This window comes from Balneola vulgaris DSM 17893 (assembly GCF_000375465.1).
Taxonomy (GTDB): domain Bacteria; phylum Bacteroidota; class Rhodothermia; order Balneolales; family Balneolaceae; genus Balneola; species Balneola vulgaris.
This window is the reverse complement of the sequence record NZ_AQXH01000001.1, coordinates 692,058-749,728: the sequence shown is the minus strand read 5'-3', so window position 1 is coordinate 749,728 and position 57,671 is coordinate 692,058. Positions and strand designations below refer to the sequence as shown.

General features: G+C 39.5%; 45 protein-coding genes (2 of these 45 cut by a window edge). 23 read left to right on the top strand and 22 right to left on the bottom strand.

Translation table 11 applies throughout. The features are described 5' to 3' along the window. On the top strand, positions 1-10 hold the 3' portion of the coding sequence (locus B155_RS0103275) for a hypothetical protein (RefSeq protein WP_026167169.1). Its footprint begins 1,526 nt before the window's first position; the window shows 10 of its 1,536 coding nt (coding positions 1,527-1,536); its start codon lies off the left edge, out of view; its stop codon occupies positions 8-10. A 75-nt stretch (positions 11-85) separates the two neighbouring features. Here the strand turns inward: B155_RS0103275 and corA are convergent, their stop codons facing one another. From corA to B155_RS0103255, 4 genes are all read right to left on the bottom strand, one after another. Continuing rightward, positions 86-1,171 (bottom strand): magnesium/cobalt transporter CorA, encoded by a 1,086-nt coding sequence (gene corA / locus B155_RS0103270; protein ID WP_018126817.1) that lies wholly within the window; start codon positions 1,169-1,171, stop codon positions 86-88. An 81-nt stretch (positions 1,172-1,252) separates the two neighbouring features. Next, positions 1,253-1,924 (bottom strand): YiaD family glycine zipper/OmpA-like lipoprotein, encoded by a 672-nt coding sequence (locus tag B155_RS0103265; protein WP_018126816.1) that lies wholly within the window; start codon positions 1,922-1,924, stop codon positions 1,253-1,255. A gap of 89 nt (positions 1,925-2,013) precedes the next feature. Next, positions 2,014-4,476, bottom strand: coding sequence for an ABC transporter permease (locus B155_RS0103260; protein ID WP_018126815.1), 2,463 nt, complete (start codon positions 4,474-4,476; stop codon positions 2,014-2,016). Between the two features lie 71 nt (positions 4,477-4,547). Then, positions 4,548-5,258 carry an ABC transporter ATP-binding protein gene (locus tag B155_RS0103255; RefSeq protein ID WP_018126814.1) on the bottom strand — a complete coding sequence of 237 codons (711 nt, stop codon included), beginning with the start codon at positions 5,256-5,258 and terminating at the stop codon, positions 4,548-4,550. A gap of 148 nt (positions 5,259-5,406) precedes the next feature. Between B155_RS0103255 and B155_RS0103250 the strand changes: the two genes are divergently transcribed. Further along, the gene (locus B155_RS0103250; RefSeq protein ID WP_018126813.1) at positions 5,407-6,024 is read left to right on the top strand and encodes an arylesterase; all 618 of its coding nucleotides are present in this window, start codon (positions 5,407-5,409) and stop codon (positions 6,022-6,024) included. 74 nt (positions 6,025-6,098) lie between these two features. Here B155_RS0103250 and B155_RS0103245 read toward each other — a convergent pair whose 3' ends face one another. Both B155_RS0103245 and B155_RS0103240 read right to left on the bottom strand, forming a co-directional pair. Next, positions 6,099-6,785 (bottom strand): SIMPL domain-containing protein, encoded by a 687-nt coding sequence (locus B155_RS0103245; RefSeq protein ID WP_040368036.1) that lies wholly within the window; start codon positions 6,783-6,785, stop codon positions 6,099-6,101. A gap of 52 nt (positions 6,786-6,837) precedes the next feature. After that, positions 6,838-7,518 carry an SGNH/GDSL hydrolase family protein gene (locus tag B155_RS0103240; RefSeq protein ID WP_018126811.1) on the bottom strand — a complete coding sequence of 227 codons (681 nt, stop codon included), beginning with the start codon at positions 7,516-7,518 and terminating at the stop codon, positions 6,838-6,840. 240 nt (positions 7,519-7,758) lie between these two features. Here B155_RS0103240 and B155_RS0103235 point away from each other — a divergent pair, with 240 nt between their 5' ends. The 4 genes from B155_RS0103235 (at position 7,759) to dnaJ (ending at position 14,087) form a co-directional block, all read left to right on the top strand. Then, positions 7,759-10,650, top strand: a complete 2,892-nt coding sequence (locus B155_RS0103235) for a TonB-dependent receptor (RefSeq protein ID WP_240386238.1) — start codon at positions 7,759-7,761, stop codon at positions 10,648-10,650. Positions 10,651-10,664: 14 nt separating this feature from the next. Then, complete coding sequence (locus B155_RS12865; RefSeq protein WP_018126809.1) at positions 10,665-12,182, top strand: SGNH/GDSL hydrolase family protein; 1,518 nt, start codon at positions 10,665-10,667, stop codon at positions 12,180-12,182. A gap of 156 nt (positions 12,183-12,338) precedes the next feature. Next, on the top strand, positions 12,339-12,908 hold the full coding sequence (locus B155_RS0103225; protein WP_018126808.1) for a nucleotide exchange factor GrpE: 570 nt from the start codon (positions 12,339-12,341) through the stop codon (positions 12,906-12,908). A gap of 3 nt (positions 12,909-12,911) precedes the next feature. Then, positions 12,912-14,087, top strand: coding sequence for a molecular chaperone DnaJ (dnaJ, locus tag B155_RS0103220; protein ID WP_018126807.1), 1,176 nt, complete (start codon positions 12,912-12,914; stop codon positions 14,085-14,087). A gap of 73 nt (positions 14,088-14,160) precedes the next feature. Here dnaJ and B155_RS0103215 read toward each other — a convergent pair whose 3' ends face one another. From B155_RS0103215 to B155_RS0103200, 4 genes are all read right to left on the bottom strand, one after another. Beyond that, the gene (locus B155_RS0103215) at positions 14,161-14,481 is read right to left on the bottom strand and encodes a heavy metal-binding domain-containing protein (protein ID WP_026167165.1); all 321 of its coding nucleotides are present in this window, start codon (positions 14,479-14,481) and stop codon (positions 14,161-14,163) included. Positions 14,482-14,663: 182 nt separating this feature from the next. Then, positions 14,664-14,924: an RNA recognition motif domain-containing protein gene (locus B155_RS0103210; protein ID WP_018126805.1), complete on the bottom strand. Its 261-nt coding sequence runs from the start codon at positions 14,922-14,924 to the stop codon at positions 14,664-14,666. Between the two features lie 199 nt (positions 14,925-15,123). Further along, a complete protein-coding gene (purE, locus tag B155_RS0103205) occupies positions 15,124-15,609 on the bottom strand; it encodes a 5-(carboxyamino)imidazole ribonucleotide mutase (protein WP_018126804.1) in 486 nt (161 codons plus the stop codon). A gap of 49 nt (positions 15,610-15,658) precedes the next feature. After that, a complete protein-coding gene (locus tag B155_RS0103200; RefSeq protein WP_018126803.1) occupies positions 15,659-16,819 on the bottom strand; it encodes a 5-(carboxyamino)imidazole ribonucleotide synthase in 1,161 nt (386 codons plus the stop codon). 160 nt (positions 16,820-16,979) lie between these two features. Between B155_RS0103200 and prfA the strand changes: the two genes are divergently transcribed. Beyond that, positions 16,980-18,059 (top strand): peptide chain release factor 1, encoded by a 1,080-nt coding sequence (gene prfA, locus B155_RS0103190; RefSeq protein WP_018126801.1) that lies wholly within the window; start codon positions 16,980-16,982, stop codon positions 18,057-18,059. A gap of 3 nt (positions 18,060-18,062) precedes the next feature. Here the strand turns inward: prfA and B155_RS12860 are convergent, their stop codons facing one another. From B155_RS12860 to pckA, 3 genes are all read right to left on the bottom strand, one after another. Beyond that, positions 18,063-19,142, bottom strand: coding sequence for a family 10 glycosylhydrolase (locus B155_RS12860; protein ID WP_018126800.1), 1,080 nt, complete (start codon positions 19,140-19,142; stop codon positions 18,063-18,065). Next, positions 19,135-20,127 (bottom strand): carbohydrate-binding family 9-like protein, encoded by a 993-nt coding sequence (locus tag B155_RS12855; protein WP_051069958.1) that lies wholly within the window; start codon positions 20,125-20,127, stop codon positions 19,135-19,137. Before B155_RS12855 ends, B155_RS12860 begins: the two co-directional genes overlap by 8 nt. Positions 20,128-20,276: 149 nt before the next feature. After that, positions 20,277-21,884: a phosphoenolpyruvate carboxykinase (ATP) gene (gene pckA / locus B155_RS0103175; protein ID WP_018126798.1), complete on the bottom strand. Its 1,608-nt coding sequence runs from the start codon at positions 21,882-21,884 to the stop codon at positions 20,277-20,279. A 227-nt stretch (positions 21,885-22,111) separates the two neighbouring features. On the opposite strand from pckA, the gene B155_RS0103170 reads away from it, so the two are divergent. The 9 genes from B155_RS0103170 to B155_RS0103130 all read left to right on the top strand — a co-directional run bounded on the left by B155_RS0103170 (position 22,112) and on the right by B155_RS0103130 (position 31,873). After that, positions 22,112-22,990, top strand: coding sequence for a carbon-nitrogen hydrolase (locus tag B155_RS0103170; RefSeq protein WP_018126797.1), 879 nt, complete (start codon positions 22,112-22,114; stop codon positions 22,988-22,990). Between the two features lie 23 nt (positions 22,991-23,013). After that, positions 23,014-24,036, top strand: coding sequence for an agmatine deiminase family protein (locus tag B155_RS0103165; protein ID WP_018126796.1), 1,023 nt, complete (start codon positions 23,014-23,016; stop codon positions 24,034-24,036). A gap of 75 nt (positions 24,037-24,111) precedes the next feature. Next, positions 24,112-25,560, top strand: coding sequence for an Asp-tRNA(Asn)/Glu-tRNA(Gln) amidotransferase subunit GatB (gatB, locus tag B155_RS0103160; protein ID WP_018126795.1), 1,449 nt, complete (start codon positions 24,112-24,114; stop codon positions 25,558-25,560). Between the two features lie 24 nt (positions 25,561-25,584). Then, entirely contained in the window at positions 25,585-26,949 is a 1,365-nt protein-coding gene (locus B155_RS0103155) for a TlpA family protein disulfide reductase (protein WP_157464713.1), read from the top strand. Further along, positions 26,950-27,723, top strand: coding sequence for a triose-phosphate isomerase (tpiA, locus tag B155_RS0103150; protein WP_018126793.1), 774 nt, complete (start codon positions 26,950-26,952; stop codon positions 27,721-27,723). It abuts the gene before it with no gap. 3 nt (positions 27,724-27,726) lie between these two features. Beyond that, a complete protein-coding gene (purD, locus tag B155_RS0103145) occupies positions 27,727-29,007 on the top strand; it encodes a phosphoribosylamine--glycine ligase (RefSeq protein ID WP_018126792.1) in 1,281 nt (426 codons plus the stop codon). After that, positions 29,004-29,834 carry an NHL repeat-containing protein gene (locus B155_RS0103140; protein WP_018126791.1) on the top strand — a complete coding sequence of 277 codons (831 nt, stop codon included), beginning with the start codon at positions 29,004-29,006 and terminating at the stop codon, positions 29,832-29,834. The genes purD and B155_RS0103140 overlap by 4 nt, the downstream gene beginning before the upstream one ends. After that, the gene (locus tag B155_RS0103135; RefSeq protein WP_018126790.1) at positions 29,818-30,804 is read left to right on the top strand and encodes a LuxE/PaaK family acyltransferase; all 987 of its coding nucleotides are present in this window, start codon (positions 29,818-29,820) and stop codon (positions 30,802-30,804) included. The genes B155_RS0103140 and B155_RS0103135 overlap by 17 nt, the downstream gene beginning before the upstream one ends. A 10-nt stretch (positions 30,805-30,814) precedes the next feature. Further along, positions 30,815-31,873 (top strand): acyl-CoA reductase, encoded by a 1,059-nt coding sequence (locus B155_RS0103130; protein WP_018126789.1) that lies wholly within the window; start codon positions 30,815-30,817, stop codon positions 31,871-31,873. A 9-nt stretch (positions 31,874-31,882) separates the two neighbouring features. Here the strand turns inward: B155_RS0103130 and B155_RS0103125 are convergent, their stop codons facing one another. Next, positions 31,883-33,604 carry a DUF885 family protein gene (locus tag B155_RS0103125; protein WP_018126788.1) on the bottom strand — a complete coding sequence of 574 codons (1,722 nt, stop codon included), beginning with the start codon at positions 33,602-33,604 and terminating at the stop codon, positions 31,883-31,885. Between the two features lie 171 nt (positions 33,605-33,775). Here B155_RS0103125 and leuS point away from each other — a divergent pair, with 171 nt between their 5' ends. Then, positions 33,776-36,361, top strand: coding sequence for a leucine--tRNA ligase (gene leuS / locus B155_RS0103120; protein ID WP_018126787.1), 2,586 nt, complete (start codon positions 33,776-33,778; stop codon positions 36,359-36,361). A gap of 95 nt (positions 36,362-36,456) precedes the next feature. Then, a complete protein-coding gene (locus B155_RS0103115) occupies positions 36,457-39,348 on the top strand; it encodes a PAS domain S-box protein (protein ID WP_018126786.1) in 2,892 nt (963 codons plus the stop codon). A 75-nt stretch (positions 39,349-39,423) separates the two neighbouring features. Here B155_RS0103115 and B155_RS0103110 read toward each other — a convergent pair whose 3' ends face one another. From B155_RS0103110 to B155_RS0103090, 5 genes are all read right to left on the bottom strand, one after another. After that, the gene (locus B155_RS0103110) at positions 39,424-40,593 is read right to left on the bottom strand and encodes a citrate/2-methylcitrate synthase (protein WP_018126785.1); all 1,170 of its coding nucleotides are present in this window, start codon (positions 40,591-40,593) and stop codon (positions 39,424-39,426) included. Between the two features lie 265 nt (positions 40,594-40,858). Continuing rightward, positions 40,859-41,623: a nucleoside triphosphate pyrophosphohydrolase gene (gene mazG / locus B155_RS0103105; protein ID WP_018126784.1), complete on the bottom strand. Its 765-nt coding sequence runs from the start codon at positions 41,621-41,623 to the stop codon at positions 40,859-40,861. A 61-nt stretch (positions 41,624-41,684) separates the two neighbouring features. Next, positions 41,685-42,953 (bottom strand): hypothetical protein, encoded by a 1,269-nt coding sequence (locus B155_RS0103100; RefSeq protein ID WP_018126783.1) that lies wholly within the window; start codon positions 42,951-42,953, stop codon positions 41,685-41,687. Beyond that, positions 42,953-44,806: a tetratricopeptide repeat protein gene (locus B155_RS0103095; RefSeq protein WP_018126782.1), complete on the bottom strand. Its 1,854-nt coding sequence runs from the start codon at positions 44,804-44,806 to the stop codon at positions 42,953-42,955. The genes B155_RS0103100 and B155_RS0103095 overlap by 1 nt, the downstream gene beginning before the upstream one ends. After that, positions 44,807-45,415, bottom strand: a complete 609-nt coding sequence (locus B155_RS0103090; RefSeq protein ID WP_018126781.1) for a nucleoside triphosphate pyrophosphatase — start codon at positions 45,413-45,415, stop codon at positions 44,807-44,809. Between the two features lie 89 nt (positions 45,416-45,504). Between B155_RS0103090 and B155_RS0103085 the strand changes: the two genes are divergently transcribed. The 5 genes from B155_RS0103085 (at position 45,505) to B155_RS0103065 (ending at position 51,596) form a co-directional block, all read left to right on the top strand. Continuing rightward, positions 45,505-45,756 carry a hypothetical protein gene (locus tag B155_RS0103085; RefSeq protein WP_018126780.1) on the top strand — a complete coding sequence of 84 codons (252 nt, stop codon included), beginning with the start codon at positions 45,505-45,507 and terminating at the stop codon, positions 45,754-45,756. Between the two features lie 68 nt (positions 45,757-45,824). After that, complete coding sequence (locus B155_RS0103080; RefSeq protein ID WP_018126779.1) at positions 45,825-46,580, top strand: DUF92 domain-containing protein; 756 nt, start codon at positions 45,825-45,827, stop codon at positions 46,578-46,580. Then, complete coding sequence (locus tag B155_RS0103075) at positions 46,577-47,878, top strand: dicarboxylate/amino acid:cation symporter (protein WP_018126778.1); 1,302 nt, start codon at positions 46,577-46,579, stop codon at positions 47,876-47,878. The genes B155_RS0103080 and B155_RS0103075 overlap by 4 nt, the downstream gene beginning before the upstream one ends. Before the next feature lie 87 nt (positions 47,879-47,965). Continuing rightward, the gene (locus B155_RS13525) at positions 47,966-50,701 is read left to right on the top strand and encodes a T9SS type A sorting domain-containing protein (protein WP_018126777.1); all 2,736 of its coding nucleotides are present in this window, start codon (positions 47,966-47,968) and stop codon (positions 50,699-50,701) included. A gap of 70 nt (positions 50,702-50,771) precedes the next feature. Then, positions 50,772-51,596: an aldo/keto reductase gene (locus B155_RS0103065; RefSeq protein WP_018126776.1), complete on the top strand. Its 825-nt coding sequence runs from the start codon at positions 50,772-50,774 to the stop codon at positions 51,594-51,596. A 26-nt stretch (positions 51,597-51,622) separates the two neighbouring features. Here the strand turns inward: B155_RS0103065 and B155_RS0103060 are convergent, their stop codons facing one another. The 3 genes in view from B155_RS0103060 to B155_RS0103050 are tightly spaced (at most 36 nt apart) and all read right to left on the bottom strand, a layout consistent with a single transcriptional unit that may run on beyond the window. Further along, positions 51,623-52,348, bottom strand: coding sequence for an acyl-[acyl-carrier-protein] thioesterase (locus tag B155_RS0103060; protein ID WP_018126775.1), 726 nt, complete (start codon positions 52,346-52,348; stop codon positions 51,623-51,625). Between the two features lie 36 nt (positions 52,349-52,384). Then, complete coding sequence (locus B155_RS0103055) at positions 52,385-55,420, bottom strand: efflux RND transporter permease subunit (protein ID WP_018126774.1); 3,036 nt, start codon at positions 55,418-55,420, stop codon at positions 52,385-52,387. A gap of 4 nt (positions 55,421-55,424) precedes the next feature. Further along, positions 55,425-57,671 carry the 3' portion of an efflux RND transporter permease subunit gene (locus B155_RS0103050; protein ID WP_026167159.1) on the bottom strand. The gene runs 1,032 nt beyond the window's last position, so the window shows 2,247 of its 3,279 coding nt (coding positions 1,033-3,279); its start codon lies off the right edge, out of view — the gene reads right to left on this strand; the stop codon is at positions 55,425-55,427.

Genomic DNA, 57,671 nt, shown 5'->3' with positions numbered 1-57,671 from the left:
CCACTTTTAAGGATTAGTAGTTTACCCAAATAATACCTCCGTAGTTAGTTAGAGTCTTAGCATTGAAAAAGCTAGGACTCTTTTTTTATATCCACTTTTTCTTTCGGAAGTAAAAAACCATACCGATAGTCGCTACTATCATAATTCCCCAAATGGTTGGATAACTGTATTCCCAAGCTAATTCCGGCATATGCTCGAAATTCATACCATAGATGCCAGCAATAAAAGTAAGTGGGATGAAAATGGTAGCAATGATAGTTAGAACCTTCATCACCTCATTCATTTTGTTACTCAAGTTTGTTTGATACATATCGTGCAAACTAGAGATCATCTCCCGATTGTTATCTAAGGTATCTACAATCTGACTAGTGTGATCTGAAGTATCTCTTAAAAACAGCTTTGTTTCTTCTCCAAGAAGAGGGGATTCGTCTCTATAAAAAGAATTGATATTATCCCGAAGTGGCCACACACTTTTGCGGAAGGTGATAAGCTGACGGCGAAGGGTATGGATATCGGTTAATGAGATATCATCTGTGCCTTCCCAAAGCATATCTTCAATGGCTTCAATCTGAGAGTTTAATTCGCCCAAAGCTTCAAAATAATAATCAATGATTACATCCATAAGCGCATAGGCCATATAATCACAGCCATTCTTCCGCATGCGAGTGTTTTCAACCTTTAAGCGCTCTTTTATAGGGGCAAAAATAGGCTTATCTGATTCTTGAAAAGAGAACACAAATTTGTCGGATAAAACTATACTCACCTGCTCTTGCTCAAGTACGCCATCTTCGAGGTAGAGCATTTTTAAAACGATGAAGATTTGATTGGTGTAGTCTTCAATCTTAGGGCGTTGAGTAGTATTTAATATATCCTCTTGAATGAGCGGGTGGAAGTCAAATTCGTCCCATAGCTCTTTCAGTTTGGGAATGTCGTGCAATCCCTTTACTTGAACCCATGTGGGGTTAGAGGTGGCAACATAGGGTCTACAATTAGCAACCGAGTCTACACTAGCTGTTGTTAGATGGTCTAGGCCATAATCATGAATATCGATGGTTACCGTATCAATTTTTTGTGCACCAATATGGGTAAGAGTACCAGGCGCACTACCAACTTCTTTCTTTAAAAAAGAAGAGCGGATTTTCTTAGGGATCAACCGTTTCTTTAAATTCATGAGATATAGACCAAGATTAAAGCTTCGAATATAGACAAAAAAAAAGCCCCTATGCAGGGGCTTTGAAATGCGGTGCTTTAATTATTCAATTTCACCTTTTTCGGCAGCTTCTTTAAGCTCTTCATTGGCCCAAATACCAACTTCAACACGTCTATTTTGAGCTCTACCTTCAACGGTACTGTTACTTGCAATAGGATCGCTTTCACCGTAACCAATAATAGTCATACGTTCAGCGTCTACGCCTACAAATGCAGCATATTCCGCTACAGCTTTAGCTCTTTTTTCAGAAAGTTCTTGGTTATAAGCTTCACTACCAGTGTTATCCGTATATCCTGAAAACATGATATTGGTGTCTTCATATTTTTTCAAAATTTCAGCTAGTTCAGCAATATTCTGCTTAGATACTTCTTTTAATTGATAAGAATCTACAGCGAATAAAATTCCAGAGTCGAAAGTAATCTTGATACCTTCACCAACTCGTTCAACGCGTGCACCTTCTAGATCTTCCTCTAACTCTCTTGATTGACGATCCATATAATTACCAATAGCCGCACCCGATGCGCCACCTACCGCAGCACCTACAATAGCACCCGTAGTTGAATTACCAGCTGCTTTACCAATAATTGCACCAGCTAAGGCACCGGCTGAAGCACCAATGGCTGTACCTTTTGCAGTTTTACTGATATTCTCACATGCCGTAAATGGCAATACTAGTAGTAGTGTGAATATTCCTAATTTCGATAGTGTCTTCATGGTCTTAATTTAATTTGATGTTTATCGTATTTAAGAAAGACCCTATGCCATTTGTTCCATTAATTAACAATGCCAGGCATAGTGAAGAATTATCCGCCTTCTGCTCGAAGTACTTCAAGTGGTGGTTTTTTATGAATACCTCGAGTATTCAGTAAACCAATAAGTAGCACTAGTAGAATTAGTATAACGACTTCTAAACCTAGGATGGCAAAATTTGGCACGAATTCTATATCAAAGAAGAAGTAGCCTAACAGCGCACTTGCACCCACAGATAAACTAAGTCCTGTAAGGGAGGCCATGATACCCAATAAGGTGTATTCAATAATCTGTATTTGGACCACTTGCTTCTGTTTCGCTCCCAAAGTTCGGAGTAGCACAGCTTCTCGAATTCGTTGAAATCGACTTGTGGCGGCTGATCCAGCTAATACGATTAAACCCGTGATGATGCTAAATAGCCCAATGAATTGTATCACGAAGGTAATCTTATCAATAAAGGCACGAATGGTATCTATCACTTGGCCAACATCAATGGCTGAGACATTCGGGTACGCTAATACGATTTCCCTTTGAATAGCGAGCGATGCTTCACGATTTGGTGTATTTACCGTGGTGGCAAAGAATTGAGGTGCTTGTTCCAAAACTCCAACGGGGAATACCACAAAGAAATTAGGCTGCGGAGTGTCCCATGTAACGGTTCTAGTACTGGATATATAACTTTGAATAGGAATTCCTTGAACATCCCATGTAATGGTATCACCCACAGAAGCGGCTAAGTCTTCCATAAGGTCAGATGAAACTGAAATAGGTACAAGGTCTTCGAATCCATTGTGGGTTCCTACAAAAGTACCAGAATCAATTTTTTCAGTTGAAACGAGTTCATCTCTATAGGTGGAACGATATTCTCTATTTAAAGCCCAACGACGTGCAGTGCGATTGGTATCGGCTAAGATTGAATCCACAGGATTCCCATTTATACTGCCTACACGCATTGTTACAATAGGTACATTTTGAAGTACTTCAAGTCCATTGCTTGTAATGATGTCATTTACTCCATCATTTTGATCGTATTGAATATCGTATAAAGCTAAGTTCGGGAGCGCTTCATCATCGCCAAAGTTGATGGTACCCAATAACATATCTTGGGTTAGATAGAGCGATGAAATCATGGTGACCCCTAAGCCAAAAGTAAGCAGCAGGGTCGAGGTCTGATTATTGGGACGATATAAATTAGCAAGCCCTTGGCGCCATTCATAGCTGAACCACTGCGTATTCATTTTGCGAGCTATTTTCATAATAAGTACTGCAAACCCAGCTAGTAATAACAGGCAAAAAAGGAGTCCAAGTGTAAACCAAATAGCTGCAATCCAGCCATCTAGCATGGAATTAGCATAGATGACAACGAATAGTATTACGATAGAGCTTAATATGATTTTAGTGCGTTTACGCAATAACGACATCAAGCTAACGTCCACCATACGGAGTGTAAAAAGAGGCGAGATTTTTCGCACGGCGAGCAAGGGAAATAGAGCAAATATAATGGCAATGCTCACTCCTGTAGTTATACCGATTAAAACCGAAGTCCATGAAATGGTTAATTCAATATCAACGGGTAAAAAATCTTGAACTAGAACCGGGAGGTAAAGCTGAATGGATGAGCCAATGAGCGCACCTATGGCGGAACCAATCAATCCCATAAATGCAGCTTGAATGAGATATATCCACAATGTTTGATTGGAGGATGCCCCAACACAACGAAGAACGGCCACTGTATTTACCTTTTGACGAACGTAAACAAAAATGGAGCTTGCCACACCAAGTCCACCCAATAAAAGTGCAATAAATCCGATTAGATTAAGAAAATTGGATAAGTATGTGATGGCTTCACCGACTTCTTCTTCACGTTCAGCTACATCATCATATCGGAAATCTAAAGAGTCGTTTAATACATCGAGCTCATCATCAACGATTACAGGATCAGTACCTTCAAGGTATTTTACGTAGGTCAGATATTCTAGCCTACTTCCTCGTTGAAGCAAGCCAGTTTCTTCAACATTCTGTTTGGGAATGAAAATTCGAGGTCCCAAAAATGATGCAGCGATTGGTTGACCAGGGATTTCGACTAGTGCCCCACCGATTTCGTAAGTCAGTAAACCAATTTTGACAGAATCGCCGGGTTCTAAGCCAAATTGAAGTAGAATGGGTTCATCCACCAGTGCCGTGTTATTTTTCTGGAAGTTGTAAGCGGCTTCAGTAGGGGAGGTTACCAATGTACCGTAATAAGGGAAATCACCCTCAAGAGCGGTTATTTGTGATAAACGAGTAGTTTGAGATTTCGGGAAATAAGCCATGGATGTGAAACCAACAGCCGTAGACTGCTCTTCACTTAGTGAATCGAGATAGCTTACAACTAGCTCATCAAGCGGTGCATTGCTACTTACCTCCAAATCAGCCCCAAGTAGCTCCTTAGATTGCTCGGAAATACTATCGGTTAGGTTTGCTCTGAATGAGCTAATGGCAACTTGAGCGGCAACACCAACAATGATTGCTGCCATGTATAAAAATAACTTTCGGCGATTAGAGCGTGAATCTCGCCACGCCATTTTGAAGATCCAACTCAGTTTATTCACGCTACATCCACCGTTTCTACTTCATTCATAAAGTCTGCTTCAATACAACCATTTTTGATTTTTATCACGCGGTCGCATTTTGCGGAAAGCTCCATATCGTGCGTAACTAGGATGAGTGTGGTTCCTTCTTGCTTGTTCAAATTGAAGATCAAATTTTCAATATGCTCCCCAGTTTCGGTATCTAAGTTACCAGTAGGTTCATCGGCAAAAAGAATTTTGGGCTTATTGATGAATGCACGAGCAACAGCTACACGTTGTTGTTCACCACCTGATAATTGATTGGGGTAATGGTGAACGCGATCACCTAAGCCAACCTCAGTGAGTAACTCAATGGCTCTTTCTCGTACTTGCTTGGTGGCTTCGCCTCTAAGTTCAAGAGGAACCATAACATTTTCTAAAGCAGTAAGGGTAGGCACTAGTTGGAAAGTCTGAAATACAAAACCTACGTGTTTATTTCTTACTTCGGCTCGCTCATCTTCGCTAAGTGGATTTAAATGAATTCCATTTAAGAATACATCTCCTGAAGTTGGACGATCAAGCCCCGCCGTTAATCCCAATAAAGTTGTTTTTCCACTACCAGAAGGGCCCACAATTGCGCAGGTGATACCTTCGGGGATATCAAAAGTTGAATCGTTAACTACGGTAAGTGTTTTTGAACCACTTTTAAACGTTCTGAATAGGTTTTTTACTTGAAGTATATGAGACACAATGAAAGATCTTTATTTTAGTTGAAACCTGAACACTTTGATAGTGAACTTTAATTCCGGAATTAATAAAAAGGTTGCTACGTTAGCATTGCAATATTGTTCACAACAAATAGCATATTTTTACCAAACCCTATTATCGATAAAGAGAATGAAATTATTTGTACTACTAATCTTCTCATTTTTTATTACCAACAATATCCATGCTCAAGATACTAAGACCATTTTATTTTTTGGAGATAGTATCACTGCTGGATATGGATTGGAGCAGTCGGAAGCTTTCCCAGCTCATATTCAATCTAAAATTGATGAACTCGGATTAGAGTATAAGGTGATTAACGGAGGGTTAAGTGGGGAGACTTCAGCGGGAGGTCTTCGAAGAATTAACTGGGTGCTGCAACGACCAATTGATGTAATGATTTTGGAGTTAGGCGGTAATGATGGGTTAAGGGGAATTGATTTGTCTGATACTCGTAAGAACCTTCAAGGCATCATTGATAAAGCCCAAGCTAAGTATCCATCAATTCAAATAATTATTGCAGGGATGCAGGTACCACCTAACTTGGGGATTGAATACACGAAGGATTTTTCGAACCTATATGTGGAATTGGCCCAGCAAAATGAGCTTCCTTTAATACCTTTTATTCTTGAACAGGTAGGGGGTAAAGAAGATTTAAATCTCCCTGATGGTATTCACCCAAATGCAGAAGGACATAAACTTGTTGCTGAAACAGTTTGGGAATATTTGTATCCGGTTTTAAAGAAATAAGACAGATGTACGCATAAAAAAAGCCTCGTAACAATAGAGCTACGAGGCTTTTTTTTATATGAACTAAAGTTCCGTTAATTAATAGAGTACACTATCGAGATATTCGCCGATACTGATACCATTTGTGAGAAGTCCATCATATCAGGGGCACCACTCATCATTTTAGTTTCCATATCTGCAAATCGAGGCGTACCAATTTGGTAGTCAGAGTAATTGATTTGTGTGATGGTACCCAGCTTAACACCAGAAGCATCTGCAATGGTTTGAGCCTTTTCTTTAGCGGCATCAATGGCTTTGGCCAATGCACGCTCTTTGCCTTCCTCTAGCATCGATGAGGTGAACTTACCATTAAAGGAATCGAATCCATTTTCGATTAGGGTCACTTGAATGGTTTCATAAATATCGAAATCCGAAAAAGTTACCGTTACCGACTGTGATGTTTGGGAAGTCTTATTTTTATCACGATACATTTTGTTAATTCGAATGGGCTGAAACTGAATTTCTTTTTCCTCGATATCGAATTTAGATAGTAATCCTGCTAGTACTTCTTCTCGTTGTTTATGAATGCGATAAGCTTCTTGAGGACTGTTTCCCTCAGCATTAATATTGATATTAAATACAATTAAATCGGCTTCCACTAACTCATTCGAGGTCATATTAATGGAAATAGTTTTGCCATTATTAGTGAGGTTTTGTGCATGAGACGCACATCCAAAAAGTGTAATTAAAAGGGTTAGTGAGACAAAAATTCGTGACAACATAACGTTTGTTTTTAAGGGTTTACTTTTTAACTCTAACTCAAGAATTATGTTTCTAGTATTCTGAAATCTTCGATTTTACAATCGGTAAAATTTCTTCAACCCATAATGTGTATTGCTTTTCAGATGGGTGTAATTCATCTGAGGCTATTAATGTGGAGTCGGTTTTGGCACCTTCACTAATGGGTGTGATGTTAATAAAAGGGATGTTGTACTCGAAGGCTATTTCAGCGGCCATTGCATCGTATGCAAGTAATTCCGTGCGAATTTGTTCTTCTCCTTTTTGCATCCCAAATGGAGTTACTCCATAATTAGGGATAGAGACCACGAATACCTTAGTAGCGTCTCCTCCAGCAAATTCTATGCTTTGTTCAATAAGCGCTCTAAACTCTTCTCTATAAATCTCTATATCATACCCTCTGTATTGATTATTCACTCCAATCAATAAAGACACTAAATCATAAGGAGGGGCTAATTCAACTTCATCAATGCCTTTTTGTAACTCATTGGTGGTCCATCCCGTTGTAGCTACGATGGTTGGTTTATTCATTTCAATATCATGAGATTGCAAGGAATCAACTAATTGTACAGGCCATCTTCCATTTTCAGGAACGGCTTCTCCTATTGTGTAGGAATCGCCCAAAGCTAGATATTTTAATGGTTGTTCTTGTGGCTTTGTACATGCTAAATTGTAAACAAGAACTATTAATAAAAGGACAAGTTTTTTTGATTTCATTGATCAGGTTGGATTATAGATTTGACACTAAACTAATCATATAATTTTTAAACGTTATTATCTAAGTACCAAAATCATATTTAGATCAATAATATTTTACCAATCCTTCTTGCATTATCGGTTAAACAGATGTTTCTTTGCTAGAACAACAAATTGAGATATACTGTTGTTTACGTGCTCTGGAAGGCGCAAATCAAGAGGTCAAAAAGACTATAACATAAATAAATCAGGATTAGAATTATGAGTAAATCGATACGATGTATACTTGCTTTAAGTATGACTCTATTATTTACATACGCCGCTCAGGCATATGCATCTATCCCATCTACAGAGGCGGTCACAGAAGTGTCTGGTCAAGTAACGGATGCTGAAGGTGAACCACTCGCAGGTGTGAATATTCGAGTAAAAAATAAATTAATAGGAACTGCAACCGATCCAGATGGCCGGTTTAGCTTAACTATTAAACAAGATCCACCACTTACCTTAGTATTTACAATAGTAGGGTTTCAGTCGCAGGAACTTGAAATAACAAATTCAAATACTACCGATATCATTGTTCGCTTAAACGAGCAAACGATTTTAGGAGAAGAGGTTGTAATTTCAGCTTCTCGTGTAGAACAAAGTATTTTAAAATCGCCCGTATCGATTGAAAAACTAGATATTCTTGAAATTCAAAACTCAGCATCTACCAACTTTTATGATGCTATCTCGAATTTAAAAGGGGTTGATTTCAGTACTCAGAGTTTAACTTTCAAGTCGATTAACACACGTGGTTTCGGTTCTAACGGTAACACACGTTTTGTTCAACTCATTGATGGTATTGACAACCAAGCTCCAGGTTTAAACTTCGCCGTTGGTAACATTGTAGGTATCTCAGAATTAGACCTTGAAGGAGCTGAATTAATTCCGGGTGCGGCTTCAGCACTATATGGACCAAACGCATTAAATGGTATTTTACTGATGAACAGTAAGAGTCCATTTGAATATGAAGGACTTTCATTCAACACCAAATTGGGTGTAAATCATGTAGATAGCCAAGTTGAAGACCCATCATTGTATCAATCATATGATTTAAGATATGCGAACGCAGTAAACAACAAGTTTGCATATAAATTCACTGCTTCCTATTTGAAAGCTCAAGATTTCGTGGCACAAGATTCTCGCGATCAAAGTTTTGTAGCAGGTGTTGTTGAACGTGGTGCTACCGAAAGAAATGGTGCTCGAGTTTACAATGGTGTAAACATTTACGGTGATGATGTATTCACGTTAGGCGGTATTGCAGATGGTGTTATTGCAGCTGGAAATGATCCAAATGCCACTCCAGAAGAGCAAGCTCAAGCTGCGCAAGTTTCTGCATTAAGAAGTCTAATACCAGATGGCCGTGATGGCGCTTTTTCGGCTCCTGGTTTTGCTGAGAGCTCTTTTGTAGATAACACTACAGAAAGTTTAAAGCTTGGAGCGGCATTGCATTACCGTATAAATGATAGTTATGAGATTCTAGCTCAATACAATACTGGATTCGGTAGTACAGTGTATACAGCCAACGACCGTTTTGTATTGGATGACTTCAATATTTGGACTGCTAAGTTGGAATTACGTAATCCGAATTTCTTCCTACGTGGTTATACCACTCAAGAAGATGCAGGAGATTCTTACGCAGCCAATACGGTAGCAACTCGTATTAACCAAGTAGCTTACCTAACTCCGTACTTCCAAACATTCTTAAATGCACGTTCACAAGGTGCTTCTGTTGAGCAAGCTCATGCATCGGCACAGCAATCGGCTACTGCAAACCAACAAGATTACTTGCCAGGTACACAGAATTTCAAAAATCTAGAGAAACAACTGCGCGCTACGTCGATCGCTGATGGTGGTGCTCGTTTCCTTGATAAATCGGACATGTACCACGTAGAAGGTCTTTACAACTTCTCAAATGTAATCGACCCACAGACTTTAGAGCTCATTGGTGGCGCTAACTACCGTCAATACGCATTGAACTCTGAAGCGACTCTATTCGCACTAAACAATTCAGGCGATGAGTATAAGATTAATGAGTGGGGCGCTTACTTACAGGGTTCTAAAAACCTTATGGATGATAAATTAAATTTATCAGCTTCTGTTCGTTATGATAAAAACGAATACTTCGATGGTCAGTTCTCTCCAAGAGTAGCAGCTATTTATACCGTTGGCGACCGTCATAACTTCCGTGTTTCTTATCAGAATGGATTTAGAATGCCAACTACTCAAGATCAGTTCATTCAACTTGATGTAGTAACTCGATTGCTAATTGGTAGTAACAAAGACTTAGTAGATCGTTATAGATTCGAAACTAATACTGTGTACCAAGCACAAAGTGTTGCGGCAGCTCGTCAAATCGCTAACAATGGCGGTACCGATGCTGAAGCCAGAGCAGTACTAGTACCTATTGAATTTGATGACTTCAAAACTGAGAAAATTAGTACTTATGAAGTGGGTTACAAAGCATTAGTAACGGATCGTCTATTTGTAGATGCTTACTATTACTACAGTGTGTATAAAGATTTCATCGCTGAGATTCAGTTCGTTCAAGGGGTACCAAATGGTTTAACCAATGATCCTGGTTCTTTTGATGCGGATAGTGACTCAGGTAAAGACCAGATCATTAACGGCGGTGTTCCAACTCAGGAATACGGATTCGATGTAAATGCCGATGGTAATGTTGAATCACAAGGATTTGGTGTAAGCCTAGAGTATTCACTAGATGGTGGATATAAAGTAGGTGGTAACGCTTCTTACAACGACTTAATCAGTGAAAAAGATTTGATTAAGCAAGGATTCAGAGCAAGTTATAACACTCCAAAATGGAGATATAACGTTCGCCTAGAAAACAGAAATGTGATCGAAAATGTTGGATTTAACATGGTATACAGATGGCAAGATGCTTACTTCTGGGATTCGTCATTTGGTGCCGGAGTAGTTCCAGCGTATGGTACTCTTGATGCTCAAGTGAGCTATAAGATTCCATCTGCTAAGACCATTCTAAAAATTGGTGGTAGTAATGTTCTTAATGAACGATACACGACTTCATTCGGTAACCCAAAAATGGGTGCTATTTACTACTTCTCTCTAACTTTTGATCAATTCTTGAACTAAGGAAGGCAAATACCATGAATAAATTAAATAAAAGCATATTAGTATTACTTACGGCTGGCTTTTTTGCTATGTCGTGTGAAGGAATTGAAGATTCTTTAGTTGATGATAGACTCGAAGAAAATCCACAGCCCACACCAGAAGAGTATACTTCTGGAGATGCTGACTTTAGCACATACGTTGCCATTGGTAACTCACTTGCAGCAGGGTATATGGATGCAGCTCTATATAACAATGGGCAAAACAACTCGATTCCTAATTTAATAGCAGCAGAACTTTCTGCGGCTGTAGATGGTGGACTTACATTTAATCAACCAAGTATTAATTCAGTAAATGGATTTAATACGGCAGTAAGTCCAAACCCAGATGGAAACACTATCTTTGGACGCTTTAAGTTAGATACCAGTATTCCGGGTCCTTCTCCAACAATAAACGGTGAAGTGCCAACAGCATATACGGGTCCAGCGGTTCATAACTTTGGTGTGCCAGGCGTAACCGTTGGCGACTTATTAGTAGCGAGCAGCCCAAACCCAGCATTAAGCACCTTCTATTATAGATTTGCTTCAGATCCTGGTACTTCAACAATCATTGGTGATGCGGCAGCAGCACAACCTACCTTTTTCACTTTGTGGATTGGTAACAATGATGTGTTAGGGTACGCAGCTGGCGGTGCTTCAAATTCAAGTTTGTTGACTTCTACAACTGATTTTGAGACTCGTTTTAATGCGGTAATCAACACCATGATGGCGAATACAACGGCTGATGGTGTAGTTACGAATATCCCGCCACTATTAGGCGCAGCGTACTTCCGTGCGGTTCCATATAACGCTATCCCATTAGATGCTCAAACTGCTGCAGCTTTAAATGCAGGTTATGAAGACTACAACAACGGACTTGAGCAAGCTAGACAAGCAGGTTTCATTGATCAAGCAGAAAAAGACAGACGAACTATTACTTTTGCTGCAGGAGCGAATGCATTTGTGATGGAAGATGAAACACTAACAGATCTTAGTGCATTAGGTTTACCAAATCTTCGTCAATCAGAATCTACTGATCTAGCTATCCTTTCTTTAGGAGCTATATTAGGGGTAGATTTAGGTGATGGCGCGTACGGTTTACAAGATGCAGTGGAAGATCAATATGTGTTGATTGTAGAGGAGCAAGTTGAAATCGAAACAGCTCGTCAAACTTTCAATGGCATTATTGCAGCCGCAGTTAGTGCAAACAGTGATCGTTTAGTTTTACATGATACGAATGCAGCTACAGGTGCTTTTGCAGATTTATTTGGTATCAGCGACCAAGAAGTAGGAATTACTATTGATGGTGTTGACCTAACTGCCGATTTCGCACCAAGTGGAGTACTATCAACTGATGGTATCCATCCAAATCCAAGAGGTAACGGTATTTTAGCAAACGAAATTATTGCTACGATCGAAGCCAAATGGGGTGCTAAGCTTCCTAGAGTTAATGTTTTAGGATTGCCTAGTGTTACAGTTTGTGGTATTGGCGATTGCGCTAGTGAGCAATCACAGTAAAATCAAATACACAATTTTTACTAAGGAAGCCTCGTCAGAAATGACGAGGCTTTTTTTATTTAAATCCGAAAGAATGTCACGCTCAATATTCCATATCTTTGGTGGCATTATATTTGCTGAAACAAAGTGAATTAAAAAATTTGAAGAACTACATCAATGAGCGAAAAGAATCAGGACGAATTATTAGAAAAAGAAGACCAGCAAGTTTCCAACGAAGAAATGGAAGCGAATGAAGCGGTATCTACTTCTGAAGATGAGAAGGATGAAAAAGATCTACGTATTGAAGAACTAGAAAAAGAGCTTGCTGCAGCTAGAGATTCAATGTTGCGAAAAGCAGCGGAGTTGGAAAATGTTCGCAAAAGAGTTCAGAAGGAAAGGTTTACACTAAGAGAACAAGTGAAAGCTGAAGCACTGGAAGATTTCTTACCACTCAATGATGATTTATTAAGAACCCTAGATGCCAGTAAAGAAGCCAATATTGAGAAAAGTTTCTTAGAAGGGGTTGAAATGGTTTCCAATAAATTCGGAGATATCCTCGCTAAGTATGGCGTTGATAAAATCGATGAAACAGGTGTTCCATTTGACGTGAACCTCCACGATGCTTTATTACGCCAACCTGCACCTGATGACGACACGCCAGCTGATACCGTTCTACAAGTGTTAGAACGCGGTTACAAAATGGGCGAGCGTACGATTAAGCATGCAAAAGTTATAGTGAGTCAATAAATCATGACAAATAGAGATTATTACGAAATACTAGGCGTATCAAAAGATTCTTCGGATGCAGAGATAAAGAAAGCTTATCGCAAGAAAGCGATGAAATTTCATCCTGACCGAAATAAAGGGGATGCCGAAGCCGAAAAGAAATTCAAAGAAGCCTCAGAAGCCTATGAAGTACTAAGAGACCCGCAAAAGCGTGCTAGGTATGACCAGTATGGCCATGCAGGAGTTAACGGCGGAAACGGCGGATTTGGAGGCGGTGGCGTCGACTTCGACGGAATGGGCTTTGAAGACATCTTCAGTCGCTTCGGTGATATTTTTGGAAGTAGTTTCTTTGGTGAACAATCGTTCGGAGGGCAAGGTCGCTCAAGAGGACGTCGCCAACCAGGTACACCAGGTTCTGATATGAAAATCAGAATGCCCCTAGATCTAGATGAGATTGCTTTTGGAACAGAGAAGAAACTGAAAATTAAAAAACAGATTCTTTGTGACCAATGTGAAGGTACAGGTGCGGAAACAGATTCAGATTTTGAGACCTGTGGAACCTGTAATGGAATGGGAGAAGTTCGCCAGATTACTCGTACAATGTTAGGGCAAATGGTGAATGTTCAACCTTGTCCAACATGCCAAGGCGATGGCCGCATCATCAAGAACAAATGTTCTAAATGTAGTGGTGAAGGGCGTGTTAACGGGGAAGAAACTGTTAAAATTAATATTCCTTCTGGCGTATCAAACGGAAATTATATCACGCTTCGTGGCCAAGGGAATGCTGGTAGAAGAGGTGGCCAAGCAGGCGACTTAATTGTTCTTATTGAAGAAAATAAGCACAAGCACTTTGATAGAGAGGGTAATAACATTTATTACAATCTAAATTTAAGTATACCGGATGCCGTTTTAGGAACCGAAGTTCAAGTTCCTACACTAAAAGGAAAAGCCAAGCTTAGAATAGAGCCGGGCACACAGCCAGGAAAGCTATTGCGTATGCGAGGCAAAGGAATAGTAGGCTTGAATAATTCTGGTACGGGTGATCAATTACTTAGAGTGAATGTATTTATGCCAACAGAGTTAAGTGATTCAGAGCGCAAAGCCATGGAAGGTTTTAGAGAATCAGCCAATTTTGATGCTATTAACATGAAAGAAGAAGAGAAAGGGTTCTTCTCTAAAATGAAGGACGTTTTTAGCTAACCATCGTTTAGTTAAATCTATTTAGAAAAAGAAAAGGGATAACATGTGTTATCCCTTTTTTTATATCCGATTGTTATTCAGCTAAAATGGCTGTTCCGCTTACACTAACCATAAGCATGCTGCCATTTGGTCCAATAGTCTCATAATCGATATCAATACCTATAATGCCTGTGGCACCCACACGGTTTGCTTTCATCTCCATTTCCTCGAATGCTAAACGACGTGCTTCTTGAAGTTCTTTTTCGTAAGCCCCAGAGCGCCCTCCAACGATATCCCTGATTCCTGCAAAAAAGTCCTTAAAAATATTTGCGCCTAAGATGGCTTCTCCCGTTACAATCCCTAAATACTTTTTTACTTGGCGTCCCTCTAACGAGTTCGTAGTCGACATAATCATATGTGTTCTCCTATCTAGATTCTAAAGTTATTTTTGGTCTGTCCCTTAAGACCCAAGCTCATACTAGAAATAGTAGAAAATGTTACTGATTTATATCATGGGCATAAAAAAACCCGAACCAAATGGCCGGGTTTTGTAAAATTCGTGTAATACAAAGTTAGACTTTGTATGATGTAAACGAACTATCTTCTTGGTCTTTCCTCTCTGGGACGCGCTTCGTTTACACGTACTGCTCTTCCGTCGATTTCTGCACCGTCTAATTGATCAATTGCTGCTTGAGCTTCTGAGTCATTATCCATTTCCACAAATCCAAAGCCCTTTGAACGGCCAGAGTATTTGTCAGTGATTACTTTTGCTGAGCTTACTGCACCGTAAGCTTCGAATACTTCACGTAGATTGTCGTCGGAAACGCCGTAGCTTAGGTTTCCTACATAAATGTTCATGTCTATTATATCTTGTTTAAATCTAAATTTTGGAATGATGGAAGAAACTCTGCGCTATGGAGCAATACACTACCTTAGTAGAGTATCAGTACCAGTCCAGTGCCAAAAGTACATTAATTAAACGGTTTACCCAATTATTTTTATAAATGGGCGCATTTAATTGTTTCAAAGGCACTATAAGCTAAAACTTAAGGCTGCTTTAAACCAGATTTTCAGTTTTAGCTCGGCTTTGATCTGCCATCTCTGCGTGGTAATCGCGAAGCATATTGGCAACTTCAGGATTATCCATGCCAATCATTCGAAGAGCCAGGAGTCCAGCGTTTTGAGCTTTTCCAATGGCTACCGTTGCAACAGGGATACCATTCGGCATTTGAACGATGCTGTATAAACTGTCGACTCCGCCAAGAGCAGAAGTTTGTATAGGTACACCAATTACAGGTAGTGTAGTATGGCTTGCAAGCATTCCTGGTAAGTGAGCTGCTCCACCTGCACCAGCTATGATAATTTTTAATCCACGCTCTCGAGCAGTTTCACCGTAGTCGGCCATATCATTAGGTGTTCTATGGGCTGATACCACTTTCTTTTCATAAGGCACATTAAAGGCATCTAAAATGTCGGTGGCTTGCTTCATGGTTGGCCAATCGCTATCACTTCCCATAACAACGCCGATTATTGGAGTACTCATAATTTTAATAGAATGTGTTTATTTCAAAATTCATTGGTGGTTCAAACTCTTAGATCTCAATAGACTTAGTAATGCTTCGAGCAGTAGTATAAGTTTCTTCTGCATTATCCCCAAGGAGGGTGAAATGCGCCATCTTACGACCTACTTTACTTTGAACTTTACCATACACGTGTAAATGTCCGTTTTCTACTTTAATAGCGTCTAGCATTTTATCCGTTTCAGCAGGTCTATTGTGTGTACCTAATAAATTGATCATCACAGCGTGAGGAGTAGTCATAGTAGAAGCCCCTAATGGCAGACCAAGTACAGCTCTCACATGGTTTTCAAATTGTGATGCTACGCAACCTTCGATGGTATAATGGCCAGAGTTGTGAGGACGAGGGGCTGATTCGTTTAAGAGAATCTCTCCGCTTTCCGTAAGGAAAAACTCAAAGGCGTAAATCCCTTTGCCATCAATGGCTTCGGTTGCTTTTACAGCAAGTTCTTGCGCTTTCTTTTGATATTTCTCCTCGATAGGCGCTGGTGAAACAACAGCCACACAAATATGATTTTCTTGAACGGTTTCACAACAAGGATATACCACAGTACCCGTTTCATTTCTGGCCACTTGCACGGCAAGCTCTTTGGTAAATGGTACAAATGCTTCAGCAAGGATATCTCGTCCCTGTGTTCCACCCAATTCCTTAAAAGCCACTTCTGCATCTTCAATAGATCGAACAGTTTTGTTGCCATATCCATCATATCCACCTTTGGAAGACTTCAATAGGTAAGGCCAGCCATGCTCGTCTCCAAAAGCAACTAGATCATCTTTGGAAGCAACCAACTTATATGGTGTTACAGGGATACCTGCATTTTCAAAGGTCTGCTTCTCAATAAGTTTATTCTCAATAAGTGCAAAACTTTGAGGAGACGGGTAAATAGGAGTACCACTTTTTTCTTGTACTTCGAGAAGTATATCCGAGCTAATAAATTCGTTTTCGAGTGTCACCACATCACACTCTTTAGCAAAAGCCACCATATCATCAACCGATTCAAATGAACCAGAGGTTGAAAATGGAGTCATAAATTGAACGGGCTCGTTTTCTGTTCGATCAGAAAACACGGCAACTTGAATGCCAAATCTAAATGCTTCAAGGCTGCTCATTCTTGCGAGTTGACCGGCGCCTAAAAAGCCGATTTTTGTAGATGCTGGTAAGGAAGTGCGAGACATTGAGTTTTCTTTTCAAAATACGAATTATGTGTAAAGTATTTGAAGAAAGTGTTAAAACCTTTGAGGCTAAATCAGAGAAATTGATTTCCTATTCATTCGTTATCTATGCGAAAGAATCCGTAGTTTCCACACTTATAAAATTACAGTATCAGCTACATTCATGGATATAGAAGCAAAGCTAAAACAGATTAAATCTCGATTTGAGGAAGTTACAACGGCAATGAGTGACCCTGCCGTTTTTGATGATCCTGCAAAATATACTGAACTCACTAAGGAGCATGGAAGCCTAAAGGAGTTGGTAGATGACTATGACAATTGGATGGATCTGAAGAGCCGCAAAGAGGGTAATGATGAGCTCATTTCTATGGATGAAGATGCTGAGATTACCGAAATGGCTAAAGAGGAGAATAAAGAAATTAAAGATGAGCTAATTAAGCTCGAAGAAGCCATTAAGATAAAACTCGTTCCTAAAGATCCGGAAGATTCAAAGAATGCTATTGTTGAAGTAAGAGCGGGAACCGGTGGCGATGAAGCCGCTATTTTTGCTGGTGATCTATTTGAGATGTATAGAAAATATGCCGACTCGCAAGGTTGGAATATGAGTCTTATGAGTCTTGCGGAATCAGAAAAAGGGGGATATAAAGAAATTGTGTTCTCGCTTGAAGGCGATGAAGTTTTCGGTAAGATGAAGTATGAGTCGGGTGTGCATCGAGTGCAGCGAGTACCGGCTACTGAAAGCCAAGGTAGAGTTCATACTTCAGCAGCTACTGTAGCTGTATTGCCAGAAGTTGAAGATGTAGATGTTCACATCAATACAGCTGATCTTCGAATTGATACTTTCAGAGCTAGTGGGGCAGGGGGGCAGCACGTAAACAAAACGGATTCTGCAATTCGAATCACCCATGAGCCTACAGGTATTGTAGTAGAATGTCAGGAAGAGCGTTCTCAGCATCAGAATAAAGAGAAGGCAATGACAATGTTGCGCTCGAAGATGTATGATATCGAATTAGAGAAGAAGGAAAAGGAACGAGCGGCAGATCGTAAAAGCCAAGTTTCTACAGGGGATAGATCAGCTAAAATTAGGACTTATAATTTTCCACAAGGCCGATTTACAGATCACCGTATTAATCTTACTCTTTATAACCTAGATAACATTATGAAGGGTGACCTAGAGGAAGCGATAGAAGCTCTTCGTGTTCAGGATAACTTGGAAAAACTCAACGAGCTATCTGAGAGCTAAGCCTTAGTTATTCAATTCAGCATTTACTTCTTGAATGATGGCCCAGTGCTCATCTTTCATGGAATTGATATCAAACAACGAGATTCCTGTTGCACCACCTGCTTTCGCTTTATAGATCGCAGTTTTTAATTCCGAAGAGGTTAGAGCCGGCACAAAAAGACCGGGTCGAATTTCATATCGCCCCTTCACTTCACGAACACCTTGTTCAGTAGCGAACTTAATCCACTCTAAGTTCTGGCGATAGAAGTTATGGTAGAGCATAGGATGTGCAATATCTAAATTCCACGAAGACCAATCTTGACGAACCATTTGTCGGCTCATTTCAGGGAATGGGAATACGGCTGCCGTTAGCATTTTTTGGTGACTATCTGCTATAGAATCCAGTTCTGCCACCAGTGTACTTACGGCGTTTAATCGGAATTGGAGCCATTCAGTGCTCAGCTCTGGATACTCCATATCCATGGGGTCTACTCCGAATAGCTCTTCAAACTCTTTTCGTGCATTTGGGTGATAACCATAATCATATTCTGGAAACTGTTTGTCTTGAACGATGTCGTATTTAGGTTGAAGATCGGCACCTAAAATAACGTCTACATAGCGAACATAATCGAGATGTACAGACTTTACTCCTTCTGCTGTAGCCACCTCTTTGATATTGTTTTTAATATGATTACGCGCGCCTTCAGAAAATGGACTTAGCCATTGGTAATAATCTACATAAGCTCGGTAATCGTATGAGTTTTGGCCATTTCTGTTTACTGCATACCACTCAGGATGTTTTGCCGCAGTAGTATCTCCAGGTCTATTCATCACCCAAACCCAGCCATGGATATTTATTCCATAATCACTCGCATACACGGCAACTTCTTCTAAGGTTTCTTTATTGGCGCCTAGGTATAAATCTGTAAGGCCATATTCACTGAATCGTTCTAACTTGGATCGCCATTCAGTTTCAGTGTCGGCAATATCGGCTCCTGTCCATGCAGCAAAATGAAAATTTTGAGGAGGCTCAGTTGTTGTGCAATTAATGCTAAAACCAAGAATAGTGATGAGTACAAAAAGAGAAATTGGAAACTTATTCATAGCGCTTAATAGTGATATTTTCGTTTTGATCAATACTCAATGAACCCTCACTAGGGTGAGAGACGACTATTTCAAAACCGGTGTGGGTGGTAAGGGTAGTTGCCGTAAATGTGATTCCTTGAACCTTAAATTTGGGTCCTCCGAAATCAGTGATATCCGAACTAAAGGAGTTATGTTCATTTCGGTAATCCAATTGCTGCTTAAACAAATGGTAGGCAAGTTGATAAGCTTCTAAGAAATCAAGATCTCTATGATCGTTTTCTGATTTAATGAACTGCATATAGGCCCAGTGCTCAGGGCGATGCATCGCTATAGCATATTGAGGTGTGTATACCCAATTATTCTCAGCTAAGAGCTTCCCGTCATCATCTAATTTTCTTTGATAGGTGTTATTTTGTATTTGATGCTGCCATTGAACCCTAGAAAAATTGACTCTCCAAAAGTCACCAACTTCAAAAGATTTTGAACGGTCAAGTTCATCTAATGCAGAAATAGGGATAGCCATTTCTAAAGTCCAACTACTGTCTATATCGGTTGGGTCGTTTAAAGTACCTTGAACATCGATACCAATTTGAGTGTCATTTACATCCCATCGGTTAGAAACAGGGCCACCAATACGATATGGACTGAGTAAAACTAATTCCCAAAGGGTACCCAAAGCGTTTACTTCAAATTCGGTATAGTACGGCTTGTACAAGTTTGGCTTTATGAAAACCTCAAAGTCGTTGTTATGAAAGATTACGGCATCTCTTTGAGTGATGTCTCCCCAAACATGAGGTTCTTCCATGTAGGCAAATACATAGAAGTAAGTATCATCCCAAAGCATTTTAATTCTGGTATCAAAATAAGGTGCGGGTTTTTCGGCTCCTTCGATATCTACAAATAGATCAGACCAATCAGCTTGGTCCCAAGCAGTATCCATTTTCCCATCAACAGTTATGGCTTGATCTGTATAGCTAATCCTATGAATAGGAGGGATAGACAAATCTAGAGTGGTTGGCTGATTACAACCGAACAAGAGTAGGAGAAGGGGTAAACAAGTAGCGTATGAATAAAGGTTTAGCACAAATATATAGATATAAAAAAAGCCCCGAACTTATGAACGGGGCTTTGAAAATAATAAAAGAAACTGATTTAGCTAACTCTTGGAGCCGCTTTCAGTAGTTCTTCACTAGCTTGGTCTTCAAACTGCTTGAAGTTCTCAACGAACATTGAAGCTAATTCACGCGCTTTTAGATCGTATTCTTCTGGGTTATTCCACGTATTTCTTGGAACTAATACTTCAGAAGGAACGCCATCAACCGCTGTAGGAACCATTACGCCAAAGTTAGCATCTTCTACATACTCAACGTTTTCAAGGTTGCCAGCGATAGCTTCGCTAAGCATACGGCGTGTATGAGTAAGCTTCATTCTTGAGCCTTCACCGTATGCACCACCAGTCCAACCAGTGTTTACTAACCATACTTGTGAGCCATGCTTACGAATTTTTTCAGCAAGTAACTCAGCATAAGCAGTTGGGTGAAGTGGCATAAATGGAGCACCAAAACAAGCAGAGAAAGTAGCTTGTGGTTCTGTTACACCACGCTCAGTACCAGCAACTTTAGCCGTGTAACCACTAATGAAGTGATACATCGCTTGCTCAGGTGTAAGCTTTGAAATAGGAGGGAGTACTCCAAAAGCATCAGCAGTTAAGAAAATGATGTTTTCTGGGTGGTTTCCAGTTCCAGTTTTACTAGCATTTGGAATGAAATTGATTGGGTAGGAGCAACGTGTGTTCTGCGTTAAGCTTACATCATCAAAATCAGGCTCTCTGTCATCATTCAAGATTACATTCTCAAGAATGGTGCCAGGCATTTTAGTGGTAGCATAAATCATCGGCTCGCCTTCTTCCGACAAGTTGATGGTTTTTGCATAACAACCACCTTCAAAATTGAAAATACCTTCGTCGCTCCATCCGTGCTCATCGTCACCGATAAGAGTTTTGTCTGGGTCGGCAGAAAGGGTTGTTTTACCAGTTCCAGAAAGACCGAAGAATACAGCAGTTTTGCCATTTTCGTCGTGGTTGGCCGAGCAGTGCATAGCCATGATGCCTTTCTTAGGAAGTAAGTAGTTCATAACTCCGAAGATTCCTTTTTTCACTTCACCAGAGTACATAGTGCCTCCGATTAGGATGATCTTCTTCTCAAAGTTACAGATAATGAAAGTACTAGATTTTGTACCATCCACAGATGGGTCTGCTTCTAAAAATGGAGCAGCTAATACAGTAAACTCAGGTTCATGGTCTACTAACTCATCGTTAGATGGACGAATAAACATGTTGTGAGCAAATAAGCCGTGGTATGCAACTTCACTAACTACGCGAACCTGTAAACGGTTATTTTTGTCGGCGCCACAAAATAGATCTTTTACAAAAAGCTCTTTGTCGCCTAAATAGTTTTGAACTTTGGTGAAGAGGTTATCAAAAACTTCTTCTGAAATGGGTTGATTAATCTCTCCCCAATCAACGTCATCGTGAATAGATGGCTGATCAACAATAAATTTATCTTTTGGAGATCTACCGGTAAATTTTCCAGTATGAACAACAAGAGCATGGTCTTTAGTTAAGAAAGCTTCACCGCGGCAAATGGCTTTCTCATAAAGCTCTGAAGGTTTCAGGTTCCAGTGTACGTTTTTGTTATTCTCTAAGCCTAAATAGTCTAATCCAACTTTACTTTTTGGGTGCTTGTCGTAGTTAGGTGTCATAACTCCTTTTGGGTGATTTTTTTGTGAAGCACCAAAGTTAATGATTTGAAGTCGAAATTTTAAGTTAAAATAGTATTTACCCTAATTTTTTGAGGCATTAATGAATCTGTAGCAATGCACATATATTATTTATGCCTGATTCATGTTTAACCTTAAATTTCATTGTTAATTTTTAAATCACATGAAAAAGGAAACCCAAAGAAACTGCATTCTTTGTAAATTTGTGTATGGAAAATAAACAACGACTCGTAAAGCTGGGTTTAATTCAAACCTACTGTGAAGATCAACCTTCAAATAATATTGAACGAGTACTCGCTCTGGTTAAAGAGGCGAGTTCACAGGGTGCACAGGTTATCTGTTTACAAGAACTATTTAATACTCCCTACTTCTGTAGAGAATATGATGAGGCTCATTTCAATTTAGCGCAGTCATTAGATAGTCAGTTTCTAGATCAGTTTGCTTCCTTAGCAAAAGAATTAAACGTTGTATTGGTGATCCCTTTTTTCGAAAAAAGAGCACAAGGTGTATATCACAATAGCGCAGTGGTGATTGATGTAGACGGTGAAAGAAAGGCCGTTTATAGAAAGTTGCACATACCCGATGATCCTGGGTTCTATGAGAAATACTATTTCACACCCGGTGACGAAGAGTCTGGTTTTCAAGTGGTAGATACGGCTTATGGTAAAATTGGGGTGCTTATCTGCTGGGATCAATGGTTCCCTGAAGCAGCTCGTATTACAGCTTTAAAAGGTGCTGAGATCATATTCTATCCAACCGCAATTGGAATGCTAAAGGGAGAATCAAGAAAGCAAAAGAAGGAATTTTCTGACGCATGGCAAATTATACAACGAAGTCATGCTATAGCGAATGGTTGTTATGTAGCGGCTGTAAATCGCGTTGGTAAGGAAAAGCAATTAAAATTCTGGGGTAAATCATTTGTGGCAGGACCTTTTGGTCAAATCATTGAAGAAGCCGGTGAAAAAGAAGAGATTCTAATAGCTGAATGCGATCTGAGTCGAATTGAGGCTCAAAGACGTGAATGGCCATTTTTGCGTGATAGAAGAATTGATCTCTATGATGGCATTACAAAACGAATTTTAGACTGAGTTAGGGAATATAGATGTATAAAATGCCTGCTGAGTGGGAAACACACTCTGGTACCCAACTTCATTGGCCTTCTAATAGAGAAACTTGGCCTGATGAGCGATTAGAGCGCGTTGAAAAAGTATATGTAGAAATCATCGAAGCCCTTACTAACTATGAGAACGTTCATTTATTCATTGAGAACGAAAAGGTTCAACAAAGAGCAGAAGCATTATTAGAAAATAGCACTACAAATTTTGATCGATTAATCATCCACCTGCAAGCAATAAATGACGTGTGGGCGAGAGACTGTGGTCCTATTTTCGTTGTAGATAGTACAACGGATTCGTTTAAAATTTTAGACTGGGAATACAATGCTTGGGGTGAAAAGTATCCACCCTTTGACAGTGACAATGCTTTGCCAGAGTATATAGCCTCAAAGTATAAGGTTGAAAGAATTGAACCGGGTATGGTATTAGAAGGTGGTTCGATTGATGTGAATGGAGCAGGTTCTGTATTAACTACTGAGTCGGTATTATTAAACCCCAATAGGAACCCTTGTTTAAGTAAGAGTGAAATCGAGGCGAAGTTGAAGCACTATTTGGGTGTTGAACAGATTATATGGTTGGGCTCGGGCTTAGCCGGCGATGATACGGATGGGCATATTGATGACATCACTCGATTTTTGAATGAAGATACCGTGCTTACAATGATATGTGAGGATGAAAATGACGTCAATTATCACGCACTCAAAAAGAACGAGGAAATATTAGAAAAGGTGGTGTTGCCAAATGGGGCTTCACTCAAAATTGAACGCTTGCCTTTGCCACAAACTAAAATTGAAGGCACCACAGTAGATGGTTCCGAATATGTGCCAGCCAGCTATGCTAATTTCTATATAGCCAATGGTTGCGTATTAGTGCCTTTATACGACAAAAATTATGATCAATTGGCTCTAGATTTATTCAAGAAATACTTTCCGAACAGAGATATTATTGGAATAGATTGTAGTGACTTAGTCTGGGGGCAAGGTTCAATTCATTGTATAACTCAACAATGGTATATCTGAGAAAAGACTAATATATAAGAGTATACTTTAATATCTTTACCAACTTTAATAATACATATAGAAAAGAATTTTTGAATGAGCACTATTGCCCATGAACGTTTCGAGGCTGTTATAGGCCTTGAAGTACACGCACAGCTACTCACAAAAAGTAAGGCTTTTGCACCTGTTGCCGCACAGTATGGTGAGGCACCTAATACACAAGTATCGCCACTGTGTTTAGGGCATCCAGGGACCTTGCCAGTTGTGAATGAAAATTTAGTACGGTATATCATTAAAATGGGGTTGGCTACTAATTGCAGTGTAGCACCTAAATCTATTTTTGCACGAAAAAATTATTTCTACCCAGATCTTCCAAAAGGATATCAGATATCTCAATTTGATACTCCAATCTGCTTCGATGGGTTTTTAGACATTGAACTCGAAGAGTATGACAAACGCATTGGCGTAACACGTATTCATATGGAAGAGGATGCCGGGAAGTCGATTCACGATCAAGACCCGTACAACACCTTAGTTGATTTAAACAGAGCGGGCACACCTCTCATCGAGATTGTATCAGAGCCTGATTTAAGAACTCCTCAGGAAGCATACGCATACCTAACCAAGATTAAGCAGATTGTTCAGTATTTAGAAATCTGTGATGGTAATATGGAAGAAGGTAGTTTACGTTGCGATGCAAACGTATCGGTTCGTCCACGTGGGCAGAAAGAATTCGGTACTCGTACAGAGCTTAAAAATATGAACTCCTTTAGAAACGTTGAAAAAGCGATTGAGTTCGAGATTTACCGTCAAATAGAACTTATTGAAGATGGGGGAGAAGTAGTTCAGCAAACAAGACTTTGGGATACTACTAAAATGCAAACCCGAGTGATGCGTTCAAAAGAAGAAGCGCATGACTATAGATATTTTCCAGAGCCAGATTTACCGCCAATCATTGTAACAGATGCATTGCTAGAGGAAATCAAAACTGAACTTCCTGAATTAGCAGACGTTCGTCAGAAGCGATTTGTGGAAGAATACGGTATGAGCGAAGTGGATGCTGTTACTATAACAGAAAGTAGATACTTAGCTGATTACTTCGAAGAAGTAGCTAAGCATACTGGAAATCCTAAATCTGCTTCAAATATTGTACTCAGTGAAGTGCTTAGAGTGCTGAATGAGCAAAGCATCGATATTGGTGAATTTTCCATTACACCAGAACGTTTAGCGGAGCTAGTAGCACTAAAAGATGGAGATAAAATTAACTCTTCAGCTATGCAACAAGTATTTAACGCAATGTTAGATTCGGATAAATCGCCGCAAGCACTTGCCGAAGAAATGAACTTAATTCAAGTATCAGATACTGGGTTCCTAGAGCCAATTGTGGATGAGATTATCGCGAATAATCCCGATGAAGTTCAACGCTACAAAGAGGGTAAAAAGCAACTTATGGGCTTCTTTGTGGGGCAAGCGATGAAAGCATCAAGAGGTAAAGCCAATCCAAAATTGGTTACTGAGATGGTTACAAAAAAATTAGAAAGCTGATTGATAGATCAGAAAAGAAAGAATATGAAGATCAGACATACAAGTATACTCGCACTATTAACAATAGTATTTGCTAACTGTAGTAGTGAACCTGAAATGCAAAGTGCACTTATCAATGGTAAGATTACAGTTGCAGATTCAGTAGACAGTTCCAAAGATTACTCAGGTATCCAACTATTAATCACTCATCGTGAAGATGTAGATTCTGATGTGGATACGTTATTCTTAGAACAATCGAATAGACTGGGTAATATTACAGGTAAAGTAGAATTCCCATTTCAAGGTATTTACCCGGTTTATATCAGTAGAAATGGCAATGTGATTGGGTCTACTCAATTCATCTTAGCGGATAACGATACCATTAATTTCTCTGGTGAACTACCAGGATTGAGTGAAAACTTCGAAGTAGACTCTAGAGAAAATAGAGCTATGGAAGTTTACAACCGCGTAGATAAAGGCTTTAGAAGAGTATTAGCATACATCAACGCAGGCGCTGTAGCCGATACTTTAATTGAAGATGAGTTACGCAAATGGAGTGACTTATTTTGGGAAGTATATGAAAACTACCCAGGTACTTTTGCATCCAATATGGCAGGGGGTGAGTCGGTTCGTTTATTGAATACCTTCGACCAAAATTTGATGATGCAACGTATCAATGATGCACTGCCAAGCGATGAAATGATTGGTGTGGCTGCTAAATATGGTTTCGAATATAAAGCGGAGACTCAAGGTGTTGAAGGAGCAGTGAGTTATTTAGATTCCCTTCAAGATTTGACAAAAAACCCAAAAATTAAGCGCGCTTTAGATCAAGAACGAATCGCCTTTTACTTTGATAGTGCTCGAGTTGATATAGCTAAAGATCTTTTAGCTGAATTCGAAAAAGAATACGACGATGATCCAAAGGCTCAACAATGGGCTAAGACCATCGGATACGATTTATCATATCTAGCACCAGGTTACCGAGTTCCAGAATTTAGCTTTGAAACAGATGAAGGTGAAATTATTGCTCCTGATAGTTTAGTGGGTAAACCTTACATCCTCGAAATTACTCCAGTTGCTAGTCGTTTGTATCAAAATCAATATGACCGTACCGTCGTAATTCATCAAATTTATCAGAATTATGATTTAGAGGTGTTTACTATCCCATTGGATAAAAGTGAAGTAACTGTTCAAGCCTTTTTCGATGAGCGAGTTAAACACTGGAGTGTTGCAAAATTTGGTGGCTTTGACGTACAAAAGCTAATCGAAACCTTTAATGTAACTCAGGTTCCAACTAGAATTCTTATTGATCAACAAGGTAACATTGTAAGAAAGTATGTTGCCGAAGACTTTACGGATGTTATACAAGGGTTAAATACAATTATTAAACAAAATCAGAAGGGAAGTTAAATGAGTACTCGTCAATTACTTATTGCCGGAAATTGGAAAATGAATGGAGGCCCATACGAAGCGGCTGAACTACTAGACGGACTGAAGTCGTTAAAGAAAAATTTTACTGACGACATTGATGTGTTGGTTTGTCCACCATTTGTATCGCTTTCTATGGCGGTAAAGTACTTACACAGCTCTGATATTCAAGTAGGTGCTCAGAACCTGTACTACGAAGATAATGGTGCTTTTACAGGCGAGATAAGCGCAAGTATGTTAGCTGAAAGTGGCTGTAACTATGTGCTTGTTGGCCACTCTGAACGCCGTGAGTACTTTGGCGAAACCGATGATATGATCAATAAAAAGATCAAAAAAGCGATGGCGGAACGCATCGTACCTATAATCTGTGTGGGTGAGAAATTAGAGACTCGTAAAAACGATGGACATTTTAAGTTTGTAAGCGATCAAATTAGAGCAGCTTATAACGGCTTAGATTCAGTACAAGCACTTGATACTGTAATTGCATATGAGCCAGTTTGGGCAATCGGAACAGGCGTAACAGCAACACCAGAGCAAGCTCAGGAAATGCACGCTTTTATTCGCCAAGAATTAGAAGCTCTTTTTGGTAATGATACAGCCGGCGCAGTGCGCATTCTTTATGGTGGAAGTATGAAGCCTGAAAATGCGGAAGAGTTGCTAACTCAAGAAGATGTTGATGGTGGCTTAATAGGTGGAGCTAGCCTAAGTGCTAAGAGCTTTGCTGAGTTAATTGTGATTGCTGAAAACCTATCTTAATTCATGCATTATAACGTTCTTTTATTAGGGAGTGGCGGCCGTGAGCACGCTTTAGCTTGGGGCATAGCTAAGTCATCGAAATTGGGTGAACTATATATAGCTCCAGGGAATCCTGGTACTGAGTCTCTTGGTAAAAATGTGGTACTTGATGCCACAAACTTTGATGAGATTTATGACTTCATACAAGAGCATAGCATTCACATCACGGTAGTAGGACCTGAGCAACCATTAGTGGATGGATTTGCTGATTTTCTTGAAGAGAAATGCCAAGTTGTGTTTGGCCCAAAACAACAAGCAGCTATGCTTGAAGGTTCGAAAGAATTCGCCAAAGACTTCATGAAACGTCATGATATCCCTACGGCGGCCTATGAAGTATTCGACCAATCCGAGTTTGATAAAGCAGCTGAGTACATCAAAGAAAAAGGGGCTTACCCCGTAGTACTTAAAGCGGATGGCTTAGCAGGTGGAAAAGGAGTACTTATTCCTGAAACTGAAGCTGAAGCTATGCAGGCTCTTGAGGAGTTAAAAGAAGGTTCCTTAAGCGATGCGGCGTCTCGATTAGTAATTGAAGAATTCATGGAAGGCGAAGAAGCTTCTGTGTTTGCCATTTGTGATGGTTCAGAATTTAAAGTGATTGGGAATGCCCAAGATCATAAGAGAATTGGAGAAGGGGACACCGGCCTAAATACGGGTGGCATGGGTGCTTATTCACCTGCACCTATTGTAACTGAAGAACTCTTAGAAAGAGTAAAATCTGAAATTATCGCTCCTACAGTTAAAGGGATGAAAAGCGAGGGAAATCCTTACTTAGGATTCTTATACGTTGGACTTATGATAACCTCAGATGGTCCCAAAGTGGTAGAATATAATTGCCGATTTGGTGACCCTGAATGCCAAGTTATTATCCCTGCAATGCAAAGTGACCTGCTTGAAGTTATGGTGGCTTGTACAGAAGGGCGCCTTTCTGACACAGAGGTTATTCTCGATGATTTATACCGTTGTACGGTGGTACTAGTGTCGGGAGGATACCCACAAAGCTATGCTAAAGGCAAAGTGATATCAGGCTTAGACAATATAAAAGACGCGATGGTTTTCCATGCTGGTACTAAACGGGATGGTAATCAAATTCTTACCAATGGTGGACGTGTACTCAATGTTGTAACTGAAGCTAAAAGTTTAGCTGAAGCACTGGAACTAGCATATCAGGATGTGTCTAAAATTTCGTTCGATAACATGTATTATAGAACCGATATTGGGCATAAAGGACTTAAACACCTTGAATGAATAAATGGGCTCTCATAGGATTTCTGTGCTTTTTGAGTGTGATAAATGCTCATGCACAGAATGCTAGCCCCCTAATTTTATCGTCTGCATTTGAAGATGTAGTTGCGGTCGAATTTGTTTCTCATCAAACCATCTTAGTATTAGATCAGAAAGACCATCAAATCATTGAATTAGATGGAAGTGGTAAGGTTATTGATCGAATCGGAAATAAAGGTTCTGGTAGCTATCAATTCAATACTCCATCCGATTTAGCAAGTACCACTGGCTTAAAAAGGTTCGTGGCCGACCACGGTAATCAACGCATTCAGCTGTTTGATAAAAGGGGGCAATTATTAGGTAGCATCACGAATAACGCATCAATAAATGATTTGCCATCATTTTCTCCGGCTCTCTTGAGCGTAAATAACTTTGGGGAAGTAATCGCTTATGATAGCGATGCAAAACGAATTCTTAAATTTTCTGAAAATGGGGCATTATTGGACCACTTCAGTTTACCAAAGGGCATTAAAAGTGTAGATGACATAGAGACCTCAGGAGCTAAACTCTATATACTCGACAAAGAGGCAAAAGTGGTGCATGAACTAACAGAAAATGGATTATTAGTATCATTCTACCCCGCTGAGAATACGTTGGCGATTCGAGCAAAAGATGACCGCATATATTTACTGAAAGACACGCTAGTTGAGTATTTTCAAGGTTCAAATCGAAAGGTTATTAGCACATTTTCAAAAATCCCTGAATTACGTGCCTTTGATTTCCATAAAGGGATATTGATACTAGCTTCAAAGAATGCTTTATATAGGCTGAACTATGAATTGGAAGATTGACATATTTGATCAAGCAATAAGCTTTGAGGAAAGGGTAGCCGAAGTTTTCCAATATCAGTATCAACACAACTCGGTGTATAAAACCTTTTGTGATGCCTTAGGTGTGAAGCGTTTTACATCTATCGATTCGATACCTTTACTACCGATTGAGGCATTTAAGGAAACCAAGGTTTTATCTGCTCCAAGTACACAACTTCCAGAGCTTTATTTTCAAAGTAGTGGTACTTCAGGAATGACTAGAAGCACTCACTATATCGCAGATGAAGAGATTTATAGAGCATCTATACTCAATGGAATGCGGGAGTTTTTTGAGCTCGATAACTTGGTGATTTGGGGATATACACCCGGATATGCAGAAAATCCACATTCATCACTAATATGGATGATTCAGTGTTTAATAGACCAAGAAAAAACCGCACAAAGTAAATTTCTGCCATTAAATACACCTTTAGTACAAAAAGATATAGCTGAAGTAGCGAAATCGGGTAAACAGCTAATGATTTTCGGAGCAGCCTTTGGCCTACTCGATTTGCTTGAAATCAGCAATGTTCAATTTCCTTCAAATACATTGATCATGGAAACAGGTGGGATGAAGACATTTAAGCGATCCATGTCGAAAGAAGAGCTGCATCAAAAACTTTGTGAAGGCTTTGATGTACGTCCAGATCAAATTTGTTCGGAATACGGGATGTCAGAGCTACTCAGCCAATCTTATAGCAAAGGGGATTTATGGTTTCAGGCTCCACATTGGAAACAGGTATCCATTCGTAATCCAGAGAACCCATTGGAGACATTACCGAATAGTGAAGAGGGGTTAATCGGTGTTATAGATTTAGCGAATGTACATTCGTGTTCGTTTCTCTTAACAGGTGACAAAGGCGTGATGGACGAATCGGGCAGATTCCAGGTATTGGGTAGATGGAATACTCAAAATTTACGTGGCTGTAATTTTTTAATAGATCAGGATTGAATGTGCTTTCATGAAGGATGTTAAATCACATATAATACTTATTGAACAAGCTACTAAAGAGTGGTTGCAACCTGATAATGCAGACTTGAAGCAAGCCATTGAGCGGACTGTTGAAGAAGGCCTATTCAGCTTTGAGGACATCAAATTTCAAATCAGAAGTTTAAAACAAAAAGTAGATCAAGGGCAGATTTCTGAATGGGCAAAACGGGCACAATTATCGGAGCAGGTAAATGCTAAAGGTCGAAAAGTACTTTGTTTGCACGCTGGAAATCTACCACTTGTTGGTTTTCAAGATGCTCTTGGATGTGTATTAAGTGGCGCAAACTATTACGGAAAGCTTTCTTCCAAAGACCCTTATCTCTTAGCAAGTTATTTAAAGATATTAAGAGCCTTTGAGGTAGAGAACTTAAAAGAATACTCAACAGAATTATCAGATTTTTCGGATTTGAATGCTGATAAGGTTTTATTTGCTGGTTCAAAGGAATCAGTGGATGTGGTTAAAGAACGCTTAGTGACTTTAAATGCCGTAACTGGGAGCACCGATTATATAATCCGAACAGCTAAATTTTCTATGGCGTATTTAGAAAATGAAGATCCACAGACCTTGAGGGATATGATTGAGTCGGTGTTCAGGTATGGAGGAAAGGGGTGTCGTTCGGTAGCCGTAATTGTAAGTCCATATACTCTCAGTAAAGTAAAATGTCATTTTACGGACTATGTAGAGGAATTTTGGTTGAAGAACCCACAGCATCAAAAACCAACTCCTAAGCTGGCTTACCAATTTGCATATAACAAAGCTATAAATCGAGATCAGGCGTGGTTAGATGATTTCCTTATACAAGCTACTGATGAATTTCCGAGTGATGATTTTACCCTTCACTGGGTGCAAGGCGATGTTTCAACCCTCAAAGCACTGAAGGCTAAATTCGGTGAAGCCGTACAGACGGTATATTCGTCCGGTAATCCCATAGAAGGAACTAGCACAGAATGGCTGAGTACGGCTCAATCACCAAATTTATGGTGGCAACCCGATGGAATTGAGGTTATTTCTTCAATAATCAAAAAGTAACAGATATTGTTAGATCCCATCTAGATAGTTACCGAACTCCCAGTTTGATGTAAAGTCTTTCGACAACTTTTGGTTGGTTAATAATGCCTTCACCATAGCCACCGGTATACTGTTTTGTTGAAGTATAGCATCATGAAACGCTTTCTCAGGCATGTTACCGCTATCAACTACTTCCATGCGAAGTGAGTAAAACTGCATAGCACCTACCATGTACGCAATTTGATATAATGGACCATAGTTTCCTTCAAAAGAACGGCGAACTTCGGCTTCGGCATTCGCATATTCATGGCCAACATTCTCAACTAAGTAATCGATGCACTGCTGAGGGGTCCATTTCCCTAAGTGATAATTAAGTGAGAATACAATTCGAGCTGCACGGTGCATTCGCCAGTACAGCATACCGATTTTATCCTCGGGTGAATTAGGAAATCCTTTGTTCCAAAGTACAAACTCCCAATACAAAGCCCAGCCTTCTGTCCAAAAAGGAGTGCCAAATAGTCGGCGATGGGTTTCATATCGTTGGTTCATAAACTGTTGTAAATGATGCCCAGGAATTAATTCGTGATGTACTACCGCTTTAGAAAAGTGTGGGTTATTACCCCTCATGCTCATCATCTTTTCGTCATGCGACATGGTATTGGTGGGGTATGCAATACGCACGGTTTCTCCACCTAAAAAGAAGGGTGCTATTTTTTGCCACTCAGGACTTAGCATCACCATTCGCCATGTTTCTTTGGCTAATTCGGGTACCGTTACAAGATCTTTGTTTTCTAGGAAATCTACGGCTTCTTCAGCTAGAACTTTTACCAAGGCAGGTTGCTCACCTTCGGGTACATAGGTTGTTTTTACATGCTCTAAGGCTTCTTTCCAATTATTTCCGAATCCCAGTTCCTTAGAAGCTTTTATCATTTCACTGTAGGTCCATTCATACTGTTTTTCTGCAATGGCAATCAATTCTTCAGGAGTATAGGAAATCATTTCAAATTGAAGACGTTTGATGATTTCTTCTCGCCCAATTGGACTTCCTACAATTCCACTTTTATCTACAGCTTCAGCCTTTCCATCGAAGTGCTTGGCGGCACTTTCAGCGTATTTATCAAACGTAGATTTCAATGTGGCATGTGGGCCTTCCACCCACCAGGTGAAATCAGGATCATAGCCGAAGTAAAAGCCGTAGGCTTCTTCAATACCTTTTTGCAATGCATTTATGGTTCTAGAGAGATACTGAGCTTCTCGTTTAGCCAATAACTCTGAGTTTTTAAGTGCTTCATGTTTAGCAGTAACTGATTGAGTCCAAGTGTTAAAAAGGGTAGCTACCTCTTTGCCATCCATAGAAGTTCCTACTCGTCGTTTATTTATGAACTCAAGGATGGGGGCAGTGTTTGGTAAATAATTTAGAATAGCGGCATATCTTTTCTCTTCAGCTTGGAGAAAGTATTGCTCTTTAGAGAGTTCATTTTTAAAAAGGAGATAATCTACTTTTTGAGCTTGAGAGAGGCTATTGAAGTTGATGTCATCAAGCTTGTTGAGCCATGTATCATAAAAGGTATCAAAGCGCTCAAAATATTCTGTAGAAGGTTGAACTGCGTACTTACGAGATAAGGCCCCATAGTCTGCCCTATATACGGTTATAAGGTCTTCAATAGACGAATTGAAGCTCGTAGCTTGAGCCGATGGTAGACTCATTATAACTGCTAAAATAAGTGAGAGGAAAATATTCGTTCTTTTCATAATTCAATTGATTTAAAAACTCACCTAAAAGAAAGAAATTCTAAGATGCCTTACCTATTAAGATTGTAAAAGAGTATAGATTGGTGCCATTTTTATCACAAAACTATTCCAAAGGTTTAGTAGGATTGTTTTATCTTATGGAGATACGAATTTTGAAATAAAATCATCTAAATGCATTCCTACGATCCATCCGCCATAGAAACCAAATGGCAAAAATACTGGCTAGAAAATAAGACTTTTAAGACCCCAACAGATAAGTCGAAACCCAAGTATTACGTATTGGATATGTTTCCTTACCCAAGTGGTGCGGGCTTACATGTAGGGCATCCTGAAGGTTATACAGCTACGGATATCATTGCGCGCTATAAGCGAATGAAAGGATTTAACGTTCTTCATCCAATCGGATGGGATGCTTTTGGACTACCAGCCGAGCAGTATGCGGTAAAAACAGGGACGCATCCTCGAATTACGACCGAAAGAAATATCAACAAATTCCGTGAGCAGCTTCAAGCGATTGGTTTTAGTTATGATTGGGATCGTGAAGTAAATACCACTGACCCAAATTACTTTAAATGGACTCAATGGATCTTTTTAAAGTTATTTGAACGCGGTTTAGCTTATGAAGATGAAGTGGCTGTAAACTGGTGTCCTGAGTTAGGAACAGTGTTAGCCAATGAAGAAGTAATTGATGGTAAGAGTGAAGTTGGTGGGTATCCAGTAGTTAGAAAACCGATGCGGCAGTGGGTTTTAAAAATCACAGAATACGCTGAGCGACTTCTTGAAGATTTAGAAGATCTAGACTGGCCAGATTCACTGAAAGAAATGCAACGCAACTGGATTGGGAAATCTATTGGTGCTGAAGTTGATTTCCAGATTCAAGGTTTTGAAGACAAACTGACTGTATTTACAACGCGCCCAGATACCATTTTTGGTGCTACTTATATGGTAATAGCTCCAGAACATCATTTAGTTGAAGAGATTACAACGGAAGAGCATAAAGATGCCGTAGCCGAGTATAAAGCTCAGTCTGAATTAAAATCAGATTTAGACCGCCAAGAATTATCGAAAGAGAAGACTGGTGTATTTACAGGTGCATATGCGATTAATCCGGCGAATGGAAAGGAAATTCCTATTTGGATTGCGGACTATGTGCTAATCAGTTACGGTACGGGTGCTATTATGGCCGTACCAGCACAGGATGAGCGTGATTGGGAGTTTGCAGAAAAATTTGATCTACCGATTGTACGAACCGTTCAACCTGAAGAGGGCTTTGAAGGGAAGGCCTATACGGGCAATGGGCCTGCCATTAACAGTGAATTCCTGAATGGTTTGGAAATTGACGAAGCCAAAGAGAAGATTATCGATTGGCTCGAAGAACAAGGTGCAGGGAAGAAAGCTGTAAACTATAAACTTCGCGATTGGTTATTCTCCCGTCAGAGATATTGGGGCGAACCTTTCCCAATTATTCATGTTGATGGCGAAGCTAAAGCTATTCCTGAGTCTCACCTTCCTTTAGAATTACCAGAAGTTGAAAAATATGAGCCTACAGGTACAGGTGAACCACCATTAGCAAACGCTAAACAATGGGTGAATACAACCGATCCTGATACAGGGAAGCCTGCACTTAGAGAAACCAATACCATGCCTCAATGGGCCGGTTCATGTTGGTACTACTTACGTTATATCTCTCCAGATTTTGATGGCGGACCTGTAGATCCTGATTATGAAAAGTATTGGATGCCGGTTGACTTGTATGTAGGTGGAGCTGAGCATGCTGTGCTTCATTTATTATATGCTCGTTTTTGGCATAAGGTATTATTCGATTGTGGTATCCTTTCAACAAAAGAGCCATTTCAAAAGCTTGTGAATCAAGGGATGATTCTTGGTGAAATGGAATACACCGGCTATAAGAAAGACGGTCAGTGGATTTCAGCAAATGAAGCCGATGAAGAAGCTCTACCCATTAAATTATCAGATGATCAAGTAGAGAAGAAAGGAGATGGTTTTGTAATTAAGGGTACAAAGCTTCGCATTGATGCCCGTGCTCATAAAATGTCGAAAAGTAGAGGGAATGTAATCAATCCTGATCATATCATAGATGAATATGGTGCGGATTCGCTTCGCCTTTATGAAATGTTTATGGGCCCTTTAGAACAAGTAAAGCCTTGGAGTACTAAAGGTGTTGAAGGGGTAAACCGCTTTCTAAACAGAGTTTGGCGATTACTTATCAACGATCAAACTGGAGAACTAAATGCTAAGGTTGTTGATAAAGTACCATCAAAAGAACAGCTGAAAGCATTACATGAAGCTATTAAAAAGGTATCTGAAGATATCGAAGAAATGAGGTTCAATACCGCTATTTCAGCTCTTATGATATTTACCAACGAAGCGTATTCTTGGGATGAAATATCGAAAGAAGTGGCTTCGACCTTTATTCAGTTACTCGCACCATTTGCTCCACATATTTCAGAAGAATTGTGGGTTCTACTTGGTAATGAAAAAGGCATAGCATACCAGCAATGGCCAGCATTCAATGAAGAGTATTTGAAAGAGGATTCGGTAACGTATCCAGTTCAAATTAATGGAAAGGTTAGAAGTAATCTTTCTGTACCTGCTGATAAAGCCATGGATAAGGACTTTGTATTGGGCTTAGCTAAGCAAGATGAAAAGGTTAAAGATTACTTAGACGGGGCAACTATCATTAAGGAAATCTTTGTGCCGCAAAGAATTATAAATATTGTGATAAAACCTTCATAGAAATTATTTCTTTCTAACAATCCAATGTGTTTCTTCGCCAATGTGTAGATTTACCGATAAGATATCAATTATTGGGAATTACACAGTTATATTGGATGAATGATATAAGGGTTTTATTGGTTACTAAAGATCCTCAAAAAGCGATTAGTTTAACATCTTTTTTTGAGGAACATGACCTGTGCCATGAATTTGTGCTCATTCATGCTCAGAAAGAGGTAAAGGCTGCACTTAAGCCAAATTACACTATTGTTATTTGTGAATACCCAACTGTAGATTGGCTAATAGATGAATCGAGAGATTCTCTGAATATCCCCACCATTTTAATTACCGATCAAGAAGAAGAAAGTGAGCTGCTCAACGCACTATCTATTGGTGCCAAAGATTACATCGATGTAAATAATACCTTAAAACTATTATTTGCTTTGAAAAGAGAGCTGAGTGCTCTATCAAAACAACATGAGTTCTCACATAATTATCAGTTATTAGAAGAGGTTTTTGAGAGCCAACTAGGCGTCAGAATTACAGACGAAGAAGGTCGAATTCTTAAAGTGAATGAAGCTTACTGCCAAATGACAGGCTATAAATTCGACGAGCTTTTAAATACATCAATCTATGAATTACTTCCCGATGATTTAGCTGAGGTTGAAAAAGAATCGTATAAAAAAGTATTACAAGCAGAATCACAAGAATGGGTTAAAACGGATGCTCAAAGAAAGTTTATAAGAAAGGATGGAAGCTTTTTTGAGTCTATAATTCATTATAAAAGTTTAGGCAGTGTGGTTCAAAAGTTCGTTATCACTACCCTAGAAGATGTAAGTGAAATCTTTAAGTATAAGACTCTTTTTGAAGAAAGTGGACGTATTGCAAAGATGGCTGGCTGGGAACGTGATGTAGTGACGAAAAAGGAAGTATGGACTGATGAGATGTATTCGATCTATGAGGTCACCAAAGATGAGTTTGACCCAGCTGTAGATAGCGACGAAGTATTTCTGGCACCAAACTCAGTGCCCGTAGCCCAAAAGGCTTTAAGTGAAGCTGAAGAAGGGATCCCTTTCGATATTGAAGTTGAGATTATAACACACAAAGGGAACCAAAAATGGTGTAGAGCTACCGGTATACCTGTATTTGAAGGGGACAAAGTGGTTAGTATTATTGGTTCATTTCAAGATATTACAGAACGAAAAAATCGAGTCTTAGAGCTTCAAAAGAGTGAAGAGAAGTATAAGTTCCTTTTCGATCATAGCCCCATTCCTATGATCATGTTTAACGTTGATACCGATAGAATTATCGGGGTTAATAATGCTTCTCTAGAAATGTATGGGTACACCGAGGAAGAGTTTAAGAATATGCACTCTTATGATCTTCGTCCACAAAAAGATATTGAAGAATACAAAAGGCAGATGAAACGCTATGTAGTGGAATTTGATGGTACACGATACTATCAAAATATTACTCATTTAGCTAAAAACGGTAGAAAATACACGGTAGATATTCATGCTAGGTATATCACCATTGGAGATGAAAAGGCGAATATCGTTCTAGTTACCAATGTAACTCAAAAGCATGAGTACGAAAAGGAACTACTGAAAACCAATAAAATTTTAAATACTCTTATTAACAGCGCTCCGGTTGGACTTATGATGGTTGATAGAAAAGGGGTTGTGATAAATTTTTGGAACGAAACCGCAGAAAAAATATTTGGATGGTCTAAGAGCGAGGTAATAGGGAAAGTATTACCCTATGTACCTGAGGATAAAAAAGAAGAGTTTCAAAACAATTTAGCAAAACTATTCTCTGAAAATAAATCTCAAATATTAGAAATAGCTCGAGCTCGCAAAAACGGATCAACGATTCATCTCAAGGAATTTGTAACTCCAATTGAAGATGAAGATGGAAATATTCATTCATTAATGATCTTATCGGAGGATATCACTGAGAAAAAGAAAATAGATCAAGAGCTCATTAATAGTGAACAGAAATACCGTTCTTTAGTTGAGGCTTCCCATGATCTTATCTGGCGTATTGATGGATTAGGAAATTTCACATTTATAAATAATGCATGTAATGAAATTTTAGGATATTCACCTAGCGAGCTCACTGGAAAGTCGTTTATACCCTTAATCCCAGAATCCATAGCTAGTGAAACTATCGATGTTCATCTAAATGTAATGGCTGGAAAATCATTTGATACCTTTCCACTTCAGATGATAACTAAAGATGGGGATTTAAGGTATTTATCAGGTAAAGCACATCCTATTTACGACAATGAGGGTATTGTTGTGGGCTGCCTCGGTACTGCTACAGATGTGACTCATTTAACGAACTATCAACGCCAATTAGAGGAGTCAATTGCTGAGAAAGATATTCTTATAAAAGAAATCCATCACCGTGTGAAAAATAACCTAGCGGTGATTTCAGGATTATTTGTACTTCAATCTATGTATACAAACGACGATAGAATGCTAGACATTTTGAAGGAAAGTCAATCGAGGATAAAATCGATTGCAACTATCCACGAAAGGTTATATCAAAATGATTTGTTTAGTTCTATAGAGATTAAAGAGTATCTGGAAAAACTTTCTTCAGACATTTATGATACCTATCGTCGTGATGATAGAGAAATAAAAGTGGAAGTAATAGGTGATCGTATTACTCTAAATGTTAACCATGCCGTTCCCTTTGGTATACTAGCCAATGAATTGATCATAAATGCTTTCAAATATGCTTTTACTGAATCTGGGGAAGGTGTAATTAGTCTTCATCTTTCTAAAGAACAAGATGGAAACATTGTGTTCGAAGTATGTGATAATGGTAAAGGATTGCCCGATGATTTCGACATTGATCAGCTAAATTCATTAGGTATGACCTTAGTTAAAACACTTACCGATCAACTTGAGGGTACCTTTGAATGGCACTCGAAAGAGGATTTAGGCACACTATTTAGAATTCGATTTAAGCCTACCGAAGTGGCTAGTTGGGTGAATTAAATTCAATTCAAGGCATAAAAAAAGGCTCGAGTTGTAATTAAACAATCTCGAGCCTCGAAGAGCTAAAAGCTTTAATTATCTTTCTTCAACTGGAACCCAGTCAAGATTTTTCTCACCTACGTACAATGCACGAGGTCTGATTAGGCGGTTATTCGCTGCTTGTTCAACAAAATGGCCTGTCCATCCAGAAACTCTACTCATAGCAAAAATAGCCGTGTATAAGTCTGGCTGAATACCGATAGAGTAATATACTGTAGCAGAGAAGAAATCAACGTTAGGGTCGATGTTCTTTTCTTCTTTCATGGTGTTTAGCATATCCATCGACCAACGGTATAAATTCTCGTGGCCTGTTTCTTCTGATAATGCCTTCGCCATTTTTTGAAGGTGGTAACCACGTGGATCAAATACTTTGTAAACACGGTGGCCAAAGCCCATCATTTTTTCTTTGTTCTCTAACTTCTTTTTAGTGAATGCTACAGCATCAGCATCGTCGCCTTGCTCAGCAAGCTCTAAAAGAGTGTTCATTACGGCTGTGTTTGCACCACCGTGTAATGGCCCTTTAAGCGCGCCAATAGCACCAGTAACAGCAGAGTACATGTCACTCATGGTTGCACAAATGGTGCGGCAAGTGAAGGTAGAAGCGTTCATACCATGCTCTGCGTGTAAGATCAAGCAAAGGTCCATAGTCTTTTCAGCTTGTTCACCTGGTTTTTCGCCATTAAGCATGTACAAGAAGTTAAAGGCAGTGCTTCCTTCTTTAAGAGGAGCTACAATTTCTTTGCCTTTGCGAACTCTGTCGAATGCAGCAATAATAGAAGGGATACGAGCGGTAATAGAAATCGCTTGTTCCATGAATAGTGCTTCGTCGAATTTACCGAAAGTAGGATCACTATCAGCTAACATAGAAACTGCCGAACGAAGAACACTCATTGGTTCTGCATCAGTGCTCGTTGTTTTAATGTAATTTAAAACAGATTCTGGCAGCTCACGCTTGTCGATTAGCTTAGCTTTTAGATCTTCAAGTTCTTGGCTGTTCGGTAGACGATCGTTCCAAAGTAAAAAGCATACTTCTTCAAAAGTAGCATTTTCAGCGAGAGTGTCGATGTGGTATCCTGAATAAATCAGATCACCTACTTTACCGTCGATGAAACTTTTGGTGGTAGAAAAGGCAACTATGCCATCTAAGCCCTTATTGATATGTGGGTATTCTTGCTCGTCAAAGCCAGTATGTAAACCAGAAGACATTCGATCTCCAAATTTTAGAAGTTTAATAAATTACTTGCGTCCTGAATTCAACAGGGATCCGAAATGAAAACCTAAATTCTTGTCTCAGCGTTTGTTTCGGATCATCAATCTTTCCTTTCATGAGAAGGATATTAAAATAATACTATCTGCTGAAAATGTTAAGTGAAATTTCATTCTGAAACGAAATATTACACCTTTAATTTTAAGGGGGGAATGAGAACTAAGTTTTTGCACTTCAGGGTGAAGAGCGAAAGCAAAAATCGATCTATTCTAAAGATTTTGCTTCTTCCCAATATTGGTCCATTTCTTCGAGCGAAGCGTCTTTCAAAGCCTTTTTATCTTTCTTAAGCTGTAATTCTATATAGCGGAAACGACGCTCAAATTTGGAATTTGTTTGACGTAAACTATCCTCGGCATTTAGATCAAAGTAACGCGCTACGTTAACCATCGAGAAGAGCACGTCTCCATATTCCTGAGCGGCAGATTCAAAATCTTGTTCTTGGAGGGTGGTCTTAAACTCGTCAATTTCTTCTTCTAATTTTCCCCAAGCTTCTTTCCACTCGGGCCAGTCAAAGCCAACATTAGCAGCCTTTTCTTGCATTCTCTGTGCCTTGATGAGAGCTGGTAAATGATTAGGCAATCCATCAAGCGTCGACTTTTTACCCTCTTTGAGCTTAATATTTTCCCAATTTTCAGCTACTTCGCCTTCGTTATCAACCGATGTATCACCAAATACATGTGGGTGGCGTGTGATTAGTTTATCCATCAGCGTGTATATCACATCTCCCACATCAAAAGTCTGCGTTTCGCTAGCTATTTTACTATGGAATAGTACATGTAGGAGTAGGTCTCCCAATTCTTTTTTGAACTCGTTGAAGTCTCCACTATCTAGGGCATCGAGTGCCTCATAAGCTTCTTCAATAAGATTATCTTTGATCGTATAATGTGTTTGTTTCCTATCCCACGGACATTCTTTTCTTAGAATAGCTACTAGTTCAATAAGGTCATCAAAGTTGCGAGATGGTTGCATATCTGAAACATTTAGGCTCAAAAATTAGAGCCTAAAGGTAACACAATAGAAAAGGCTTAATCTAGGTTTTTCTCTTTTTCTTTTTTGCCGCAGGGAATAAGATGTTATTCAGGATTAAACGATACCCAGGACTATTAGGATGAAGGTCTAAATCGGTAGGAGGGTCGTTTACACGGTGGGTATAATCCTCAGGATCATGGCCCGCATAGAAAGTCCAAGTTCCTAGTCCATAATTGCCATGAATATACTTTACTTGTTCGCGTCCTGGCGCCTCTGCAAGCACAACAACAGATGACTTCACTTTGTTTGACCTAAACGCCGTTGTTTGCCCATAAAAACCTTTAATCGAACTCACATGATTTTGAGTGAGCATGGTTGGAACGGGATCCCATTTAGCAGAAAATTCAAAAAGGGTAAAGTAATCGAGCGTTTCATCAACTTGTTGAATTTGTACAGGTACATCAATGTCTGCATGTTCATACTCATAGGGATCGATGATGATATTGAAATCTTCGAATGCTAATGTTTTGGAATAGTCTAAATCATCTTGAGCATTTGGATCTACAGCATCACCATCGAACTGAGAGGGAGCTATATCTAGGCCTTCAGAGGCTAAAGCGATATCAAAAGTATCGGTGCCAGAGCACATTGCAAATAGGAATCCACCTCGGCCTACATATTCTTTAATAGTGCGAGCTACGGCTTTCTTTTGGTCGCTAACTTTGTTGTAGCCCAGTGTATTGGCCATTGCTTCCATTTGGCGGACTTGAGCAATATACCAAGGCATGTTTCGATAACTGGCCCAGAATTTGCCAAATTGGCCTGTAAAGTCTTCATGGTGCATATGTAGCCAGTCATATTCATCTAGTTTGCCTTCAAGAACTTCTATATCCCAAATCTTATCGTATTCAACTTCAGCGTAGGTTAAAGCAAGGGTAACGGCGTCGTCCCAGGGTAGGGCTTGGTCAGGAGTGTAAACTGCAATTTTAGGGGCTTTTTCCAGATTTACAAGTGAAGTGTTGCTGCCGGTTCGCTCAACCTCTCGAATAATTGATGTGGCTGATGCCGTGCTTAAAGTTTCAAAGGTGACATTTCTAAGTCTGCTTTTGCGGATGATGTCATTGTCTACCGTAGCCATAAAACTACCCCCTCTGTAATTGAGGAGCCATTTAACAGGGTATCCATCTGTAATTTGATTGAAAACGACACCATATGCCTTAAGGTGATTGCTCTGTGAGGCATCCATAGGGATTAAAATCTGCTGTTGAGCAAAAACAGTGCAGTTAAATAGAATCACAAATACAATGGCTGTGAGTACTCTTTGTATCATTATATCGATCTGTTTGAGAGTTCTTGAAGCCGCTTTCGGGCATAGGGAGCATAAAACCCTTGAGGATAGGTTAGGATGAGATCCTCATAGTTCTTAATACTATCATCAAGGTTGAATTCTGAGTTTGTATTACTTGAAACCAATTTATCGATGGCTTTAGCTCGTTCCCAATAGAGGCGTTCTCGCAGTGGTGCTGAAGTGGTACTTAGTAGATAATTGTTAATAGCATGTACTAATTCTGCTTGATCGACTTCATTGTATGTTAAGAGCAAAATTAAAGCGTCGTCGATAAGAGGATTCTGTTGATCCTCAATAATGCTCATTAAGGTAGAAATGGTGGTTTCTCTTTGATTGATGGAACTCGCATATAAAGCATCTGCAAAAGGCTCTAACAAACCGCCCGTTGAGTCGGCCTGCATTCCTTCCATAATCCATAACCTGAGTTCTAATGCATCATTAGCATAATAAGAAGCACTTTGGCGCCCCAGGGTTTTTAATTGAATACTAGCAAACTCAAAATCGTTTGCATAAAAATCGGTAAGTGCGAGGAAATAGCGTGTTTTTTCAGCGAGTTCACCCAATTCAGTCTGCTTATTACTTTTAGTGAGTGCAATTCGCGCTTGAGGGAATTCTTTATTTGCCAAGTGAATACGGCCTTCTATATAAAACTGTTCTGGCGTTGGAGATTCTTCATTTAACTCCTCCATTCTTCGAAGTACATTTTCAGCTTGTCTCAAATTGAATTGATAATCGAGTACAATTTCAGCCTTCATGAGCAATACATTCTGAATACGTCGGTAGTTAGCTGTTTCGGAAAGGATGTAATCGAGTTGTTCTGAGGCTTTTGTAAACAAACTGTCTCGATCGGAAGAGAAATCTAAATTGTAGTCATCTATTTGTTTAGCCCAATGTGTGTAAACCTGAGCAAGTTCCTCACGGCTTTGCCATTCTATGTTACCAGTGCTATTGTCGATATAGTATTGGAAAGCGTCAACGGCGAGTTCATACTCTTTGCTACGTTTTAAATTTCTACCTAATTGAAATAAACTGTAATTAAAGGAAGAAGTAGATTCTTCGAAATTCTTGGCCGTTTGAACTGCTTTTCTATACAGTTTGTTTTCTTGAAGCAACCAAAGCTGAAATCTAAATAATGGATTATAGGCAGGATTGGTAACGGATAGCTTACTAAGCTGATCATCCAACTCAAGAATAGTGATATCATTTAAAAGGGGATCATTATATCGTAATAAAGTGCGTTGAATGTTTATCATTTGGTCTGGTTGAACCACTAGCCAAGAAATCCATTCAGCAACGGCATCTTCATATTTACCGCTTTGTAGTAGTGTATTAGCTACTTCATTAAAAAATAACTGCTCATTGTTAAAGGTGCGACGGGCTTCTTTATAAATACTTACAGCTCTATCAAAAGCTCTCAACTCTGTCATTACACTAGCAGTGGCCATATACACATTTAAGTTCCTAGGATTGTTAGCAAGGTTTACATCCCACACATTAAAAGCTTTACTAGTGTCTCCCAGTAAATAGTATAGTTTACCTTCAAGAGTTTTGGCTTGAGGTATAAGAGGAGAGTTACTATTTAAGTTTTCGATGGTTTTAAGAGCAGAGTCATACTCTTTCAACTGAATTTGACAAGCTATATAACGATCAAAGAAAAAGTACTCGTTGGGATTCTCCTCATGTAGTTCCTTAAAAATAGGGAGAGCGGATTCATAATTTTGTTGTTGAAATAACCTATTCGCCAACTGGAATTCATTCCCAAATTGCCCAAATACATTGGGGGCAGAAAGTAGCAATAGAGCTACAAAAAATGATATGGAGTAAATTCGTCTCATTTATAGATGAATATTAAGCAGAGATAATGCTTCAGGATAATGTGCTTTTAACTCATGATACAATCGGTTCAACGGTAAACCAACTACATTGTAGAAGTCTCCGTCAATTTTTTCAACGAACACAGCGCCCCAATCGTCTTGAATACCATATGCTCCGGCTTTATCCATTGGGCTACCAGTTTGTATATATGCATCAATCTCTTCCTCTAATAATGAACTAAACGTCACTTTAGTTTCTTCAACAAAGGTATAGCAGGTAGTTTGATTTAAAGTTTGATCCCAATGAACTAAAGCTACGCCAGTAAAAACGGAATGAGTTTCGCCACTTAGTCGGAGTAGTGTTTCTTTAGCATCACGAGCGGTTAAAGGCTTTCCAAGTATTTTATTGTCTTGCACAACAATGGTATCAGCACCAAGTATGAGATAATCGTTTGTAAAATGTTTTGCAACATCGAGCGCTTTCTGAGATGCTAGATCGGCTACAATCGTTTCAGGAACATCACTTGTTATAAGTTCTTCTATCCCGCTAGGGTGTATTTCGAAGGGGAGGCCGAGTTGTTCAAGGAGTACTTTTCTACGTGGACTTTGGGATGCCAGAATAATTCGCATATAATATTATGAGCCTTTGGAATAAATTGATAATTAAATAACTTCTTTTCCCGTTTCAAACTTCGAAAACGTTAAGGTTTATAAATATAATGGCAAAATCGAATCGTAATAAAGAGAATGATCAACCAATGTTCTTCTCTGCATTTAATTACAAGTTAATTGGTCTTTCAATCCTATTAATCTTTGGTGGGTTTACAGCCATGTATTTAGAGAATAAAGTGGAGGGTGTTATTTCATTATACATTTCTCCTATTGTAATCATGGCGGGTTATGTAATCGTGCTTTTTGCTATTCTAAAGCACGATCGGGGTAATGAGGAAAACACAGGCCAATCGGCTTAGTGACTCATCGGCATGTAAATATCTTTTTCTTATTCTCGTTGATCTTTGTGTTTATCATCTTTGGCACTATGGAAGATCATATCCGTATAGGCAGTGCTGTTATCTTTGCAGCTGTTTTTTCTGTCTTAGCATTTTTGATGAACTGGTTGACCTATGATGGAGCCGTTTCCGCCGGTATATTTGGGACCATTGCGTATGGGCTGGGAGATTGGCCAGTGGCGCTCATAGTCATCTTCTTTTTTGTGTCAGCTTCATTAGTGTCGAAAGATGTAGCCCGATCAGAGGAAGGTTTTTCAATTAGATTCCGCCGTGATGGCACGCAAGTTTGGGCAAATGGTTTTTGGTTAGCTCTTTGGGTTCTGATTTGGTTTATCACCGATTTACCACTTTTTCTAGTCGCTGCGGTAAGCACTATTGCTGCAGCAACGGCTGATACTTGGGCTACAGAATTGGGCTCAAGTTCAGAAACAAAGACTTATTTAATTACTGATTTTAAACACGTTAAAGCCGGTACAGATGGCGGGATTAGCATTTACGGAACCGTTGCAGCTTTACTTGGTTCTGGAATGATAGCTGTGTTATATTGGGTGGCTTTTGAAGGAGCGGGTATATCGGGGCTAATTTTAATTTCGGTTGCTGGCTTTATCGGATGTTTGATAGACTCATTGCTGGGTGCAAAAATCCAAGGGAAATCAGTAAAAGCTTCTTTTTTGTCGAATTACGACAGTGGGAACATTACTATAAATAATAATATCGTTAACTGGTTATCGACGGGTGCTTCGTCGATACTAGTTTTAATAATCGTTTTAATATTCAAAATATGAAGTGGTATAAAAAATTACATTGGCAGATTATCTTAGGACTCATTTTAGGTCTGCTATGGGGTTTAGTATCTGCATTGGCAGGATTTAATGAATTTACACTGAATTTTATCAAGCCATTTGGTACAATTTTTATCACTTTATTAAAGCTAATTGCTGTTCCATTAGTTTTAGCTTCGCTTGTTGCTGGTGTAACAAGTTTGAACGACACCGCCTCACTCTCACGGATGGGTCTTAAAACAGTAATGATTTATCTGTGTACTACTGTTTTTGCCATTTCTATAGGTTTATTAGCAGTTAATTTAATTAAGCCAGGTAAAGCACTTCCAGAATCAACAAAAATAGAGCTCCAAGAGACCTATCAAGAAAATGTTGGGGAAAGAGAAGAAGGAGCTTTGGCTATTAAAGAACGTAGACCGCTCGACTTCATAGTGGGTATAGTTCCATCCAATTTCTTCGCTTCAGCTAGCGAAAACTCTAACATGCTTCAAATTGTATTTGTAGCCATTCTGCTTGGTATTGGTATCATTAAAGTAGGAGGGAAGCAAGGCGAACTGCTTGTGAATGTATTCGACTCCTTTAATGATGTCATCATCAAGATTGTTGACTTAATCATGAAAACAGCGCCTTATGGGGTGTTTGCATTAATGGCCGCCTTGATAGTGGATCTGGCAGGCGATGATTTAGGCAAAGCTGTTGATTTACTTAGAGCCTTAGGTTGGTACTGCCTCACCGTATTATTGGCACTGATTGTACATGTATTCTTAGTGTATGCTACGCTATTTAGATTCTCTAGCAAAATGAGGTTAAGAGACTTCTTCAAAGCTATTCGCCCAGCTATGTTGTTAGGCTTTAGTACTAGCTCTAGTTCAGCTACACTACCTGTTACAATGGAGCGTGTAGAGCAAAACCTTGGTGTTGATGAAGAAGTATCAAGTTTTGTACTACCAATTGGGGCTACCATCAACATGGATGGAACCAGTCTTTATCAAGCCGTTGCTGCAGTATTTATTGCTCAAGCCTTAGGAATGGACTTGTCCATTGTTCAGCAATTAACAATTGTGGCTACAGCAACTCTAGCATCGATTGGTGCTGCAGGTGTTCCAGGAGCAGGTATTGTAATGTTAGTAGTTGTACTTCAAGCTATTGATGTACCGGTTGAAGGAATCGCACTCATACTTGGTGTTGATCGTATTCTGGATATGTGCCGAACTACAGTAAACATTACAGGTGATGCCGCAGTAGCACTTACAGTGGCATCTTCTGAAGGCAAATTGAGTGCCCCAAATTTGGATGATTAAAATTCGAAAATCATCAAAAAATAATATGCCATTTTAGTGGAAATTAGTTTAATTAAAAGAAGTTTTTATTGAACTAATTGGTTGCCTATGGGCTCACCGCTACTATTAAAAGCACTCTTTAAAACCCAACATATCGCCCCTTTCCTGCTCGTATTGCTGTTTGCAAGTGTTACAACTGCACAATCAGTACTTATACCTGGCGATGTTGTGGTAGTGTCAGCGAACGCTCAAGACAATACTCTTGAGCTTGTTCCTTTGATTGATCTGGAGAAGAATTCAACGTTGTATTTGAATAACGGTATCTGGAATCAAGAAGAGCAAGTGTTTACTGATGGTGAAGAGATTGAAGTGGTGTTTCGCTCATCTATTGCCGCAGGTACGCCTATCATTATTGGTGAACAAAGTAATTCAGAAGCGGTATTAACCTCCGGCTTTTTCAAGCTATCTGAAAAAACAGAGAGAGTATTTCTGTACCAAAAAGATGACCAAATTCATCGTTTCTTATTCGGGATTGGATGGGGGGAGCCTTTACAAGATTTTTATGGATCTGAAATCCCTAAGGTACTCGCCGAGAATCCTAGAACTATACTAGCTTTAGGTACAGCAGATAATTACCAGTATTTCATTCGTCATGGCGCCAGTGGTACAGCAGATATGTTACTAAGCTTTGTTGGTAACAGAGGAAATTGGAGAGGAAACAACGAAAGAAGTTATGTTGGCTTTGGAACTACATTCAATTTATTGAAGCCACCAGTTATTCTATTTGATCAGAACCTATCAACAGCTAAAGAAACCGATAAAAAAGCGACTCTAAACGTTGCTATCTACGAACACGATGGGTCTAAACTCACAGTAGATGTAGTATTTGATTCAACCAATAGCTCAATCAGTAGAGAAGAAATTAAAAACTATTTCACAACAGAAGTGAATTTCACAGGTTTGGTGGGCAATGCGGTTTATGAAATAGAAGTGCCTCTAGAAAATGATGATGAGTACGAAGGAGTGGAAAGTGGCATTTTCATGCTTAGAAATCTAAGTCATGGTCAGTTCGGAGATTATATAAGCCATACAGTATTAGTTACGGATGATGAAATTCCTACTATGAAGATGGAAGTGGTTGAAGACCGAGATCGATCCGTGCTATTGTTACATAACCTCGAGCGAAAAGCGATTAATATTTCAAATTGGGATATCGTTAATGGCGATCATCACTTTGTGATTCCAAAAAATAGCATCCTTGAAATCGGGGAAACGCTTCTGGTATTTGAAGAAGGTAATGCAGACTTGCAAGCCCTTTCAAATATCTACTTTGAGCTTGATGATACAGACAGAGGGCTGATTTATGATGAGGGTACCATCCAGCTTATTAATTCAAATAGTAAGCGTGTTAGCAGTGTAAGGCTTCGATCAAATAAAGATGAGAGGCAAGAAATTCAATCCGCCAGTAAAGAAATTTTAGCGAACAACACTACGAATCAATCAACTCCTGATTTAAATAGCTCGGCAAGTGCATCTAGTTTCTTCAGTCCGGGCTGGAGAGTGTTAACTGCTGAGCAATTGAAAGAGTTAAGTAATGTGAATGATTTTTATACATGGGATCAGACTCGAGGGAAGTTTGTCTCACTCTCTGATAATAACCAATCTTTAAGTGATGGAGACTTTGGGATTGGTTATTTATCGGAAGAATTTAGTTCGAAGCTGAATACTGATAAAGCGAAGCAGGTTTTAAATGAGAACTTGGAACTTAAGCTTTCAACAACGGATAGAAATAGTGACGGAATAATCACTGAACTTGAAGGGTTGAATTATGTGGTAAATAATTCAAATAAGGCTATATCAGTTCAATGGTTACAATCTCAATTGAAAGAAGAATTAGGTCTTAATTACACACCACAAGTGTTTATCAGTACATCAAATTTTAATGGCATAAAATCTTTGCATAACAATGATGTAATTGCTTCAAATCGTGCTTTTTGGATCGGTTTAAATGAAAATATTGAAGCTCAAACATTAAGGCTAAGTGTAGATGGGCTAAATAATTCTACGGTAACTGAAGTAGTAGAGGATATGCGTGGGTTTAGCTTACTGCTAAACGATGGGCGGAATAGTGCATCAGTAGAAATACTATTTACAGATAATGATGAAGTATCTGCGAATGTAGAATCTATCGCATTATATAAAGACCTCTATGTAAACTCATTTAGAGGCTTAGCCTTGACCATGAATCCGAATTTGAAACACTACGAGAAGTTCCATGTATCGACCTCGTTGTCTAATGTTGTGAATTTACCTTTGAAAATGATTTCAACAGAAGAAGGAGAGTTTACCCTGAGTGTGCAGCAATGGGAGGATATCCCAACGGGTTGGGTGATAGTGTTAGAGGACATGGAAACAGATAGAGTTTACGAGCTGACAAGTGATTGGGATGTGGATTTCGATTATTTCAATGAAAATTCTTCGAATACGCAAGAATCAAGTTTCCCTTCAACAGAGGATAGATTTAGAATTAAAGTAATCCCAGAGTCTCTTGTAGCTACTGAAGGCGTTGAGGATATTCCTACGGATATTGAGTTATACCAGAATTATCCGAATCCTTTTAATCCAACTACCAATATTTCATTTTATTTACTGGAGACGAGCGAAGTTAAGCTCTCCGTGTTCAATATAGTGGGACAGCCTGTTGCCACTCTTGTCCAAACTACCCTATCACAGGGGGAACATTCAGTGGAATGGGATGCAACGGATATGCCGAGTGGAATGTATATATATCAACTCGAGGTAGGTAACAAGGTTATGACAAGAAAAATGACCTTAGTTAAATAAGAATTTAGAAGTCTAACTTCAGATTAACTCATACAATTATAACTTAAAAGTAAAACAGTTTTAACCAACAATGGTCACCAAGAATATTCAAGGTATCGATGTTCCCGAAATCGGCTTTGGTACATTTAAATTAATCGGGAAAGAATGTGAACAAGCCGTAAAATTAGCCTTAAACCTAGGCTACCGGCATATTGATACCGCCCAAGCGTATAAGAATGAGAGAGAAGTTGGACAAGCCATAAAGGCGGCGCATGTGAAAAGAGATGAGCTTTTTATTACTACAAAAATATGGCTTACTAATATGGAGCCAGATGATGTAATAAAATCTACAGAGCGTTCACTCCAAGATTTAGACGTACCTTATTTAGATTTACTTCTCATTCACTGGCCTAATCCAGATGTGGATATCGAAAAGACTATCGAAGCAATGCTTTCAATTCGAGATCAAGGAAAGGCTTTGAACATTGGGGTAAGTAATTTCCCTATGAAACATTTGAAAGAAGTAAATGAGGAATTGGCCGCTCCTATATTTTGCAATCAGGTAGAATACCACCCATTACTTGGACAGTTTGAATTGCTGGAGTATGCAGCCGACCACGACCTTATGGTGACTGCTTATAGTCCATTAGGACAAGGGGAAGTACTGACCAATCCACTTCTTATTGAACTAGGTGAGAAGTATGGTAAATCGCCCGCTCAAATAGCCCTACGCTGGTTAATAGAGCAAGAGCAAGTGGTGGTGATTCCAAAGGCATCTAGCCGAGAGCATATGGAAGCAAATCTTGATATATATGACTTCGTGTTGGACGATGATGATTTCTATGCCATCGATGAACTGCAAAAAGACCGAAGAATTGTAACGCCTGATTTCGCTCCTGATTGGGACGCTAAATAAGCGAGTTTTCTTTAGCCCGAGTTAGATTAATAATAAAACTCAGCTTGGGCTACGATTTCATCCTTTTGGTTGACCAATGTATGTAAAGTATGCTTTTCCAGTTGCTGTACACTAGAGGTTAGGGTATCGCCGTAGATACTTTCACGAAGGAATACGATGTCGACACCCGTTGGCTTTTGATTGTAGGAAGCAGGTAGGGCCTCTATAAGCCATTCCATGTAACGAGCGTTGTTCACATGCTGGTTCATGTCTAAGTCAGACTTTCTAACCACAATCTGCTTTGAGGCATCCGCATTGGTGAGTTTGGAAATTTTGCTGCTTTTAATTGGTTGAGTATGATCCCGATCTGAAAATCGTGTATTTAGAATCTCTTCCGTCATTCTTGTGGGCCTACGAGTTTTGAGATTAATCATCATCCAATAACTGAGGCATACCACTAACTCATTTTGATCCTCATCTAGAATTCTATAATTACGATAAGCTCGGAGTCCATCGCCTGCAGCAGGCCAAGTTTCAATAGTCACTTTTTGGCGCCATTTAGGAAAAGATTTTACTTGGATATCCATGCGATGTAGCACCCAAGTTAGTCCTTGTTTATGTAGATCGGTGATGTCGAAATTTAGCTGTAAGGCATGATTTCCAGCTACTTCTTGGAAGAGTTCACAAATAGCAGCAATGGTGATGTCGCTATCATTATCTGCTTCGCTAGCGCGAATATTAAAGCTCTCAGAATAGATCGTTGTTTGTGGCACTTTTTGTTTTCAAAGTAAGCAAATAAGCCTCCAAAGTTAATTCTTAATAGCGGAGGCTTTTGAAATTCGCTTCGACCATAAACTTATATCATCAAGAATAATGTATATGGAAGGAAGTACGATTAGGCTAACTATGGTTGAAAAAGTTAAGCCACCAACAATTGCACGAGCCATTGGGAAATAGGGAGGGCCATCTCCACCAATTTGTGTTGTTCCTATACAAAGGGGAATTAACCCAAGTACGGTAGTTCCTGCTGTCATCAAGATAGGACGCATTCGGTCTTTTCCACCCTGAACTACAGCCTCTGTTCTACTCATGCCCTCAGATCTAAGATGAATGATGTGATCAATGAGCACAATTCCATTGTTCACCACTATACCCATTAAAATAAGGATCCCGATCATAGCCATTAGATCGAAAGTAGTACCCGTTATTAAAAAGAACCAGAGGATGCCGATGATGCCGTAAAAGATACATGCGAGAACACTGGTAGGGTAGAGCAACGACTCGAAAAGAGCTGCCATTACGAGGTAAATTAGAAAGAAAGCCACGGCGATATTGAAAAGCATGGTGCCAAGGGCTTCATCGTCGTTGCTAAAACTACGTCCATAGCTCCAAGCATAGCCCGCAGGATATACGATTTGGTTCATAACTTGAGAAATACTTTCTCTAGCGTCATCGATGGTTGTGCCTTCCGCCAAATTAATGGTAATGCCTAAGGCTGTTTTTCTGTTTTCACGGAATATTCGGCCTGGACCTTTGGTTTGGGTAAACTCGGCAAGAGAGGAGAGCTTTACGGTTTCATCATCGTCGGTTGTAATAGGTAGTTCCTTGAGGTCTTCCACACTTTGTTTGTCTACATTTTGAAGAGCAAGCACTACATTTATTTCTGAATTCTCACCTCGAACTCTTCGGAGGTTTTGTCCACGTACTGCATTGGATACCGATCGTGCTACTGTTTGTGATGTGAGTCCATAATTTCGGGCGCGTTCATGATCAATTTTAAGACTTACCTCATCTTTGCCTAATTCTGCTTCAGATTTAACCGATGCGAAACCTTCTAATTGGCTCATACGCCATTCAACTTGATCGGCTAATTCAGCTAGAACATCCATCGACTCACCCTGAACAAACACTCGAACAGCGGGGTTGCCACTCCGACTTCTGAATTCAAAAGAGGGATCGCCAATTGGAATGGTAGGAAGGTTAGCTTCTACTGCTTTTTTAACATCCTGAACTGATTTTGTGGCCTCTTTTTCTTCCACTAGGATAATGGTAGACAAGGCAAAATCGGGTGTGTAGTAGGTATACACTGATTCAATATCGAATTCTTCTTGATGCTCGTAGAGGTAGGCTTCTACTTTATCTACCGCTACTTTAACACGATCTAAGGAATAGGCACTGTTTAAGTTATAAGCCAAATCAATTTCCCTTTCTTCCGTGTCGGGGAACATGTCAAAACTCATAAACCCAGCAGGGATAATAACACTTAGAAATAGCAGTATTATACTGATGGTTGAAATCCATCTATTGGAGATGAATTTCTTTAAGAACTTAGCATAGTGATCAGATAATCGATCAACAACCGTTCTCTTTCTTTCTTTTGTTTGGGGTTTAATTTTTGAGGAAAGAAGTGGAATGATCGTCAAAGAAATGATTAAGGATGACACCAATGAAATCATAATTGGCATTCCTATGTAATACATGTGCTGCTTTATAAAGCTTTCATTAATCACATTAGGCAGGAACACCACAACGGACGTGAATGTACCTGCAGTTACTGCTATACTTACTTCCTTGGCTCCAAATATAGCTGCGTCTTTTGGACTTAAACCTTTGCGTTGATATCGATGAATATTCTCCGTTACTACAACCGCGTTATCTACTAACATCCCCACTGCGAGCATTAAGCCCATCATTGATAAAATGTTTAAAGAGATATTTAAGAAGTAAAAGAAGCCTAACGTAACGATAAGTGAAAAGGGGACTGCCGTAGCAACAATCATGGTTGAAGTAAATTGTCGCAAGAAGAAATAGAGTACGAAGATGGAAAGACAAGCCCCAAGAACACCCGCATTAAATAATTCACGCAGAGAACTTAAGATTCCTTCCGCTTGATTATTCATCTCATAAATTTGAATACCTTGCATCTCAGGGAGTTCATTTATGACGTCTATTTCCTTTAGAACACGTTCTACGGTAGCTACGGTGTTAGCCGACGACTCCTTAACAATATCCAAGCCGATAGCATATTTTTGATCTAAATGGCGCGCATATTGACGAGTAGGTGAGGAATAGGATACTTGAGCAATGTCTTTTACTCGAAGATTATTATCGCCTATGATTAGATTCTCGAAATCCTCAACGGTTGTGAGCTCCCCAATTGGACGAACATTGTATCGAAGTCCAGAGTCACTGATTTTACCTGCTGAAATGGAAAAATTGGCTTGATTAAGCCTACTAGATAACTGGTTAATATCTACGTTGTATTGCAATAAACGATCGGCTAGGAGCTCGATTCGTATTTCCTTTTTCTCAACTCCATACAAGGTTACTTGCCCCACCCCGTCTAAACGCTCAATACGCTGCTTGAGGTTACGGTTTAATAAGTCGTAAGCATTCGATAAATCTCTTTCACTGGAGATACGCAACTGCAATGTGTTACCACCTCCGTCTTGAAATTTGAAGATCTGGTAGTATTCAAAGTCATCTGGTAATTGATTGCGAACGCTTTCAATTTTTTCCTTTAGCTCGATGGCTTTTAAATCGATGTCGGTGCCTTGCTTGAATTGGACCGTTACATTTCCATCTGCTTCCCCAGATCCCGAATTAATCCGCTCAACACCACTAATGGTAGCTACAGCTTCTTCGATAGGTCGAACAATCCGTTCTTCTATTTCCTCTGGGGAAGAATTAGGGTAGGTAAAATTAATAGACGCCCCAGGAAATGTGATATCTGGGAAGTATTCGAGCGGAACTAAGCGTGTAGCTATAAGCCCAACCACCACTAAACTCACAAAGATCATGATGGTGGTTATTGGTCTCTTAATAGAAATCTCAGGTAAACTCATAGTATCAACCTTTTGAGATTTCAGACTTCGTTACATAATTCTTTCTATCCATGATAGAATACATAACTGGAATTACCACAAGAGTTAGAAGGGTAGACACTAACAATCCGCCAATTACAGTAATACCCATTGGGGCTCGAAGTTCAGCTCCATCTCCAAAACCAATAGCAAGAGGAAGTAACCCAAGTGTTGTTGTAAGTGTGGTCATCAGAATAGGTCTTAATCTCGACTTACCACCTTCCATGATCGCTTCATACTTATCTAATCCTCGTTCACGTAATTGATTAATCAAATCGATGAGGACAATCGCGTTATTCACCACAATACCGGCAAGTAATATTAATCCTATAAACACCACTACACTTATGGTAGTACCTGTGATGAATAAGGCTAATATTGCACCCACCAATGCTAGTGGAATAGTAAATAAGATGATAAAGGGGTGGAGTAAAGATTCAAACTGAGAAGCCATTACTAAGTACACTAAGAACACGGCAAGTGATAAGGCAAACAGGAGTGATTTAAATGATTCATCCATTTCCTGATTCTGACCGGCTACACGAGCGAATATGCCCGTTGGCATAGTCGTTTCTGAAATAATCGATTCAACTGTGTTTGCAGCTTCGCCTAAATCACCATAGTTGAGGTTAGCCGTTATAAGAGCTACTCGTTGTTGATTGATTCGACGTATTTCACCGGGACCATTGGTCACTTTCACTTCAGCGATTGCACTAAGTGGGATAGGGCGTTCTGCATTAGGGTTAATAATTAGTTCGTTGATTTCTTGAATGGAAGAACGGTCTTCTTCTCGAGCACGAACTAGTACGTCAATCTTACGGTCTCTCCATGAATACCTTGTTGCAATATCACCACGAACGTTGTTTACTATTCGTTGAGCCACTTCATTTACTTGTAGTCCAAGTGCTGCAGCGCGGTCACGGTCAAATAAAATCTGTAGCTCAGGACTTCCCATTTCCATGGTGTTTTTAACATCTGCGAATCGGTCATCCTTATTCATTTTTCGAGCTAATTCATCGCTTACTTGCTTTAGCTTATCGATGTCGTAGCCCGAAATTTCAACTTCAACAGGTGTTTTGAATGAGAATAGGGAAGGACGCGCAAATTTATATTGAAGCCCAGGTACTTGTTGTAGTGAAGAACGCATTGCATCCATCACGGATTCTTCAGCATCCGAGTTAGAGCCAGATGTCAATAGCACATTTAACTCCCCCCAGTTTTCACCGCCTTGATCAGGATTGGCATCCATACGATTCCCAGTCCCAGCAACGGCAAATGTAGAATTCACATTGTCTTTAGAGCGTGTTGCTAATTGTACACTTTTTAAAGCCGCATCCGTTTGTTCGATAGGAGTACCCGGAGGCAGTTTAAACTCTACCTTAAACTCACCCTGTGATAACTGAGGAATAAGTTCAATTCCAATTTTTGGTACTAATAAGATGGAACCAGCAAACGTCCCCACTGCAATAAGTAATACAATTGCCTTATGGTGAAGAGCGCTGTTTAATAATTTTAAATAGACCTTTTCAGTCAGCTTATAAAATTCATCAAATAACCATACAAAAGGAGATAGTATTAAACCAAATAGTTTACCGATTCCTAAAAACAGCTTTCGTATCAACTTTGTGATTTGAGTTGGAGCGATATAAAAGGCATTCATTCGAACATTTCGAAGGGTATTTCCTAGTTCGGTCTTAGGCTTTTTTAAATCGAGAGGTTCAACATCTTCGTCTTTATCACCAAGAGACGACATCATCGGAATAAGGGTAACCGCAACGATCAGTGAAGCGATTAATGAAAAGGTAACTGTTAAAGCCTGATCCCTAAATAGTTGCCCTGCAATTCCATCCACGAATACAAGTGGGAAGAATACTGCGACGGTTGTGAGGGTTGAAGCAATGACAGCTGTTCCAACTTCACTGGCTCCATCACGTGCGGCTTGTAATTTTGATTTACCCATTTCCACATGCCGTGCGATATTCTCCAACACAACAATGGAGTTATCAACCAGCATACCAATACCCAGAGCAATACCTCCAAGCGACATAATGTTCAAGGTGATGTCGTTGCTATACATCAAATTGAATGTGGCGATAATAGAAACAGGTATTGAAACGGAAATGATTACCGTTGTCCAAAAGCTTCTCAAGAAAAAGTAGAGAACTAGAACAGCCAGTATACCACCAATTATTCCAGCGTTTTTTACTTCATTAACTGCCGAGGCTATGAAGAT

Excerpts from the sequence above, each read along its gene's own strand:
- B155_RS0103170 (WP_018126797.1), top strand. The coding sequence starts at position 22,112 with ATGGAAAATAAACAACGACTCGTAAAGCTGGGTTTAATTCAAACCTAC.
- B155_RS0103125 (WP_018126788.1), bottom strand. The coding sequence starts at position 33,604 with ATGAAAAGAACGAATATTTTCCTCTCACTTATTTTAGCAGTTATAATG.
- mazG (WP_018126784.1), bottom strand. The coding sequence starts at position 41,623 with ATGCAACCATCTCGCAACTTTGATGACCTTATTGAACTAGTAGCTATT.
- B155_RS0103260 (WP_018126815.1), bottom strand. The coding sequence starts at position 4,476 with ATGGCAGCAATCATTGTTGGTGTTGCCGCTCAAGTTGCCATTAGCTCA.
- B155_RS12860 (WP_018126800.1), bottom strand. The coding sequence starts at position 19,142 with ATGAATAAGTTTCCAATTTCTCTTTTTGTACTCATCACTATTCTTGGT.
- B155_RS13525 (WP_018126777.1), top strand. The coding sequence starts at position 47,966 with ATGGGCTCACCGCTACTATTAAAAGCACTCTTTAAAACCCAACATATC.
- B155_RS0103200 (WP_018126803.1), bottom strand. The coding sequence starts at position 16,819 with ATGTCTCGCACTTCCTTACCAGCATCTACAAAAATCGGCTTTTTAGGC.
- B155_RS0103130 (WP_018126789.1), top strand. The coding sequence starts at position 30,815 with ATGAAGGATGTTAAATCACATATAATACTTATTGAACAAGCTACTAAA.
- B155_RS0103265 (WP_018126816.1), bottom strand. The coding sequence starts at position 1,924 with ATGAAGACACTATCGAAATTAGGAATATTCACACTACTACTAGTATTG.
- B155_RS0103085 (WP_018126780.1), top strand. The coding sequence starts at position 45,505 with ATGGCAAAATCGAATCGTAATAAAGAGAATGATCAACCAATGTTCTTC.
- B155_RS0103245 (WP_040368036.1), bottom strand. The coding sequence starts at position 6,785 with ATGTTGTCACGAATTTTTGTCTCACTAACCCTTTTAATTACACTTTTT.
- B155_RS0103215 (WP_026167165.1), bottom strand. The coding sequence starts at position 14,481 with ATGATTATGTCGACTACGAACTCGTTAGAGGGACGCCAAGTAAAAAAG.
- B155_RS0103110 (WP_018126785.1), bottom strand. The coding sequence starts at position 40,593 with ATGTCTTCTGGTTTACATACTGGCTTTGACGAGCAAGAATACCCACAT.
- prfA (WP_018126801.1), top strand. The coding sequence starts at position 16,980 with ATGGATATAGAAGCAAAGCTAAAACAGATTAAATCTCGATTTGAGGAA.
- B155_RS0103080 (WP_018126779.1), top strand. The coding sequence starts at position 45,825 with ATGGAAGATCATATCCGTATAGGCAGTGCTGTTATCTTTGCAGCTGTT.
- corA (WP_018126817.1), bottom strand. The coding sequence starts at position 1,171 with ATGAATTTAAAGAAACGGTTGATCCCTAAGAAAATCCGCTCTTCTTTT.
- B155_RS0103240 (WP_018126811.1), bottom strand. The coding sequence starts at position 7,518 with ATGAAATCAAAAAAACTTGTCCTTTTATTAATAGTTCTTGTTTACAAT.
- B155_RS0103095 (WP_018126782.1), bottom strand. The coding sequence starts at position 44,806 with ATGAGACGAATTTACTCCATATCATTTTTTGTAGCTCTATTGCTACTT.
- B155_RS0103075 (WP_018126778.1), top strand. The coding sequence starts at position 46,577 with ATGAAGTGGTATAAAAAATTACATTGGCAGATTATCTTAGGACTCATT.
- purD (WP_018126792.1), top strand. The coding sequence starts at position 27,727 with ATGCATTATAACGTTCTTTTATTAGGGAGTGGCGGCCGTGAGCACGCT.
- B155_RS0103155 (WP_157464713.1), top strand. The coding sequence starts at position 25,585 with ATGAAGATCAGACATACAAGTATACTCGCACTATTAACAATAGTATTT.
- B155_RS0103100 (WP_018126783.1), bottom strand. The coding sequence starts at position 42,953 with ATGATACAAAGAGTACTCACAGCCATTGTATTTGTGATTCTATTTAAC.
- B155_RS0103135 (WP_018126790.1), top strand. The coding sequence starts at position 29,818 with ATGAATTGGAAGATTGACATATTTGATCAAGCAATAAGCTTTGAGGAA.
- leuS (WP_018126787.1), top strand. The coding sequence starts at position 33,776 with ATGCATTCCTACGATCCATCCGCCATAGAAACCAAATGGCAAAAATAC.
- B155_RS0103065 (WP_018126776.1), top strand. The coding sequence starts at position 50,772 with ATGGTCACCAAGAATATTCAAGGTATCGATGTTCCCGAAATCGGCTTT.
- dnaJ (WP_018126807.1), top strand. The coding sequence starts at position 12,912 with ATGACAAATAGAGATTATTACGAAATACTAGGCGTATCAAAAGATTCT.
- purE (WP_018126804.1), bottom strand. The coding sequence starts at position 15,609 with ATGAGTACTCCAATAATCGGCGTTGTTATGGGAAGTGATAGCGATTGG.
- B155_RS0103140 (WP_018126791.1), top strand. The coding sequence starts at position 29,004 with ATGAATAAATGGGCTCTCATAGGATTTCTGTGCTTTTTGAGTGTGATA.
- B155_RS0103210 (WP_018126805.1), bottom strand. The coding sequence starts at position 14,924 with ATGAACATTTATGTAGGAAACCTAAGCTACGGCGTTTCCGACGACAAT.
- B155_RS0103055 (WP_018126774.1), bottom strand. The coding sequence starts at position 55,420 with ATGAGTTTACCTGAGATTTCTATTAAGAGACCAATAACCACCATCATG.
- tpiA (WP_018126793.1), top strand. The coding sequence starts at position 26,950 with ATGAGTACTCGTCAATTACTTATTGCCGGAAATTGGAAAATGAATGGA.
- B155_RS0103090 (WP_018126781.1), bottom strand. The coding sequence starts at position 45,415 with ATGCGAATTATTCTGGCATCCCAAAGTCCACGTAGAAAAGTACTCCTT.
- B155_RS0103225 (WP_018126808.1), top strand. The coding sequence starts at position 12,339 with ATGAGCGAAAAGAATCAGGACGAATTATTAGAAAAAGAAGACCAGCAA.
- B155_RS0103250 (WP_018126813.1), top strand. The coding sequence starts at position 5,407 with ATGAAATTATTTGTACTACTAATCTTCTCATTTTTTATTACCAACAAT.
- gatB (WP_018126795.1), top strand. The coding sequence starts at position 24,112 with ATGAGCACTATTGCCCATGAACGTTTCGAGGCTGTTATAGGCCTTGAA.
- pckA (WP_018126798.1), bottom strand. The coding sequence starts at position 21,884 with ATGACACCTAACTACGACAAGCACCCAAAAAGTAAAGTTGGATTAGAC.
- B155_RS0103115 (WP_018126786.1), top strand. The coding sequence starts at position 36,457 with ATGAATGATATAAGGGTTTTATTGGTTACTAAAGATCCTCAAAAAGCG.
- B155_RS0103165 (WP_018126796.1), top strand. The coding sequence starts at position 23,014 with ATGCCTGCTGAGTGGGAAACACACTCTGGTACCCAACTTCATTGGCCT.
- B155_RS12865 (WP_018126809.1), top strand. The coding sequence starts at position 10,665 with ATGAATAAATTAAATAAAAGCATATTAGTATTACTTACGGCTGGCTTT.
- B155_RS0103235 (WP_240386238.1), top strand. The coding sequence starts at position 7,759 with ATGAGTAAATCGATACGATGTATACTTGCTTTAAGTATGACTCTATTA.